Origin of the sequence: Aureicoccus marinus, assembly GCF_002954325.1 — a bacterium.
In the GTDB taxonomy this organism is placed as follows: Bacteria; Bacteroidota; Bacteroidia; order Flavobacteriales; family Flavobacteriaceae; genus Aureicoccus; species Aureicoccus marinus.
On the sequence record NZ_MQVX01000001.1, the window covers coordinates 647724 to 703817 of the forward strand.

Genomic DNA, 56094 nt, shown 5'->3' on the forward strand with positions numbered 1-56094 from the left:
GGGAATTATTGGGTGCGTTTGCAAATGCCTGATGTAAAGGAGGTTAAAACTACGAATAAGGGGATGTGGATGGACACAGGATCTCCACATCATGTCGAGTTTGTTAAGAATCTCGCTACCTACCCGGTCGAGGACAGAGGGCGAGAGATTCGCAACAGTTACGGAACCGCGGGCAGTAATGTAAATTTTATTGAGTTTGATGCCCAAGGAGAATTGGGTATTCGCACCTACGAAAGAGGGGTGGAGGGAGAAACCCTCGCCTGTGGTACTGGTGTGACGGCGGCAGCGCTGGCCGCTTATCAGCAGGGCTTGACTGCAAAAAATAAAATTGGGTTGCAAGCCCAAGGCGGAAAACTGCAAGTAGAGTTCGAACCCCATGAAGGGGGATTCAAGAATGTCTGGTTAAGTGGCCCGGCTAAGTTTGTATTTAAGGGAACCATTGATCTCGAAAAACCATGAGTCTTTTTCAGGGAGAACATATTCGTTTACGACCACTCGAGCCACAGGATTTAACCTTTTTGGAGGAAGTCGAGAACAACCCGGAGTTTTGGGAGATCAGCCATACCGTCGCTCCCTTTGCCCGATATACCCTAGAGCGATATCTAGAACATTCGACTAAAGATATATACGAGGTACGGCAGCAGCGTTTTGTCATTGCCTTGCAGGACAAGCTGTTGGGCTTTGTTGATCTTTTTGATTTTGATCCCTTTCATAAAAGGGCTGGGGTAGGGATAGTTATTGCAGATCCAGAAGACAGAGGAAAGGGCTACGCAAAAGAAGCACTGAACCTTTTGATGGAATACGCTTTTGTTCAGTTGGACCTGCACCAGCTCTTCGCCAATATTCTGGAAGAAAATCAAAAGAGCATCGCCTTGTTTGAAAATTTAGGTTTTAATGCCGTTGGGCTCAAAAAAGATTGGGTATTTTACCAGGGCTCTTTTAAAAACGAACTCTTGTTCCAAAAACTAAAGAAGTCATGAATTTAAAACGCGTTGTTTGGGCCGTGGCCCTCTTGGGATTGGTCATTTGTGGATTTATTTCATACCAGATTTACCAAGCAGTTTTTGCAGTCAACACGAATTTTGAGAACGAGCGCAGGGCGATTTACCTGCCAACCGGTGCAAACCTGGCAGATCTGGAGCAGCAGCTCTCGCCCAATATTAAGAACTGGAATTACTTCTTGGCCGTTGCACAGCGCAAAGGTTATGTAAGCAGAATTAAACCGGGCAAGTATGTCTTGCTCGCTGGAATGAACAACAACGAAATCGTCAACACCCTGCGCTCACAAAATACTGCGGTCCGGGTGACCTTTAACAACCAAGAGACCCTCGGAAGTTTAGCCGGGAGAATCAGTGCGCAAATCGAGGCCGATAGTCTATCCTTACTCGAGGAATTTACATCAGGTGAGTGGGTAGATGATCTGGGATTAGATGAAGACACCGCTCTTTCCGCCTTCTTACCGAACAGCTACGAGTTCTTTTGGAATACATCCGCCGAGGAATTCTGCAAGCGAATGATCAAGGAACACAAGACTTATTGGACTGAAGAGCGCATCGAATTGGCCAAGAAGCAGGGCCTAACTCCGGTTCAAGCGTATACTCTGGCTTCGATTGTCCAAAAAGAAACAGCCAAAGCTAGTGAAAGACCTCGCGTCGCTGGGGTGTATTTGAATCGCTTAAAGAAAGGGATCAAATTACAAGCCGATCCAACCGTGATCTATGCGGTAAAGCAGTACAGTGGTAATTACGATACCATAATCAAAAGAGTACTGAACAGAGACTTGGCGGTAGATAACCCTTACAATACCTATAAATACAAAGGCCTACCCCCGGGACCCATTGCGATGCCTGATTTGAGTGCCCTAAATGCTGTACTAGAGCCGGAGGAGCACGACTACTACTACTTTGTCGCGGATATGGAGCGTCCAGGCTTTCATATGTTTGCCAAAACATTGGCTCAGCACAGCCGAAATGCACAGCAATATTACAAGTGGATTAACGCCCAAGGGATCCGACGGTAGTTATTCGTCGGTAAAAAATGTCCCTTAATCGTTAAACCATTCGTCGAGAAAAGTGTCATTGAACCGTTTTTCTTTCCTCTTGGACGAAGATCAGGCACAATTCGGTTAATTTTTGCCCAAATCTTACACCCGAAAAAAGAGGGCCTTCTATATTTGGTCACGGAAATATAATCTCTAGCCCCAAGGAGATTGAAAACCTTTCTATGAGAAAATGGATATGGATGTATTTTCACATCGGACTAATGGTTATTGCGACCCTTCACGGGTTGGCGAACCGACCTGCCCAAGAAAATTTAGTACAACTTCCCTCGTCTTTAGAGGTCGTTGATCCTGTTGCATTAAAATACCCCGCCTGTCCTGAAGACTACACGGACTGGCGAGAAACCATCCCAAAAATTGTTGTTGTGCCCGCTTTAGAAAAAGACCTTGTTGGTTTTAAAGAAGCGCTTGGTTTTAAGGAGTCTCGCGGAGATTACTTTACCATCAACACCTTGGGTTATATGGGCAAATACCAGTTTGGTAATTCTACCCTGGGCTCTTTGGGCGTCTACGATGCCGAGCGTTTCATGAAAAATCCAAAGATGCAAGAAGAGATCTTTGTGATGAATCTTTCTCGAAACAAATGGATCTTACGGCGTTACATCGCGGCTTACGATCAAAAATGGGTAGAAGGACATCGAATTACAGAGTCTGGTATTCTGGCTGCAGCTCACCTCGCGGGGGCTGGAAATGTCAAGAAGTACCTGAGCTCATTAGGCGAGCAAGACACCTATGACGCCTATGGAAGCTGTATTTCGGATTATATTCAGGAGTTTTCTGGATACGATTTGGAGGATTTGCCAGCTATTCACAATCCTCGTTGGAATAAGTCTGCTATCGTAGGGCAGTAGGCTAAGCCTGAATCACGTAGATAGTAGGGCGTTTGTTGAGGTCCCACAAATTGGATTCCCACTCCGCTATGGACCGGGTTTTGATTTGCTCACTTTCTAGGGTAATATCTGTTGCGATGCAAAGCATGGTTTCTGGGTGTAGGAACTTGATCAAGTCTCCGACCATCTTGTCGTTCCGATAAGGAGTCTCCATAAAGATCTGTGCCTGGTCTTCTTCTCTCGATTTTTTCTCGAGTTGTTTGATAGCTTTCTTTCGGTCTGCACTCTCAATAGGCAAGTACCCATTAAAAGCAAAACGTTGGCCATTCAATCCTGAGGCCATCAAAGCTAGTAGAATGGAGGAGGGCCCGACCAAAGGAACCACTTGAATGCCTTTTTGGTGAGCAATGCGAACAATATCTGCACCGGGATCTGCTACCCCTGGACAGCCTGCTTCGGACATCAGACCAATGTCATGGCCTTCTAAGCAGGGATTTAAGAATTCCGGTAAGATGGTGGGTTCCGTAAACTTGTTCAGCTGCTCAAAGTGCAAATCCCCTTGAGCTTTACCAGAACTCAGTCTTTTGATAAAGGCCCGAGCCGTTTTTTCATTCTCGGCGATATAGTGATCAATCTCTTCAATCGCTCTTTTATTTGAAATCGGAAGGACCTCTAAAGGGGCGCTGTCACCCAGGGTGATGGGTATCAAATAGAGTTTACCTTGTTTCATGCGGTTTCAAGTTTCTTTACGATCACTTGGCTGGCTGCAAGAACCAAATCGTAAACATACTGAAAGCCCTCTTCGCCGCCGTAATAGGGATCTGGGACTTCCTCAACTGAATTCTTTAAAACGGATAAAAAAAGCTTGGCTTTTTTAGCGGTTTCTGCATCAGGTGCGAGCCTTCGAACATCCGCCAAGTTCTCTTTATCCATGGCAAAGATATGATCGAATAACTGAAAATCCTGGGCTTTGAATTGACGGGCTCTTTGCTGGCTGATATCCAATCCGTTTGCTTTCGCAATGGCTATGGATCTTCTGTCAGGTGCTTTTCCGACGTGGTAGGCTCCTGTTCCTGCAGAATCCACTACGACTTTGTTGGAGTCAACTAGATGTTCTAAAACACCATGTGCTAAGGGCGAACGGCAAATGTTTCCCAGACAAACCAAAAGTACTTTCTGCATAGAAATGACTTAGACGAACTTTTTATTTAAGTCTTCGATGTATTTGCGGAACTGTTTGTCGGTTTCCGCCAGGTTATCAACGGTTTTACAAGCGTGTAAAACGGTAGCGTGGTCTCTTTTTCCTATTTGCGAACCTATACTCGCCAGAGAAGCCTTGGTGTATTTTTTCGCAAAGAACATGGCCAATTGACGAGCCTGTACAATGTGTCTTTTACGGGTTTTCGACTGCAGCGTGGCCACATCCATCTCAAAGTACTCGGCTACCATTTTCTGAATGTAGTCGATGGATACTTCGCGTTTGGTATTCTTGACGAATTTATCAACCACCTCCCTGGCCAATTCCAGGGTGATGTCCTTCTTGTTGAAAGAAGACTGAGCCATCAGTGAGATGAGTGCGCCTTCTAATTCTCGAATATTGGACTTGATATTCTTGGCGATGTAGTCGATAATTTCTTCCGGCATCTCTGTACCATCTCGGTACATCTTATTTTTGAGGATCGAAATCCGTGTTTCGTAATCTGGACTTTGCAGCTCAGCGGAAAGTCCCCACTTAAAGCGTGAGAGGAGGCGTTGCTCGATGTCCTGCATATCAACCGGTGCCTTATCAGAGGTCAGGATCACTTGCTTTCCGTTCTGATGAAGGTGATTGAATATGTGGAAAAATACATCCTGAGTACCAGCCTTACCGGACAAGAATTGAACGTCATCAATAATCAGCACATCGATGAGCTGGTAGAAATGAATAAAGTCATTTCGGGTATTCTTTTTGACAGAATCAATGTACTGTTGCGTAAATTTTTCTGCCGAAATGTAAAGAACAGTTCGTTCCGGGTGTTTGTCTTTTATTTCAACACCAATCGCGTGTGCCAGGTGTGTTTTACCTAATCCTACTGCACCAAATATGAGCAAGGGGTTAAAAGAAGTTCCTCCTGGTTTGTTGGCGACCGCCATTCCTGCCGAACGCGCAAGTCGATTGCTGTCTCCTTCCAAAAAGCTGTCAAACGTATAGGTCGGATTGAGCTGCGATTCAATTTTGATATTTCGGATACCCGGGATCACAAAAGGATTCTTGAGTTCTGGATTTTTGGAAGCCACGGGGACGTCAAGCTCCTGTGAAGGTACCGCCGAGCGGTTTGCACTCGGAATTTTTTCGGTGTACGGATGTTTGTTTCCATAGCGGTTTTCCATCTTAATAATGTACACCAATTTTGCATTTTCTCCCAATTCTTTTCTCAGAGCCACTTTGAGCAACTTGACGTAGTGTTCCTCTAACCACTCATAGAAAAATTTGCTGGGTACTTGAATGCTTAATGCGCTCTCCGTAAGCCGAACCGGTTTGATTGGTTCGAACCACGTTTTGAACGCCTGCGGCTGGATATTGTCCTCTATAAAAGCCAAACAATTATTCCATACCGAAGTAGCAGAAGCAGTCATACACGTAATCTCTTTAATTAGGTGGTTAGTGAGTAAGTCCTAAGGTTCAAAACTTATTTGGGGGTATCTCCGAATGAGATGAGGCAAATATGTAAACAATAATTTGAAAAAAAAAGCGGCTACCTCATTGAATAATTTGTTTTTTTTTCAGAAGTTATTGACCCGCTCAAAACTTTCCTTTAACAATAAGCTAAATGTCACGTAATACCCTGTATTCCCACGAAATAAGTCTCCGTACGCGTTATGGCGAAACAGACCAGATGGGGATTATATACCACGCTAACTATCTGAAATACATGGAGATGGGCCGCATTGAGTGGCTCCGGAGCTTGGGTGTTTCTTACCGGGATTTAGAAGAGCAAGGGTGGTTGCTTCCGGTCATAAAGGCCGAGATGGACTTCAAAAAATCCGCTTATTACGACGAGTGCTTATCAGTGCGAACCTACCTGCTCCAAATGCCACTGGTTCGCATCTCCTTTGGGTACGAAATCCTGAACAAAAAAGAAGAACTTTTGGTGGAAGCAAAAACCACTTTAGCCTTCATGGATAAATCAACTTTTAGTCCTGTTCGGTGTCCGGATTTTTTAATGGAAAAATTAAAAGCGCAGCAATCTTAATCCACCTGCTTGGATCGAAGAGGGGGGTATTTAGCCGTTTCATTTTGCCAACGACCAGATTGAGACTGAGCGAATCGGACGAGGTAGTGGCATTCGGTGCCGAAATCCCGTTGCAGGATCTCTCCTCCAACAGAATGTACCAACCGATCGGCACGACTCTGTTGATCGTACGAAAAGTACAAAGTCCATTTCTCCTGGATAACATAGGGTATTTTATGAGCGCTTTGCAGGGTTTCTGCAGCGCAATCCCCGTAGGCTTGTATAAGGCCTCCAACACCGAGCTTGGTGCCTCCAAAGTACCGCACAACCACCACTAAGGCTTGGGTGATGTCTTGGCCTTGGAGTTGACGGTAAATGGGCATACCGGCAGAATTACGGGGTTCTCCGTCATCGTTTGCCCTAAAGTGATTGTCATCTCTTCCCAATCTCCAGGCGTAACAATGGTGATTGGCTTGAGGGTGCTGCTCTCGCAAACTACTCAACGCCTGTTGAATATCGTCTTCATCTTGAACAGGAAAAGCAAATCCCAGGAATTTGCTCTTACGCTCCTTTAGCTCTACAGGACCGATCTGATTTTCAATGGTGTAAAAGGCTACTTCTTCTATCATTACTATAACGCCAAGAGCACAATACTGGTTAAGGCCAGAAGAATTCCCAGACTTTGCATAAGACGTAAGCGTTCTTTAAAAAGGAATATACCTATGAGTGTTGTAAGAACGACAATGGCCACATTGTTTAGGGTAAAGATCGTTGCACTGCCCCAATCATCCATATTCAACGCCCGAAGTAAAAAGTAAATCGAGAAGTAATTGGGAATACCCAAGGCTATACCCCCGGCTAAATCCCGGAGCTTTGGGCGGGGCAGATGGCCCCTTTGCAATCCAGAAAAGACGATCCCGGAGACAGCAGCAACCGCAAAGACCAGACAAGAGAAAAGCGGGAACAAGGTATCGGTCAAATAACCTTCTCTGATAAAGTTGATACTGGTATCAATGACGCCTGAACCCAAGAAAATCAAGAGAGGGAGCCAAAGTGTTTTAGAAGATACTGACTGTTTGGTACTTCCTGGTGCAGTGATCATATAAACGGCAGCCAAAGCCAAAACAATTCCTCCAATTTGAATCGTTGAAACCGTTTCTTTTAAGAAGATTAATCCGAAGAGTACAGGAATCACCAAGGACATTTTGGTCGCTACGGAGGCGATACCTACCCCGATTTCTTGGGCCGTTCGCGCCATTAAATTAAAGATGACAATAAAGAGGACCCCAAGGACCAGACAGCCCCAAATCCAGGGCATGGACTCCGGCCAAGCCGTTTGTTCTTCCTGAAAGTAAAACAGCAATCCCAAACTCGCCGCCGTAGCGTAATTCACAATAATTCCATAAAGGGTATATACTTTGTATTTGGGAAAAAGCTTAAAGGCGATAAAAATGCAAGCGGAGCTGAGGACACTAAAAAGAAGATCAAGCATGGTCTAATTGTTTAGGTAGGTCAATAATATCTTGTTGTCCTACCTGTAAGTGCCAGGTTTGAATACCCAAAAGTCCGGCGGAATCCGTGTTTTCTTTTGTGTCGTCTATAAATAGGGTTTCTTCAGAACGCAAGGCTTGCTCGGTAAGTACTTGTTCATAAATCTCTGCATCGGGTTTGCGCATGCCCATTTCGTAGGAAAGGTAAAAACCCTTAAAAAAGCCTTTAAACTCTGCGTAAGCAAGCTTTCCCATAGCTTCTTTTACAAAATCGATGTGCCATTCGTTGGTGTTGCTCAGCAGAAAGAGCTCGAACTGTTCGTTGGTTTTTAGTTTTCTGAGAAATTCCAATCGGTAAGCTGGAATATCCTTCAGGATCGCATTCCATGCGTCTTGTATTTGGCTCGGTTGAGCCTTGGGAATCATTCGCTGGAGTTCTTGGGCGAAAAAAGCGGTACTTACGGTACCTTTTTCGTAAGCCATAGCCAGTTGACTCATTTCTTCGGTGGGTTGATCATACCCAAAACGTTGCAGTTCCTTCAGAGTGGCCGGCTTGTCTAAATCGATAAAAATATCTCCGAAATCAAAGATGATGTTCCGAATTTTTTCGGGTTTGGTAATCATATAAGAAAGCTGTTTTGGGTGTTTTTGTAGAATTCCAATTGGTTATTTCCGATGGCTTCCTGTCGGATAAAATCGGCTTTAAATTGGGGAGCAGCAACACCATCCCCTAATTCAACAGGAGAACGGAAAAGGCGAATTTCGTCCCATTGGCCGGAATGGAGGTAGGTACTCAAGGTGAAAGCCCCTCCTTCCACCAAGAGACTGTTGCACTGTTTACGGTGTAAATAGCCAGCGACTTGCTTCGGAAGCTCATTAACAGAGCCTCGAATCTGCTCAACTTCGATAGGAGCTAGAGCAGCGTAGGTCATGCCTTGGTTGACAAAAAGGGTGGTGGGGGCACTTTGATCAAAAATAGGAGAGTGAGGGCTGGTTTTTCCCTGAGGATCAATCAGGATTCGTCTCGGTGAAGGGCCCGCCCAATCTCTGGCGGTTAATTGGGCTTGGTCTTCTTCTGCTGTTTTCCACCCAATAAGAATGGATTGAATTTCTGTCCGGTATTGGTGAACCCGTTGTCGTGCCGCTCGGTTGGTTAGCCAAACTGGAGTTTTCTCGGTACGGGTACTGGCCAAAGGAGCGATAAAACCATCGGCACTCTGCGCCCATTTTAATACCGTGTAGGGTCTTTTTTGCTCCTGTGCGGTCAAAAAGAACCGCAGCTCACTGCGAATTTCTTCTTCCAAAACGCCTACGTGAACCTGGCGACCCGCCTCCAGCAAGCGGTGAATCCCTTGGCCAGCCACCTGAGGATTGGGGTCCAATATCCCCACCACAACTCGTGGAATACCGGATTCAAGTATCCTATTTACACAAGGGGGAGTCTTACCATAATGGCTGCAGGGTTCCAAACTCACATAAATCGTGGCTTTAGAAAGCACGTCTTGGTTTTTTACGGAAGACAAGGCCATTACTTCGGCATGAGGCCCCCCAAAAGCCTGGGTGTATCCTTCTCCGATCACCTGCCCATCGCATTCGATAATACAGCCAACTGCGGGGTTTGGAGAGGCGGCCGGAAAGCCCATTCGCCCGAGCTGTATACAGCGCTTCATGAATTTTTCCTGTATCTTCACAAGCCCAAAAATACAGCAATAATGCCTGATAATTCTGCCCCCGTTTTACGCTCTATTCAAGCCAAAGACAACCAAAAAATGGCGACTTTAATCCGTTCTGTTCTGGAAGAGTTGAATGTCCCTAAGGTAGGAACAGCTTATGAAGACAAAGCCTTGGACGATTTAACCGAAGCCTATAGAGAAGAGAAAGGAGACTATTTTGTGGTAGAATCCCAGGGAGAGCTGGTTGGAGGAGCGGGTATTGGTTCGCTTCCCAATGCCAAAGCCGAAGTGTGCGAATTGCAAAAGATGTACTTTTCTCCTGCCGCTCGCGGTAAAGGCTGGGGGGATCTGATGATGAATAAATGCCTAGAAGCTGCCAAGGATTTAGGGTATAAACAAGTGTATATTGAGACCATGCCCTACATGAAGGCCGCACAGAAATTGTATGTACGTCATGGGTTTGAATACATCGATGCTCCTTTGGGAAATACGGGTCATTATTCCTGCCCGGTTTATTTATTGAAAACATTGGATTAGTGCTTCTAAAAGATATAGAGCAGATTTTCTTAAAGGAATTATCGGACGTCATGCCTTTAGAAGAGATCAAGACGGCCTTTGCCTGGTTGATGGAGGATTACTGTGGCCTGGCGCGATTCGCTTTGGTGATGGATCCAGGTTACACCGTCGATAAACCGACAGAAACCCTCTTTTTTAATGCCCTGAATCAACTTAAGGAAGGCGAGCCTATTCAGTATGTATTGGGTTATGCTTCTTTTCTCGGTGATGTATACGACCTAAATAGAGCGACTTTAATCCCACGTCCAGAGACGGAGGAGTTGGTGGAGTGGGCCGCCTTATTCCTAAATGAACTAGGGGCCGCCGAGTCAATGCAGCACCCGCCTTTGCACATCCTTGATGTAGGTACAGGCAGTGGGTGTATAGCCACTCAATTGGCTAAAAAATTCCCGGAGAGTGTGGTGAAAGCGATAGACTATTCACCGGAGGCACTCCAAATGGCTCGGGTCAATGCAGATAAACTCGAGGTGCATGTCGACTTTCTGCAAGAAGATGTCTTGGGGGAACATTGGAAACACCAGACCAAATACCACCTCATTGTTTCTAATCCGCCTTATGTCCTGGAATCCGAAGCAGAATCCATGGCGACCAGGGTAAAGGAATACGAGCCTTATGCGGCCTTGTTTGTATCGGACGAAGATCCCTTGGTTTTTTACCGAGCCATTGCCCTTTTTGCAAAACAGCATCTGTATCCTGGTGGAGGATTGTATTTTGAAATTAACGCTTTGAAGGAGGCCCCCCTTCTATACCTATTGAAAGAAATGGGGTTCACGGGAATCGAATCCAGAGCTGATTTTCGAGGCAAGGCTCGTTTTATCCGAGCCCAAATCCCTTAATTTTGGGTCATGAATGAGATTGAACAGCGCATCCAATTGCTGAGGGAAGAATTGCATCAGCACAATTACCTGTACTATACCAAAGACGCGCCGATTATTTCGGATCGGGAGTTTGATTTACGTTTAAAGACGCTGCAGGATCTGGAAAAAGAACACCCAGAATTTTACGATCCCAATTCTCCCACCCAACGGGTAGGTGGTCAAATCACCAAAGATTTCCAGACGATAAAGCATCTGAATAGAATGTATTCTTTGGACAATACCTATACCAAAGAAGAACTTCAGCAATGGGAAGATCGCCTTTTGCGCCTTAGCGGCCTTCCAACCTTGGAATACACTTGTGAGCTCAAGTATGATGGCGCATCGATAAACCTGACTTACCAAAATGGGGCATTGCTCAGAGCGGTCACCCGGGGAGATGGAGAACAGGGAGATGAGGTTACGGCCAATATGAAGACCATTGCATCACTGCCTTTAAAATTGCAAGGGGAAAGCCCAGAGCTTTTTGAGATCCGTGGAGAAGTTATCATGACCCGCGACGGCTTTGCGGAGTTAAATAAAGCCAGAATTGCGGCAGGGGAAGATCCCTATATGAATCCCCGCAACACAGCCTCCGGCAGTCTTAAACTGCAAGACAGCAGCCAGGTGGCGCAACGCCCTCTTGATTGTTTGCTCTACCATCTTTTGGTTCCTGGACAAGAAGAAGGAACCCACTTTGGTCTTCTCCAGCAAGCGCGTGAATGGGGGTTTAAAGTTCCGGAGGCTGGGGTCGTTTGTAAGAACTTGGAAGAAGTCTATGCCTTTATAGAAGAGTGGGATCAGAAGAGAGAAGATCTGCCTTACGAAACTGATGGGGTTGTGATTAAGGTAAACGATTTACGAATTCAACAAGAGTTGGGGTATACCTCCAAAGCTCCTCGATGGGCAGTCGCCTATAAATTCCAGACCGAACAAGCCTTGACTCGCCTAGAAGGTATTCACTACCAAGTGGGGCGCACAGGGGCTATTACCCCTGTGGCTCATCTGCAGCCTGTTCTGTTGGCGGGAACCACGGTGAAACGCGCTTCTTTACACAACGCAGATCAAATCGCCAAACTGGATATCCGTGTAGGCGACTGGGTTTATGTGGAAAAGGGAGGAGAAATCATCCCCAAAATCATTGGCGTGGATTTAGCCAAGCGAAAACCAGAATCTACGCCTACTAATTACGCAGAGCACTGCCCGGAATGTGGAACACCTTTGGTTAGAGAAGAGGGTGAAGCACAGCATTACTGCCCGAACGAAGTCTCCTGCCCACCTCAAATTACCGGAAAGATTCAGCATTTTATTTCTCGAAAAGCAATGGACATAGAGGGGATCGGGTCCGAAACAGTCGACCAACTTTTCCAAGCCGGCTTGATTAACGATTACACCGATCTATATCAATTGGGTGTGAAAGATTTATTGCCTCTGGAGCGAATGGCTCAGAAATCAGCAGAAAACCTGGTCAATGGGGTAGAGGCGTCCAAAAATCAACCCTTTGAGAAAGTACTTTTTGCTTTGGGAATACGGTTTGTGGGCGAAACTGTTGCCAAAAAACTTGCTCGCCATTTTAAATCCATACAGGCCTTACAGCTGGCTAGTCAAGAAGAATTGGAATCCGTTGACGAAATTGGAACGCGAATCGCCCAAAGTGTGGTTGACTTTTTGAGTAATGCAGAGAATCTTGCGCGTATCGAGCGCTTGCAAGCGCAGGGATTGCAGTGGGAATTGCAAGAGTTGGCAGAAGGTGAGTCAAAAGGGAACACTCTGGGAGGTCTAAAATTCGTAGTGTCGGGCGTGTTTACAGACCACAGTCGGAACGAAATCAAAGGAATGGTAGAAGCCCATGGAGGCAGTATCGCCTCCAGTATTAGTTCCAAGACAAGCTATGTCTTAGCCGGGGATCAGATGGGCCCGAGTAAAAAAGCAAAAGCAGAGAAATTGGGTATTCCTCTGCTTTCTGAACAAGAATTCTATGCTATGCTGCAGGGGTGAGTATTTATCCTCCCTGTTTTTGGATCAAACTTTTCCTTTTAAGAATTTCGGCGTTTCTCACCTTTATTTTTGTTTCAAGTTTACCTTGAAGATTTTGAAGGTTTAAAGTTTTAGAATTACTCGCTCTGGTTTTTAGCGCCATTCTAGACTTTATTGTTTTTAGTATTGATTCCGCGGAGTCAGAATCATTGATAGGATTTAAAATTTCTTCATCCAATAGGTTTAGCTGGGTATTTCTGGTGTTTTCCTCATAGATTTCGAAGAATCGGTCCGGTTCTACTGCTATAGTTCGGTGAATTAATTCGTTATACATCTGTCGAAATTCGGCATTTGTTTTGCACTGGATTTGATTGGTGCAAATTGCGTTTTTGATTTCTTTTTTTGTTAAAGATTCTTTTTGCAGCAGTTGAGCGATGTAACGGGTATCACAAGGAGTACATTTCTCAAAACGGTAAGAGTATTTGATTTTTGGCTGACTTTGAAGTTTCTTTCTTGATTCTTGATATTTCACCGCGTTTTTATTCCTCAAATTATTGAGTAAAGGGCGTTGAATTGAATCTTTTTGGTCATTGTCTTTTTGCTGAGCATTCAGGTTGAGGCTAAAACAAAAAACAAGAGCGAACAGGATTGTGGCTAAATTATTCATACAGTGTTTCTATTTCGTTAATTAATTGATTTCGGGTCTCTTCATTTTCACGAAAGATATAAACGATACCTTCTGAATTCCCGGTGGTATATTTTGGTGGATCTTCCCAATTGGGTATACTAAAATCAAAAAGAGCCATAAAGTCGTCAACTTGGTCGGGGTGTATCGTTGGGCATCCTTGAGAACCTCGACTGTTATAGTTTCCCTTATCAGAAAATCCAGTATGAACGTTGGCGTACTGCACTTCTGTGTTTTGTAAGCTCCAGCTGTAGCCTGGAACGATTCGCACTGCATCCGTATTTACCAGATTTAACCCTTGTTTTGTCTGCCCTTTATGTCCACTTAAATTATTGAAATAATGAGGGCCTTCTGAAACTCGATTTGGCCGATCAGATCCTGACGGATTCTCTTGAGAGTTAGGATAAGTACTGCCGTTGAATGGGCCATATCGGCGTTTATTGGTGTTGTCCAGAACATAAACTAAAGCGGTATAAGAGGTTCCGGCAATACCCGCATCATCAGGTAGGTTTTCTTGATCTATGAAGAAGACTTCTATTGGAGGGAGTAATTCCTCGGGAGCAGGCTCCACAGGATCAATGGGTGTGAGTTCCTCTGAAGAATCATCTTCAGTAGGTTCGATTACCTCTACGGGGGGGGTATTGTCCTCCTGTTCTTGAGGTGTTCGGTCTAAAGACTTGCATGAGGACTGCAGAAGCAGTGCAAGCATTAAAAGAATTCCATGTAATCGGTAGTGTTTCATGAGTTTTTCGATTTAATTCGTGTTATTTGTTTTCTTATTATAAGGATCGCAAATCCACTCAGGAGAAGGAAGGGCCAGATGTTGACTAAGCCAACCAAAAACCAGACCAGATTTCTCCACCCTGAACGGAATCCATTGCTGAATTCTTTGCCGAAGGCAGTGACCTTGGGGGTTTCTTTGTAATACGTAATCTGAATGGAAGAGAGGCTCACCTGATTCTTGAGGTAATTCAGTCGGCCTTCCATAGATTCGATATCGCTTCTCAAACTGTTGATTTCGCGTTCAATCTCCAGAATTTCCTTAACATTCTGGGCTTTTTTGAGGATTTCCTGGTACCGGGCTTCCAGTTCTTTTTTGTTCTTCATACGGGCTTCCACATCCAGGAACTCTTCAGTGACATCTCGTGCGCTGATGTCTTTGACATCAAATTGTTCAACACCGCCAGAAATGTCTTCAATAAAGCCGTCAAAAGAACGAGAAGGGATACGTACGTTGACGGTTGTGGATTGTCTTCTTTCTGTATTGTAGCTCTGCTCAGAACCCATATACCCTTGGTACTTCTTTACCGCTGATTGGATTTGCTGGCTGGTGGCCTCGAGATTCTCGGTTTCGAATTCCAGTCGACCATTGCGGATGAGCATGCGTTCGGACTGTACTACCTGATCGGTTTCTTGAACAGGTGAATTCGACGGAGCCTTAAATTCCTCTACCATGGAAATTTCGGAATTGGGAACACCTTCGGAGCTACCACCTCCGCAGGCCAAGGCCAATAAAGAAATCCCGATGGCAATTGTAAAGGACTGAATATATTGCATACCAAATCTTTCCTCTAATATAAGGAAACCAAAAAAGGGGCTAGGCAGAAAGGTGTGAATGGTCCATTTGTGTACTTTAATGGTCGGGCGAAAGCACCGTTAATCTGAGAAAATTAGTTAGAAAACGCACAAATCTCTCTTAATTTATGAACAATACTTATCTTACCTTCGCAACAGCTTTCGGCGGTCTAAAAACTGTCGGGAGAATCCGTAAATTTTAAGACCAGATGGTATTTAGGGCGCTTCAGGAAAAATTGAAGGTTAATTCGGGACGCAAACTTCTTAAAAAGCTCATCGCCCAACCGAAAGAACCGACCAACAGAACCAAAGGCTTACACAGCATTGGGATCATTGTTGATATGGATAACTTCCCTGAAGCGGACACCTTCTACGGTTTGCGCAACGATTTTGCGTTGCGCCCCAATGGAGTGCAGATCATTGGTTACAAAAGAGAGTACGACAAAACATCGCCTTTTGGTATTCAGTTTTTTACCGATCGGGATCTCGGTTGGAATGGCCAAATTGAAAACGGCCACGTCACTGAATTTTTAAGCCGAGAATACGATGTGTTGATCAACTACTACGAAAGAGAGACCCTGTTGCTCAAACTGCTCACTTTAAGTACTACCGCCCGTCTACGTGTTGGCTTCTCTGAAGTTGACAACCGGTTAAATGACCTGATCCTGGACACCACTCTGGAAGAAATTGAGGCATTTAAACTGGAACTAAAAAAATACTTGACGGTACTTGGAGAATACTGATGCACGAGGGTGGACCGGAGTAGGTGTTGCACTAATCACCCCCTTTCTAGACAATTACAACATTGATGATCAAACCTTGTCTCGACTTGTCGAGCACTGCATTGATGGCGGATTAGACTATTTGGTTGCCCTGGGCACTACCGGAGAAGCGGTCACGCTTAACCGGGAAGAAAAGCAGCGGGTAATGGACATTATTCGCGAAGCCAATAAAGGGCGCTTACCACTCATGTTGGGGTATGGTGGAAACAACACCCAGCAGATGATCGAAGAACTACCACATTTCAATTTAGAAGGATACAGTGCATTTTTATCGGCCAATCCTGCTTACAATAAGCCGACACAGGAAGGTTTACTTGCTCATTACGGCGCCTTGGTCGAAGCCGCATCTTTGCCTATACTCTTATATAATGTACCCGGTCGATCGGCTTCCAACATGGAAGCCTCTACAACGGCTGCCTTAGCCAACAGGTATCCGAGTTTGATCGGAATCAAGGAAGCTTCAGGCAATCCTTTGCAGCAGACCAAAATCGTTCGGGATGCCCGGGACTCCTTCTTGTTGATTTCGGGGGATGATATCAGTGCACCGGCGACCATTTTTGCAGGAGGAAAAGGGTTGATCAGTGTTTTGGGTCAGGCTTTGCCAAAAGAAGTAGGGGCCATGGTTCGTGCTGCACTTGACGGAGATATAGAGAAGGCCAACCGTATTCACCGAACCCTTTTGACCCTGATCGAGCTGCTCTTTGAAGAAGGAAATCCGGCCGGGGTCAAAGCCCTGCTTCAGCAATTGGGAATTGGAGGATTGCAGGTGCGTTTGCCTTTAGTGCCCGCCTCAAGTGATTTACAAGAGCGAATCGCTGCAGAATACCAACAGATCAAGAACCTGCTCTAGCGTTAAAGGCCTCTAAAAAAATTGCTCAGCTTGCGAAAGGAGTTTATTTTTCGCTGTATTGTTTATCTCAGGTGAAATCTTAACTTTGCAAAATGCTTCAAAAACAAGGGTATATTCTGTTAGTCGGCTGTTTGGCCATCCTTTTGGGCTCCTGTAACGAGTACCAAAACGCTCTTAAAAGTACGGACATCAAAGAGAAGTACGAATTGGCCGAGCGCTACTACAACGAAGGAGATTTTAAAAGAGCTCAGCGCTTGTTTGAGCAGATCGCACCCAAATACCAAGGGAAACCTCAAGGGGAACGCGTAATGTTCTTTTTGTCGTCTACCCAATTTAAGAACCGATCCTACTATTTGTCAGGTTACTCTTTTGAGCGCTTTTTGAAGTCCTACCCGAATTCAGACAAGAAGCAGGAAGCGGCTTTCTACACGGCAAAGAGTTACTATATGCTTTCGCCAAAGTATTCTTTGGACCAGACCGACACGGACAAGGCCCTGTCTAAATTGCAGGACTTTATCAACGGTTTCCCGGAATCGGAATATTTTAATGAAGCCAATGAAATGGCGTTGGAGTTGACGCGTAAAAAAGAACAAAAGGCCTTTGAAATTGCGAAGCAGTTTGATCGATTGGGAGAATTTAACCTTCCTCTATTGATCTCTTCTATTACGGCCATGGATAACTTTTTGATCGAACACCCTGGTTCAGAGTTTAGAGAAGACGCCTACTACTACAAACTTAAATCAGCGACTATCCTCGCTTTGAATAGTACGATTCAAAAAAAGGAAGAGCGCATAAACGAAGCCAAGGAGGCTCATCGTTTACTATTTAAATATTTTCCGGAAACAAAATACTCCAAGGAGGCACAAACCCATTTGGAATCTCTGGAAAAGGAACAAGAGTTAGTTACTAATTTGTCGAAATAAGTATGATTGATTTAAAGTCATCACAAGCACCGGTCTCAACCATTACCTTTAACCGTAACGAGTTTGATGCTCCTACAGAGAACATCTATGAGGCTATTTCCATTACTGCCAAAAGAGCCATTCAGATTAATTCTGAGATTAAAAAGGAGTTGCTTGAAAAATTAGAAGAGTTTGCTACCTACAGCGACAGCCTGGAAGAGGTATTCGAAAACAAAGAGCAAATCGAAGTTTCTAAGTTTTACGAAAAACTACCCAAGCCACACGCCTTGGCCATTGAAGAATGGTTGAACGACAAGATTTACCACCGCAATACTGAGAAAGACGAGTAAATGCTCCGGTCTAAACGGATACTCGTTGGGGTCACGGCTGGAATAGCGGCTTACAAGATTCCATTTCTTATCCGTCTCTTAATGAAGGAAGGGGCAGAGGTCCGGGTTGTAATGAGCAAAGCTGCTGCTGAGTTCGTTGCACCGATTACCTTGGCGACCCTTTCCAAGAACCCGGTACATACCGACTTCATCAACGAGGAAGAAGGCAAGGTCGACTGGAACAACCACGTCGAGCTGGGCCTTTGGGCTGATTTGATGATTGTTGCCCCGGCTACGGCAAACACCTTGGCTAAGATGGCCAATGGTCAATGCGATAATTTGCTATTGGCTACTTATTTTTCTGCCAAAAGTACCGTCTTCTTTGCTCCAGCCATGGATTTGGACATGTATGCACATCCCACGGCTCAGGCTTCCATTGAAAAGCTCAAGTCTTTCGGAAATATCGAAATCCCGGCCGAGGAAGGGGAACTCGCTAGTGGTCTAGAAGGCAAAGGCCGTATGGCTGAACCCGAAACCATGATTTCCCGTATAAAGACCCATTTAGCGTCAGAGGCGCCTTTACGCAATCAAACGGTACTCTTGACCGCCGGACCAACCCGGGAACCCATTGATCCGGTTCGTTTTTTGAGTAACCGGAGTACAGGCACCATGGGTTATGCTTTAGCAGCAGAAGCCGCAAAAAGAGGGGCTCGTGTCATTTTGGTCAGTGGACCCTCGAGCTTGCCCAATCCCGATCCTTCAATTGAACTTATTCGGGTCGAAACAGCAGCGGAGATGCTGGAGGAGTGTTTAAAGCACTTTGACGCTTCAACCGTTTTTATTGCCTCTGCGGCTGTTGCGGATTACCGTCCGGAACAAGTACACGATCAAAAGGTCAAAAAGAAAGCCGGAGACTGGTCTATTGGACTGGAACGTACAGCCGATATCCTCAAAACCCTTTCGGAACAAAAATCAAATCAATTTTTGGTGGGATTCGCTCTGGAAAGTGAAAATGGCTTAGAAAATGCTCAAGCTAAGCTCGAGCGTAAGAACCTGGATGCAATTGTTTTAAACACTTTGGAAGACGCCGGTGCCGGATTTGGAGCCGGAACCAACAAAGTCACCTTTTTGGATAACAAAAAGAGGCAAATTCCGTTCGAATTGAAGCCAAAGGCTGCAGTGGCCAAGGACATCTGGAACGAAATTCAAAAGAGACTCGATGAAATTTAGCGTCCGTTTTACTCTACTTCTCGTGGCTTTATTGGTCATCAACACGACCAATGCGCAGGAACTCAATTGTTTGATAACGGTTAATTCTGATCAGGTTAGCCAAACCAACCAGCAGGTCTTCAAGACACTAGAGCGCTCCCTTACGGATTTTGTAAACAAGACGAAGTGGACCAATCGCCCCTATAAAGAACAGGAACGCTTAGAGGCCCGAATCTTTATCAACGTTACGGCTTATGATTCGGATCGCTTCCAAGCCAGTATCCAATTGCAGAGTAACCGACCGGTCTACAATACCTCGTATCAAAGTCCCATTTTAAATTACCGGGATGGGAATTTCAATTTCCGTTACCAGGAATTTGAACCCTTGGTGTATAATCCGAATAACCTGGAATCCAACCTGATCGCTGTGGTTTCTTATTACGTCTACATCATGTTAGGTCTAGACGCAGATACCTTTAGTCTGCAAGGAGGAGATCCTTATTACCGTCAAGCACAGCGAATTGTCACTCAGGCACAAGGAAACGGTCTCGCCGGTTGGCAGCAAGAAACGGGAGCGCGCACCCGTTTTGAATTGGTCGATAATTTGTTGTCAAACACCTTCAGAGAATACCGCATCGCTCTTTATAATTACCACCGCAAGGGGTTGGATATCATGGCCGATAACAACAGCACCGGGAAGCAAGTGATTGCCGGAAGTATTCGGCTTTTTGAAACCTTGATCAAAAGAAGACCTAACGCCTTTTTGATTCAGACATTCTTTGATGCCAAGTCAGAGGAAATTCGTAGTATTTTTTCGGATGGGCCTCAGGTAGACTTGGTCCGATTGGCCGAAACCCTGAATCGGGTAGCTCCATTTTACTCGGATACCTGGAAGAAAATCTCCAAATAATTTTTCGTCCCTGACGACCTTTTTCAGTCGCTTGTTGTAAGTTGTAATTCTTCAGACTCTTTTATCTTTGAGGACTAAACTTAGCGAAGCGTGTTGCATTCTTTGTCCATCTCGAATTATGCCTTGATTGATTCTCTGGAATTGGATTGGGAACAGGGCTTGACGACCCTAACCGGGGAAACAGGCTCAGGTAAGTCCATTTTACTAGGCGCCCTTTCTTTGGTGTTAGGGAAGCGGGCAGACACCTCTGTTTTAAGAGATCCAGGCAAGAAATGCATCATTGAAGCCAGCTTTAAGATTGGGCATTTACCACTGCAGTCACTTTTTGAAGAAAACGACTGGGATTGGGAGGACATTAGTCAACTTCGACGCGAAATCCTTCCTTCCGGAAAATCCCGCGCCTTTATCAATGATACACCGGCACCCATTCAGCAAATACAACAGCTCAGCGTTCACCTGATTGACATCCACTCCCAACACCAGAGTTTGGATTTGTTTTCTAAAGACTATCAGCGTCAGGTGCTTGATGTATTCGCCGGAAATCTCCCCACCTTGACCGCTTACCAAGCCGAATACCGGAAGTTTAAGGCCTTGCAAAAAGAGTTGGAAGAAAAGCGACTTCAGCGACAAGAAAAAATACAAGAAGAAGATTACAAGAGCTTCTTGCTCAAAGAATTGGAAGAAGCCGATTTGGATCAGGCCGATCCATCGGCATGGGAGGAAGAGTACGAACTGCTCAGCAGTCAGGAGAGAATCAGCGAGATTCTCTCGGGTCTTCAGCAACTACTGCAGCACGAAGGCAGTGGTGTCTTGGATCAAATGGCCCAGTACAAAGGAGCTCTCCATAGCTTGACTTCTTTGGGTAAGCGTTTTGAAGAACTCGCTCAACGTTTCGAATCTTCTTATATAGAATTGGATGATTTGGCCGTAGAGGCCGAGAATCAACTCAATCAACTGGAAGGTGATCCTGGGCGCCAACAATGGCTAAGCGAGAGGTTACAATTGCTCTTGGATTTGCAGCGGAAGCACTTGGTGGATGATGTTGCGGCCCTTGTCGAGAAGCGAGATGCCTTGGCTACCGAGCTGTACGATACGGCTCATTTGGATCAGCGGATTGAAGCACTGGAAGGCTTGATTGAAGAAGCGAAGACACGTCTCGAAAATCTGGCGACTCAGCTGACTGAGCAGAGACAAGCAGTGGTGCCCCAACTCAAGCAGAAGCTAAGCGAGGACTTGAGTTTATTGGGTATGCCCTCTGCGCAGTTTAAGGTTGAGTTTCATGCGAGTGATGACTTCTTGGCTGGTGGAAAAGAAGAAATTGAATGGCTGTTCTCGGCCAATGTCGGAGGAGATTTCGGCAGTCTAAAAAAGGTAGCCTCTGGCGGAGAACTTTCCAGAATTATGCTGGTGGTCAAGGCCCTATTAGCTGAACATCAACAATTACCTACCCTGATCTTCGATGAAATTGACACGGGAGTTTCTGGCGAGATTGCCGATCAAATGGGGCGTATCATGAAAACCATGTCGCGTTTTATGCAAATTATTGTGATTACCCACTTGCCTCAAGTAGCGGCTAAAGGTCAGCAACACCTCAAGGTCTATAAACGGGAATCAGGAGGAGAAACCTTCACGGGCGTGGAAGTTCTTGGGCGTGAAGAACGTTTGCAGGAGTTGGCCTCCATGATTAGCGGCAAAGACAGAAGCGAAACAGCTCTTCGTCACGCAGAAGAATTACTTACGACTCAGGACTCCGTCGACCGTTGAATTTAGATATCTTTACGGCTCAAAATTGAGAATTACACTATGGCAAATCAATTATTATCGGGAAAGAAAGGGATCATTTTTGGAGCCCTTGACGAAAATTCCATCGCCTGGAAAACTGCGGAACGCGTTTTCGAAGAAGGGGGTCAGTTTGTGTTGACCAATGCGCCTATCGCCATGCGCATGGGTAAAATCAACGAATTGGCAGAAAAAACCAACTCCATTGTCATTCCTGCTGATGCGACGAGCGAAGAGGACTTGGCCAAGCTGGTTGAGCAAGCTACGGAGCATTTGGGAGGTAAATTGGATTTCGTATTGCACTCTATCGGTATGTCGGTAAACGTGCGAAAGGGGAGAGCTTATACCGATGAGAAATATGACTTTACAGCCAAAGGATGGGATGTATCCGCTTTGTCTTTTCACAAAGTGATGCAATCCCTTTACAAGGCCGATGCCATGAATGAGTGGGGGAGTATTGTAGCCCTGACCTATATGGCTGCTCAGCGCACCTTCCCGGACTACAATGATATGGCGGACAACAAGGCTTATCTGGAATCAGTAGCCAGAAGTTTTGGTTACTTCTTCGGCAAAGAAAAGAAGGTTCGCGTGAATACGATTTCACAAAGCCCGACTCCGACTACAGCTGGTCAAGGAGTAAAAGGATTTGATGCTTTTATCAATTATGCCGAAAAAATGTCTCCACTAGGAAATGCTACGGCAGCGGAGTGCGCGGATTATACGGTGAGTCTCTTCTCTGATTTGACCCGCAAGGTGACCATGCAAAACTTATTTCATGACGCGGTTTCTCCAATACAGGAGTGAGCCAGGAAGTAGTCGATATTTTCGCTGATTCATGAGTGCCCGCCGGTACTCAATTGTAATTCCGGTATACAACCGTCCAGAAGAGTTATTAGAACTACTGAAGAGCCTGGAGGTGCAGGAGTCACCTCCATGGTTCGAGGTGGTGGTCATCGAAGATGGCTCCACCAAAGATGCTCGGCAGATTGCCGAGTCCTTCCAATCCAAATTTCCAGTCCAATACCATTTTAAAGAGAACACCGGCCCGGGGGACTCCCGCAATTTTGGGATGTCCAAAGCCGAAGGGGATTACTTTATCATTCTGGATTCTGACTGCATTCTTCCTCCGAAATACCTGAAGGAAATCGAAAGAGAGTTGACTGCGGACTATTGTCCTCTGTTCGGAGGGCCAGACCGGGCACGAAAAGATTTTAATTCCTGGCAAAAGGCGGTGAGCTACAGCATGACAAGCCCCTTGAGTACCGGGGGAATCCGGGGTCGGAAGAAAAGTGTTGGTCGCTTTCAGCCCAGAAGCTTCAACATGGGAATTTCGGCTGAACTGTTCCGAGAATCAGGCGGTTTCGGGGACCTTCATCCCGGGGAAGATCCGGATTTAAGTCTTAGGATATTTAAAGAAGGACACCAGAGTCGACTTTTTCCAGAAGCTTACGTCTACCACAAACGCCGTATAGACACCAAGGGTTTTTTAAAGCAAGTCTATCTCTTTGGTCTGGCACGTCCCTTACTCAGTCAATGGCACCCTTCTTCAGCGAAACTTGTTTTTTGGCTACCGAGTATGTACCTCTTGGGAGGTGTGACTGCTATGATCCTGGTTCTGCTTGGATTCTACGGGCCACTTTATCTGGTGATTGGATACGGCTTGGCTGTTTTTGTTCACGCCTTGGCCACAACCAGCTCTCTAAAGATTGCTTTGCAGTCTGTTTACGCGGTGAATGCCCAGTTGATTGGGTACGGCTGGGGGTTTTTAAAATCCAAATTCTTACTTACATTTAGAAAAGAAAGCCCAGAGCGCCTATTGCCTGAGCTTTTCCGATTCAAAAAGAGAGAAGGTGCTAAATAAAATTAAAGAAGGAATCAACCAGCGAAAAGCACGCATGTTTTCGGTCTTTTTGGCCTGCTCCTTTATGATTTGGCTGGTGAGTAATCTCTCCGAGACTTACGAATCACGAGCACTTTTTGACTTGAATTTTGAAAGCTTACCGGAAGGAGTGGCTTTAGAGAAGGGCTTGCAGCAAGAACTTCGACTTAAGCTGAGGGCCTCGGGTTTTCGGTTTTTAACGGGGAGTTTTGGGCAGCAAGAATTGAAGATTAATCTCAGTGGGTTAGCAGAGCAAGAGGGTCTGTATTACCTGACCAGAACCGAACTCAGTGCACAAATTGAAAAGCAGCTGACGAATTCCGTTTCTCTTTTAGAGCTAGAGCTTGACAACGATACGCTGTTTATCGGGGCTTATCCGCTCATCCGCAAGACGGTACCCATCCGCCCCAACCTTGAACTTTCGGTTACTCAGAATTACCGTTTGTACGGAGAGGTGGTGGTCATACCGGATTCAGTCGAAATTGAAGGTCCAGCCAGCGAGCTTAATCAAACAACTGAGATAGCAACCCAGCGAATTATCCTCGAGAATATTTCGGATGATTTTTCAGAAAAAAGCCTCTTGTTGCATCCTGAACTTCTGGTCAACAGCAAGCTCTCGGTGTCTACGGTCTTAGTGAAAGGTGAGATTGATCGTTTTTCGGAGCAAGAAATTAAGGTTGATATCAGTCGAAAAGGTATACCCGATAGTGTGGCCATTCAATTGTTACCCACACAGGTGTCGCTCATTTGTCGTGGTCGCCCCGAGAATCTTAAGAAATTAGAGGCCAGTGATTTTGAGGTAGAAACCTTTATTTCTGATGTTAGTCAAATTGGAACAGCAAGCAGTCTGGCTCTGCGTCTGACCAAACAGCCAGACAGTATTTTATCTGTTCGCATCACTCCGGCTCGTGTACGGGTGATTCGCAATTCTCAGTAAGCTTTTTCATCATGTACATTATTGGACTTACGGGAGGCATTGGTAGTGGAAAGTCCACCATCGCTCACTTCTTTAAAGAGTTGGGAGTACCTGTTTACGATTCAGATGCCGAAGCCAAAGCCCTTATGCATGATTCTGTGTCTTTGCGATCAGCCTCATAGAGGAGTTTGGAAAGGAGGTTTATTCGGGTGAAAGCTTAAACAAAACTTGGCTGGCTCAGCGCGTCTTTAGAGACGAAAAAGCCCTGGAAAAACTGAATTCTTTGGTGCATCCGGCTGTGCGTGAGCACTTTTTGAGCTGGGTGAAATCCCAGGATTATCCTTATGTGATCCAGGAAACAGCCTTGATTTTTGAAAATGAAGCCGCGGATCGATACAGCGAAACCCTCTTGGTTGTGGCTCCCGAAGATGTTCGTATACAGAGAGTTATAAGTAGAAACGGCTGGACAGAAGAGGGGGTAAGGGAGCGGATGAATGCCCAATTACCCGATCAGGTGAAAAGAGAATTAGCTGATGCAGTCATCGAAAACCTCGACCTCGAAGTAAGCCGTTCTCGGGTGGAACAATTACATAGGTACTACCTGCAGCAGGCGACGAAATCCCGATAAAAAACACATTTCCTCCTTGAATTTTAACATTTCTGTTAAGGATTGGTTAAACGCCAAAGCTCTAAATGTTAAATGTCTAATTTTACTTCAATGAACAAGAAATTGTTTGTTCTTCTGGTTGTTTTGATGAGCCTATCACTGGTCGGCATCATTTTTGTGCAGGGGTACTGGATACGGACTTCTGTGCAGAATAACGAAGAACAATTTTCCAATGTAGTGGCCGAAGTACTCAACAATGTTGTTGAGAAAGTGGAGCAGAGAGAGTTACAAGATTACTACAGTCAGGTCTCTGAGCTTGTCGATAGTGTCAAGAGACCCAAATCAAGCGAGTTACAGAACTTCTTTTTTATCGACCGGGATATCAGTTCCAATGAGATCATGTTTTATTCTCATGGAATATTGGAAGAGAAGTACGATGTCAGCTCAACGCTCTTTGAAAACGGAAATGAAATTGCAGACGGTAGTGCTAATTCGTCAAGTGATGCAACGGTAAGTAATTACACGACAAAGCGGACCAAGGCGATTTACAGAGAAGAGTATGGTCTGGACGGAAAACCCAGCCAGCTTTTACCGATCCAACGCTGGGAAAAGATTGGGAATCTTTCGCAGGGCGAAAAACTCATGATGGACGATGTCTTCATGCAGTATGCCAAGCGACGTCCTATTCACAAGCGAGTGGAGACCCAGGAACTGGATCTGCTTATTGGCAATGAATTGCAGCGATTGGGACTTGATCTGGACTACGAGTACGGTATCGTCAGTGAAGGCTATCCGACAAGGATACGTTCCAAGTATTTCAGCTACAACGAGAAGTCGGAATACAAGGCGCCTATTTTCCGGGATATGGATTCCAATACAGCTTTCGCGCTGATGGTCAATTTTCCTAAGAAAAGGGGCTTTCTGGTCAACAGTATTTTAGGGATGGCGATGCTTTCATTGGCTTTTACACTAATTATTGTTTTGGCCTTTGTCAGTGCCATTTACCAATTGATTCGCCAAAAGCAAATTTCGGAGATCAAGTCCGACTTCATCAACAATATGACGCATGAGTTCAAGACGCCTATCGCCACGATCAATCTGGCCGTTGAGGCTATTCGAAATCCCTCGTCTATTGGAGATCAAGAAAAGGTACTTCGCTATCTAGGAATGATTCGGGAAGAGAACAAGCGGATGCATGCACAGGTCGAAAATGTCCTTCGGATTTCCAAGCTCGAAAAAAATCAGCTGGACATCAAGAAAGAACGCATGATGATGCACGACTTAATTCAAACAGCAGTCGACCATATTCAACTCATTGTGGACGATCGCCAAGGAAAGATCGAGGTGCATTTGGAGTCTGATCGAGACGAAGTCTTGGCTAACGAGACCCATATGACCAATGTGCTGGTCAATATTTTGGACAATGCGGTGAAGTATTCTCCGGAATCACCCAAAATTGAAGTGAAGACCGAATTGCTCAAGAACCAAATCCTGATCAGTATTAAAGACGAGGGAGCAGGGATGAGCAAAACCGTTTTAAAGAAAGTATTTGAAAAGTTTTACCGGGAACATACCGGGAACATACATAATGTAAAGGGGCACGGCTTAGGCTTGGCCTACGTTAAAAAAATTGTTGAAGATCATCAGGGTGAGGTGTATGCAGAGAGCGAACGCGGAAAAGGCAGCACGTTCTACATCAAGCTCCCGTTAATTTAGAAAGCATGGAAACAGTAAACAAGAAGATTCTTTTGGTGGAAGATGATCCCAATTTCGGGATTGTTTTAAAGGACTATTTGCACATGAACCAATTCGATGTGGTTCTGGCAAAGAATGGAATGGAGGGTTTCGAGAAGTTCAAAAAGGACCAATTTGACGTGTGTATTTTGGATGTGATGATGCCCTATAAAGACGGGTTCACCTTGGCCAAAGAAATCCGTGAAAAAGACGATCAGATTCCGATCGTATTCTTGACGGCCAAGACCATGAAGGAAGACGTGCTGAAGGGATATAAGGTAGGGGCAGATGACTATTTGAACAAACCATTTGATTCTGAAGTGCTTCTGCTTAAGCTTAAAGCGATCTTGCAGAGAAAAGCATCTAACAGTCTGGTGGACAGTAAACAACATGAGTTTCAAATTGGAAATTTCCACCTCAACTCCAAATTGAGATTCTTGACTTATAAAGAAGATGAGCCCATTAAGCTTTCGCCTAAAGAAAACGAACTCCTTCGTCTTTTGGCCTTGCATGAAAATGACCTTATGCCACGGGAGTTGGCTCTGACTAAGATCTGGAGAGATGACAATTACTTCACTTCAAGAAGTATGGATGTTTACATTGCTAAACTTCGAAAGTACTTGAAGAAAGATGGCGTGGTTGAAATTCTGAATATCCATGGGGAAGGATTCCGTTTAGTGATTCATCAGGAAAACGAATAAGCCTAATGCTCTAGTTGATCTAGCGCATTCTCAACGGCCTCTTCGAGAGGCCATTCAACCGATATTCGAATGGCATCTTCAGGTTCTTCCAAGGCCTGAAATTGTGATTGAAGTAATTCAGGAGGCATAAAATGACCCTTTCTCTTGTTTAGCCTTTGGTAGAGATAGTCAAAGTTTCCTTGCAGGTAAATTGTTTGTACCCGAAGGTATTCATTGAGCAAGTCTCGGTAACTGCCTTTTAAAGCAGAGCAGGCGAGTACTACCCCCTTATCCTGATGGTCAAGTAGAACCAAGGCTAATTTCTGTAGCCAGGGCAATCGGTCCTTGTCATTTAAGGGTTTACCCGATTTCATTTTTGCGATGTTTTCTTCAGGGTGATAGTCATCGGCGTCTAGGTATGTAATATCCAACCGCTGGGCTATGGCGTTGGCTAGACTACTCTTCCCACATCCCGAAACACCCATAACCAATAGAACCGGAGCCGCTTGTTTTTTTTGAATCCAAGAATCGACTTGTGCCAGTTTGCGTTCATTGCTCCAACCCGTGGGCAACCAGTTGATTTTTTTGTTCTTTCGGTACCAGGTCAATTGTCTTTTAGCGAATCGACGGGTGTTCGTCTTTATGGCATCCACCGCTTCTTCCAAAGAGCACTCTCCAGAAAGATGAGAGAATAATTCTTTATAACCGACCGTATTGAGCGCATTCAATTTCCGGTGTTCATAAAGATTTCGAGCCTCTTCCAACAGTCCTTCATCCATCATGAGGTCTACGCGTTGTTCAATTCTAGCGTAAATCTGTGAGCGTTCTGCAGCTAATCCAATGTAGAGCTTGTTTTTGAGAGAAGGATCAGGTCCTTTTCTAAACGTACTGTAGGGTTTTCCTGAGGCCAGACAAACCTCTAGGGCCCTCATAAGTCTCATTGGATTCTGAAAATCGACCTGCTGGGCATACTCGGGGTCCAATTCATTTAATTTCATTTGCAGCCCTTCCAGCTCCTTTTCGGCAAACAGCTCACGAACTTCTTTTCGTATCTTTTCAGGAATCGCTGGAAAATCATTCAGGCCCTGAATCAAGGCATCAGTATACAAGCCGCTGCCGCCAACCACCAAGGCCTTGCCTTTGGTTTGGAGTAATTCTTGCACCAAGGGCTCGGCTTCTTGAGCGAATTGAGCTGCGCTGTATTCCTCTGAAATGCTGCGGTGTTGAATAAAGTGATGCGGCACTTGTCGGAGTTCTTCTGTGCTGGGAACAGCAGTTCCAATGCGCATTTCGCGATAAAATTGACGGGAATCAGCAGAGATGATTTCGGTCTTCCAATGTTGGGCTAAGGCAATGGAAAAGGCCGTTTTACCAATCGCTGTAGGTCCAACTAAAGCGGCAAGGGTTGTAGAATTCTTTTCCATTAAAGAAGGTCACCGCAGTTATAACAGTATTTGGCGCCATCCCGGTGATTTTCTACGGAACAGTTGGGACAGGCCTGTGTATTGGTATGGACATAGGATTCGCTACTGGTCTTTTTCTCGCCGGAATGCTTGGCGTATTCCACGGTCACTATTCCGGTTGGAACGGCGATTATACCGTAACCCATGACCATGATTATGGTGGCAATAAATTGCCCTAAGGTGGTTTGGGGGGCAATGTCTCCGTACCCCACGGTAGTCAAGGTAACGATGGTCCAATAAATACTTCTGGGAATACTAGTAAAACCCGATTCTTCTCCTTCAATCTGGTACATAATGGTCCCCATGATCACCGATAAGATCAATACCGTATAGACAAAAACTAAAATCTTGGCCCGACTTGCTCGGAGTGCCTTGCTGAGTTGGGATGCCTCTCCCAGAAATTTAACCAACTTGAGAATTCGAAACACCCTCAACAAACGGAAAGCCCGCACGGCCAAGAGAACCTGTGACCCCGCAAAAATATAGGAGAGGTACAAGGGGATAGTCGCCAATAAATCAATAAGCCCGTAAAAACTAAAAATGTAGCGAAAGGGCTTTTTGACACTGACGATCCTCAGGATGTATTCCAGGGTAAAAAACAGGGTAATTCCCCATTCAATCTTCAGAAATAAGTCGTGGTACTTGGCGTCAATATGCCCAACGCTTTCGAGCATGACCACTACCACACTGAGTAAAATCAAAAAGAAGAGAACCAGATCGAATAACTTGCCCATGGGCGTATCGGCCTCATAAATAATCTCATGTAGTCGGTTGCGTAGTCCCACCTTTAGTCTTTAAATTCAATCCGCTTAGCCTCGGGTTTCTGCAGAAGATGGTACTCCAACAGGTAACGGGTGTTGTGGTCATCTTTAACCGGGCTGAGCAACTTTTCTAAGATACTTAAATTATTAATCTGCCTTTCGAGCTCCGTAAAGCCGTAACCGATAAGTTGTCCGGATCGGACCAGGATCACGCTTTTTTCGCCCAGTTTTCGACCCTTATCGACCAGGGCAAAGGTTTTATTCCCGAGGCGTAGCTCTTCTAAAGCCTTTCCCCAACGTTTATTGTACTCCTCTGGGGCTTCGCTGAATTCGGATTCCTTATATTTTTTATCGGCTCGAAAGGGAAGGTTGTGGAGCTCTTGCCATTGGTTTAAGGCTTGTTGAGCAGCCAGGTAAGAAGGGAAGTAGAGCAAGCCATGTTCTTTCTTAACCGATTTGCGTATGCGTATGGCGCAGTAGCCCTGAACCGTATCTTCTACCCACTCATAACTGTAAAGCGGCTTGGATTTAAGAGGGTTGTGCCGAGGTCTTAATTTTTTGCGAAGCTGATACTCCCGCAATAGAGCGATGAGTTCTGTACCGCTCAGCTCGAAGGTGACCTCCCGGGTTTCTTTTTGCAAGCGTAAAGCGAGTTCTCCGGCATTGGTGAAGTGTTGGTTGACGCGCTTTTGAATGTTCTTCGTCTTGCCGGTAAAAATGACTTCACCGTCTTTGTTGTGTAAAAAGTACACCCCGATTTCGGCAGGCAAATTTTCGACGATATCCAGTTGTCGTTGAGAGAGTTCTCCGTACTCTTCTGCACGAATGACCGATTGTAGAATGGACTTGTTCTGGTCCTTGTTCAATAGAATTTCAAAAAGCTTCAGTGTGGCTAACGCATCTCCCTGAGCTCGATGCCGATCACTGACGGCTATGCCCAGGGAACGAACTAGTTTGCCCAGGCTGTGGCTTTCTGCATCGGGGATCAATCGCTTAGAAAGCTCTACGGTACACAAGGTTTTTCGTTGAAAATCGTAGCCCAATCGCCTAAATTCTGTTCTTAGAATTCGGTAATCAAATTGAGCATTGTGCGCAACAATGGTGGTGCCTTCTGTAATCTCAATGATTCGCTTGGCGAGTTCATAAAATTTCGGTGCTCCTTTTAGCATCTTTTCGTTGATGCCCGTGAGCTTGACCACAAAGGGCTGAATCCTCCTTTCGGGGTTAATCAGGCTACTGAACTGGTCGGTTACTTCTCTGCCATCAAAACGGTAGATGGCAATTTCCATGATTCCTTCCTCATTGAACTTGCCTCCGGTACTTTCAATGTCAAGTATGGAATACATAGTTAGGTGTAATTGCGGGCACCAAATATACTGCTTCCAATGCGTACCATGGTGCTGCCCTCCTCTAATGCGATCGGGTAATCTCCGCTCATGCCCATCGAGAGGGTATGCAGGAACATCCCCTCGGCCTTCAGTTGGTCGAAGAGTTCTTTTAGGCCTCTAAATTCTTGGCGGATCTGTTCTTTGTCATCAGTTAGGCTGGCCATCCCCATCAATCCTTCAATACGCGCAAACGGCCACTTTTCAGGACCATTTGTCAAGAGAATGTCTCGGACTTCTTCGATGTCCAAGCCGAATTTTGTCGTCTCTTGGGCAATATGGACCTGTAAGAGGCAGGGGATCACCCGATTGATTTTTCTTCCTTGTTTATCAATTTCATTGAGCAGGCGCAAACTATCTACGCCATGAATTAAGCTGATATAGGGAGCGATGTATTTGACTTTGTTGCGCTGGAGGTGACCGATCATATGCCATTCTGTGTCATCGGGCATGACCGGTTGTTTGTTTTGGAGTTCTTGAACTTTGTTTTCTCCAAATACACGTTGGCCTTGGTCGTATGCGATCTGCAGATCCTCGAGGGGTTTGGTCTTCGAAACGGCAACCAGGGTGGCGCGCTGTTGTAGTTCGGTCTGGAATTTTGTGAGAGCTTGAGCAATAGGGTGCATAGGCATGACCGATAATTAAAGTTCGTAAATCGTCAATCCACTGAGCAATTTAGGCTCGATATAGGTGCTTTTAGGGGGCATAAGTAAGGACTGATCAGCGATCTCTTTGAGTTGGTTAAATTCTACGGCTTTTAGAATAAAGGCGACAGCGAACTCCCCGCTGTCCACTTTTTCTTTGGCTTTGAAAAGGTTTTCTTTCTCTTTGCCGTAGGCGATGCGTTTGTCTTTGCGCAAATCCTCTATATTAAAAAGAGGCCGCAGAATCGTTTTATAAAGGATGTAGGAATCCAAAGAGTGAAGACCTCCTTCTTTTGGCAGGGCCTTTTTTCTCAAGGATAGGCGGTAGAACTCCCCTTCCAGGTACATGCCAAATTCGTGTTTGTTCTCGGGATATTCCAAGCCTTGTTGGGGGGGCGAAATCAGGTAGTTTTCGTCCAGTGCAATGAGCAGTTCTTCTTTGGTCAGGTTGCTCATATCTCGTAAGAGACGACTGAAACTGTACATGCCAATGTCGGATTCCGGAATGAGGTAGCTCATAAAATAGGCCGTTTTAGAATCTGGACCCGCCTTTTGATTTTGCGCTAACAGTGCCGAGGAGGCGCAGCGGTGATGCCCGTCGGCGATGTAGAGGGCCGGTATCTGCTCAAAGGCTACTTGGATCTCGGCCTGTACCGCAGGATCCTGGATAGGCCACAGCTGGTGCCGATTACCTTGGGTACAACTAAAGTCATAGACCGGTTTCTTCTTTGCCTGGCGCTCCAAAATTTTCTTGAGTCCAGCTTGATTGGGGTAGGTGAGTAGAACAGGTTCCGCGTTGAAACCTACACTTTCCAGATAACTCGCAAACATATCTTCGCGCTTTTGGATGGTTTCTTCGTGTTTGCGAATAAAACCGCTCTCGTAATCCGCCACCGCTGTTGCAGCGAAGAGGCCTGTGCAGATGAATTGTCCAAAATGAATGCGGTAGAGGTAAAAACAAGGTGCTTCATCCTTTAGGAATACCCCGCTCTGGAGGAATTCTTCATACCGGTTATGGACCAATCGGAAACGCTCAGGACCTGAGATATCCCGGTTGAATTTGAAGCCCGGATTCAGGATGTGCAAAAAAGAAAAAGGATTGAATTTAAGTACCGCCTGGCGTTCCTCTTCGCTGTACTCTTCGTAGGAGCGTGATGCCACCAGGCTGACCTTGTCTTCTGCGGGTCGAATAGCACGAAAAGGACGAATTCGGCTCATATCTTAAGCAAATTGAGCTGAAACGACCTCGGCCTTTTTACTATCGCTGTAATCGTAGAAACCTTCTCCTGATTTAACCCCCAATTTGCCCGCTCTGACCATATTAACCAGCAGGGGACAAGGGGCGTATTTTGGGTTCTTAAAGCCTTCGAACATCACTTCCAAAATGGAAAGGCAGACATCCAAACCAATGAAGTCAGCCAATTGCAAAGGGCCCATGGGGTGAGCCATCCCCAATTTCATGACCGTGTCAATTTCTTGAACACCAGCTACACCATGAAAGAGGGTTTCTATACTCTCATTGATCATGGGCATTAGAATGCGGTTGGCCACAAAGCCGGGGTAATCGTTTACCTCGGTCGGGATTTTCCCCAGTTTTTTTGACAGGTCCAGGACGGTAGTGGTTGTTTGGTCAGAGGTGCTGTATCCTCGAATGACTTCCACCAATTTCATCACGGGAACGGGATTCATAAAGTGCATACCAATGACCTGTTCCGGGCGCTGAGTGGCGGCGGCGATTTGCGTAATCGAAATCGAGGAGGTATTGGTTGCTAAAATACAGTGCTCCGGGGTGGACGCGTCTAATTCAGCAAATAGTTTCAGCTTGATATCTAAACGTTCACTCGCCGCTTCGACAACAAGATCTACATCAGCAACGGTCTTTTGAAGCTCGCTGGAGGTCGCAATTCTGCCCATGGTTTCAGTAACCGTACTCTCTTCAATACGGCCTTTAGAAAGCAAACGCTGCAGGTTCTTTTCGATAGTGGCCAGGGCATTGGCAAGGGCCTCTTCTGAAAGATCAACCAGGCGAACCTGGTATCCACTTTGAGCAAAAACGTGGGCAATTCCATTGCCCATAGTACCGGCACCGATAACGGCTATTGTATTCATATGACTTATTTAGGAGGGGGAATTAAACGATTCAATAATTTGTAAAGCCACTTCTAAGGCTTGCTTTCCTTGCTTTAAGGAGACCACAGGGGTCGTGTTGTTTTCGATAGCGTTAGCCAGGCTGTTTAGCTCATCAAGTATGGCATTGTTGGGGGCGACATCAGGGTTTTCAAAATAAATCTGTTTTTTGATGCCTTCCGCATTTTGAAGGATCATATCAAATTGCCCTGGTTCGGTTGGCGCGTCCTTCATTTTGACCACTTCGACCTTCTTCTCGAGGAAATCAACCGATATGTAGGCATCTTTTTGAAAGAATCGCGATTTGCGCATGTTCTTCAAGGAAATCCGGCTCGCGGTTAGATTCGCCACACATCCGTTTTCGAATTCAATACGGGCGTTCGCGATATCGGGGGACTGACTAATCACAGACACCCCGCTGGAGCTGATTTTTTTAACAGGAGAGTTGACTACACTGAGTACGACGTCGATGTCGTGGATCATCAAGTCCAGGACCACAGGTACATCGGTACCGCGAGGGTTGAATTCTGCCAAGCGATGTGTTTCGATGAACATGGGTTGATCCAATTGGTCTTTCACCGCCAGAAAAGCAGGATTGAAACGCTCTACATGACCCACCTGACCTTTAACATGCTTTTGATCGGCTAAATCAATGAGGCCTTTGGCTTCTTCGAGGGTATTGGTAATGGGCTTTTCAATAAAAATATGCTTGCCCTTTTCAATTGCTTTGATAGCGCATTGATAGTGGGAAAGAGTGGGTGTTACAATATCAATAACATCGACCTGATCAATCAACTCATTTAGATTGTCAAAAGCCCGGAATCCGAATTCATCTGCAACCCGTTTTGCGTTAATCGCGTCTTCATCATAGAATCCGACCAATTCGTATTGATCCGATTCTGCGAGTAGTCTCAGGTGGATTTTGCCCAGGTGGCCAGCACCTAGAACTCCGGCTTTCAGCATGCTAAAGAATTTGTGCAAAAATACGGAAGTAAAAGTGTTTTGCAGGGGTCATTTTGGGTGCGTTTTCCTGATAGAAGTTCTTAAATTCGCAAGCGTTGCCAGTCACTAACAATGAACGACAGTCTCAAACACCAAGGATTAAGAAACCAATTAGTCAAGCTCCTTCAAGAGAAAGGTATTAAGGAGCACAAGGTATTAGAAGCCATAGGGGCCATTCCCCGACACTTGTTTCTCGATAGTAGCTTTGAAGCGCATGCCTACCAAGACAAGGCCTTTCCTATTGGGGCTGAACAGACTATATCTCAACCCTACACCGTGGCTTTTCAAACTGAACTACTGCAGCTGAGCCCGGGACAGACTGTTCTAGAGATCGGTACCGGAAGCGGGTACCAAACCGCGGTATTATGCCATTTAGGAGCCAAGGTCTACAGTATTGAACGCCAGCGTGAATTATTCAAAAAAGCCGAACGTTTTTTTAAGGAACTTCCCTACAGGCCAAAGAAACTCATCTTCGGGGACGGCTACAAAGGCTATCCGGAACAGGCACCCTTTGACCGAATTTTAGTAACGGCTGGCGCACCGGAACTACCGCGCGCTTTGCTTTCTCAATTGAAAATTGGAGGGCGATTGGTCATCCCTATTGGAAGAGATACGCAATTGATGACCTTGTATACCCGGAAGTCCGAGAAGGAATTTGAAAAGGAAGATCACGGCAATTTCCGCTTTGTACCTCTTTTAGAAAACAAGAACTAATTAGTTGTTGAAATTCTTCTTGATGCGGGAAAGCTGACGATCGCTGTCCTGTTTTTTAAGGCTCTCTCGTTTGTCGTATTCTTTTTTCCCTTTCGCTAATGCAATGGCCATCTTGGCCAGGCCTCTTTCGTTGATGAAAAGACGCAACGGAATGATGGTAAGGCCTGATTGTATGACTTCTCTGCGGAGTTTCTTTAATTCTCGACGCTGTAAAAGAAGCTTTCTTGTCGCCTTAGGGCGGTGGTTGTAGTAACCGCCGTGGCTGTACTCTTCAATCTGCATATTGACAACAAAGAGTTCGCCACGTTCATTAAACTCGCAGAAACTTTGAGACAAAGAAGCCTTTCCCAGACGAATCGACTTTATTTCGGTTCCGCCCAGAACAATACCCGCTACGTATTGATCGAGAATTTCGTAATCGAATCGAGCCCTTCTGTTCTTTATGTTGATCTGCTTTTGCACAGCCTGCAAAGTTACTCGCAAAAAAAGTTTAAACAAATGCCAGAGAAAATGAAAGAATAGAGGAGAAGTTACAATGCTTCATCTATATTTGTCAAATGTCCGCTGCCTCAAACAGACAGGGCGTAACTACTTATGAAACAGGTCATTCACCCCACTTGGTCGCTGTCAAAAGGGATTTTTGCCTGCTTGTTGGTTTTTTGCCTGACAAGTATGCAACTCCGCGCCCAGATCGCTTATTTGCCCGATGGGTTGCGCCAGCACAACCTGACCCGCTACAACGCCAGTTTGATCAACCCCGTTTATTCTTTTGATTGGAACCAGCCCAACTCCTTTGCAGCCTGGACCCGTTGGCAATGGAATACCCTGGACGGAGCTCCTACGACCAGTTATTTCAGTTACTCCCACATGCTGGGCTACGATGCCACCGTTGGTGTAGGCTATTTTGAAAACAATACGGGGACTCTTACTCGAAAAGGAGGTTTGGCCAATTATGCCCACGCCCTTTATTTTACCGATAGCTTTAAATTGGTTTTCGGGGTCAATGTTTTTGCTTTCTCAGAACAACTTTCCGATATCAACTTTCCGACTTTGATTCCGCTTACTGCAAATCAACTCTCGGGGGAATCAAACTTTTTACTGTACATCACGCCAGGAATTCGAGCAGACATCGGAAAGTTTAGCCTAGGACTAGCTTTAGAAAACGCTATCGATTACAATTTGACTCAGGGAGAAAGGGCAGAGGTTGCTCGTTTGTTTTCGGCCATTGGCTCCTATGATTTTAGACTGGGCGGACCCGATGATTTTCCGACCTATTTAAGGCCTTTGGCTTACTTCCGTTCCGATCCCTTTTACGATTCTCAATACGGCTTGAATATGTTCTTCGCTCACCGCAATTTTTGGGTGCAGGGGGGATATAACAGCTATTACGGAGTATCTGCTGGCGTCGGCGCGACGGTGTTTGATCGCCTTTCTTTAGGGGCAACCATGGAATGGGGAGCTATGGATCCCATAACGGAACAAGGTTCCACTCTGGAGCTTCAATTGGCTTACCGAATAGGAAAACTTAAGCGACCTGCTCCTCCGGCGGAAGAAGAGCCGGAAGAAATAGAGGAGGATCCAGAAGCGGCGAAGAGAGCAGCAGAAGAGGCCGCCGCCGCAGAGGCAGAACTTCGAAGAAAGATGTTGGCCCAACAGGATTCTATTCTCAATGCACGCCTTAGGGAACAGCGCCGTTTGGATTCTATTGCAGAAGCGAACAAGAAGGTGGAGTACCGTTCTGATGAAAAATTTGAGGAAGTCGCCACCATGGAAGGCTTGCAACCCGGGTTCTACTTAATTGCCAATGTATTTGGAACCCAGAGGTATTACGAGACATTCATGAGCTCTTTACAGAATCGCGGCTTGAATCCACAGTCGTTTAAGCGCGGTTTGAACGGATACAACTACGTTTACCTCAAGCGTTTCGATACGCTCGAAGAAATCCGCGAAGCCAGAGATACCAAGTTCTATGGAAAATACAGTGGACCAACTTGGATATTTAGGGTAAAGGAGGAGTAATTACCTGTTAAAAGCTAGTGGATAAAAAGTAAAAGCGAAGCCTAGCTCCGCTGTATATTTCAATATCTTAGCCCACAAAACCTCTTATAAACGCTTATTCAGTCTAGAAGAATAGGACTATGAAGAAAACCTTTGTCGCTTTTTGCGCTCTATTTTTATTGGTAAGTAGCTTTTCTTTTGCACAAGGACTCGATTTACCAACCGATTTTAGACAACACAACATCACACAGTTTAACGCCAGTTTGTTTAACCCGGCTTATTCCATTGACCGGGATGATCCGGCTTCCCTCTCCGTATGGTCCAGGTGGCAGTGGCAAATGATTGATGCCGATTTCACCACACTTTACGCGAACTACAGCCAACAACTTGGGGAGAGAGCATCCTTTGGAGTGGGATTTCTGCAACACAGCACTGGTGTCTTTGTGAATCGCGGTGGAGTATTGAACTTTGCTTATGCCTTTCCTTTGGGAGGGAACAGTCAACTGATTTTGGCGACCAATATCATTGGAAGCCACAAAGAGTTGGACGATGAAGAGGATCGCTTTGTACCAACAGCAGCATTGGATATCCCTGCACTTGAAGCCACAACCGGTTTAGTCTTCGCGATCAATCCAGGGATTCGCCTAAAATTGAACCGCTTCGATTTGGCGCTGTCCAGCGAAATGGCCTACGATTACAACTTCGAAACAGAAGCGCGCGAGACTACCGATATGCAGCGTATTTTTGCGGGAGCCATGAGTTATGAATTCCCTCTTGGGGGTAACGGAGCCATTTTACGCCCACTGGCTTATGCGCGTTACTCTGAAGTGATGGACGTGAGCTATGGGGGAACGCTTCTTTTTTCTACTCCTAAGTTTTGGCTGCAGGGAGGCTATAATGATTTTTATGGCGCCTCAGGAGGTGCCGGGGTAACCTTGTTTGGAAAGTGGTCTGTCGGTGGTTTGGTCGAGTTCGGATTAGATAGTCCGGTGAGTGACGCCGACCCAACCATTGAATTGGTTACTTCTTATCGTTTTGGTCCTCGCAAGGCCAGAGCCAAAAAAGAGGAAGCGGAGGATCAAGATGAATTGGACCGTATTGCCCGGGCAGAAGAAGAAGCCAGAAAGAGAGAGGAGGAGCGCCAAAAGGCCATTGCTAAACAAGATTCTATTTATAAAACTAGACTGGCCGAACAGAGACGTTTAGATAGTATCGCTCGAGCGCAAAGAGATGCAGAAGAGCTCAACTTGAGAACTGGCGAAAAATACGAGGAGGTGACCAATGCGGATGGCTTGGCCCCGGGATACTATTTGATTGCCAATGTGTTTGCGACTCAGAAGTACTTTGAGCGCTTTATGACTCGCCTGCAGCGAGACGGATTGGATCCCAAGTCGTTCTACCGTGGATTGAACGGCTACAACTACGTTTACCTCGATCGATTCAATACCTTAAGTGAGGCTCGGGAAGCCAGAGACACCCAATATTTTGGAAGGTACTTTGGCGAAACCTGGATCTTCAGAGTGAGGCAATAAAGAAAAAAGCCAGGTGAAGAACCTGGTTTTTTATGCATTAAAAAGGCCTTTACCGGTATCAAGAGGTCATTCTCAATTCTTTTTTGGTGAGGTGTTCTAGGTAAGAAACAGTGTTGATGAGGTATTTTCGATCACGGGTTAAGGTGGCCATTACCACTCCACCTTGCAGTATGGTGAAAAACTGTTTTGCAAATTGCAGTGGAGGCAGAAGGATGTGAAATTCATTTCCTTTGACCCCTCGATCCAAAATTCCTGCAATTCGGGTCTCAATTTCTTTGACGGTTTGTTTGGCTGCTTTAGCGAGTTCAGAATTGTTGTTCTGTGCATCCACGCCAACATTAACCAATGGACAGCCTCCCATAGGCATGGTGAAGGCGTCGTAATGCCGGTAGAAGTGCAGTAGCCCGAAAAGTTGGTTTACGGCTTTTGGATCGTCATTACTAACCCGATCCAATTCACTAAGCAATAGCTGGCTGTTGTATTCAAAAGCCGCAAGGGCCAAGGCTAGTTTATTTTCGAAGTTTCCGTAAATCGCCCCTTTAGTTAGCCCAGTGGCCTGAGTCAACTGACTCATGCTCGTTCCTATATATCCGTGCTTATTAAAAATGGGTGCTACGGTCTCAATGATAAACTGGGTGGTTCTTTCGGCTTTTCCGGACATAGGTGGACAATTTACGCTAATATATAATATACTCAATGGTATACAAAAAAGGGAGTCAACGACTCCCTTTTTTACTGCTTAAGCTTGCTCCAAGCTCGGCTGATTCCGAAAGACCAACTCTTCTTCAAATTCATCCAAGAGCAAGACCGCATTGGGCTGAATCCTTCCCGCAAGCAATTCTTTGGACAAGCGATTTAAAACCTGTTTTTGAATCAAACGTTTAATGGGTCTAGCGCCAAATTGAGGGTCAAATCCTTTTTGAGCCAAATGGGCTAAAGCTTCTTCTGTAGCTTCCAATACAAGGCCTTGACCTTCTAATCGTTTATTGATCAAGCGCAATTGTAAGCGAACAATATCGCGAATGTGTTCATGTCCGAGCGGCGTAAAGAGAACGATATCATCTATGCGGTTCAAGAACTCGGGGCGTATTGTCTTTTTAAGTAAGTCCATGACTTCCGTTCGGGCTCTTTTCAGCTGAATCTCATCGGTTCCTTCTCCGAGGATTTCCTGTATGATCGGACTTCCCAAATTACTAGTCATGATGACAACGGTATTGCGAAAATCAGCTGTACGACCTTTGCTGTCCGTTAATCGTCCTTCATCCAAAACCTGAAGCAAGACATTGAAGGTGTCTGGATGGGCCTTCTCGATCTCATCTAACAGAATAACGGAATAAGGCTTACGTCTTACAGCCTCTGTCAATTGTCCGCCTTCGTCATACCCCACATAACCAGGAGGAGCCCCAATCAATCGACTTACCGAGTGACGTTCCTGGTATTCACTCATATCGATTCGGGTAAGTGCCGACTCATCGTCAAACAGGTATTCTGCCAGGCTCTTGGCCAATTCTGTTTTACCGACCCCGGTAGACCCCAGGAAAAGGAAGGAGCCTATAGGTCGGGCTGCATCCGCTAAACCGGCACGGCTGCGGCGGATAGCATCCGAAATGGCTTCAATCGCTTCCTCTTGACCAATAACCCGCTTGTGAAGGACATCTTCCAAGTGTAGCAATTTTTCCCGCTCGCTTTGAAGCATTTTTTGAATGGGAATCCCCGTCCATTTTGCAACCACTTCAGCGATATCTTCTTGTCCGACTTCTTCCTTGATCAAGGTTTCGCTGTCTTCCTGTTGCTGTTTCATACTTCTCTGCAATTCCTGAAGCTCTTCATCGAGTTGCTGAAGTTTTCCGTAGCGGATTTCTGCCACCCGTCCATAGTCACCATTGCGCTCCGCTCGTTCGGCTTCCAACTTGAGTTCTTCTTGTTCTTTTTTCTTTTTCTGGATTCCGTCAACCACCGCGCGTTCCTTTTCCCACTGGGCAAAAATGGTATTGCGGTTCTCTTTAAGTTGAGCGATTTCTAGGTGAAGGGACTTGAGTTTCTCTTGATCGTTTTCCCTTTTGATTGCTTCAATTTCAATTTCTAGCTGGAGAATTTTTCGGTCCAAAGCGTCAAGTTCTTCTGGTTTGGAGTTGATTTCCATCCGAAGTTTAGAGGCTGCTTCATCCATCAGATCTATTGCTTTGTCCGGTAAGAACCGGTTGCTGATATAGCGCTGTGATAACTCTACCGCGGCAATCACTGCCTCATCCTTGATGCGAACTTTGTGATGAGATTCGTATTTCTCTTTGATTCCTCTTAAAATAGAGATGGCGCTTTCGGTATCCGGTTCATTTACCGGTACCTTTTGAAACCTTCTTTCAAGCGCTTTATCCTGTTCAAAATACTTTTGAAATTCATCTAAAGTCGTAGCTCCAATAGCTCGGAGTTCCCCACGTGCTAGTGCTGGCTTTAGGATGTTGGCTGCATCCATGGCACCTTGACCCCCTCCGGCACCCACCAGGGTGTGTATCTCGTCAATAAAGAGGACGATTTGCCCTTCTGCACCCGTTACTTCTTTAATAACAGATTTCAGGCGTTCTTCGAACTCCCCTTTGTATTTAGCTCCGGCGATCAGGGCTCCCATGTCCAGGGAGTACACCTGCTTCTCTTTTAAATTTTCGGGAACATCACCTTGGACTATACGGTGTGCGAGCCCTTCCGCAATAGCTGTTTTACCAACTCCGGGCTCCCCGACGAGCATAGGGTTATTTTTGGTGCGCCGCGAAAGAATTTGAAGAATACGTCGAATCTCTTCATCCCGACCGATCACAGGATCGAGCTTGCCGGACTCTGCCATTTCGTTTAGGTGCCTGGCGTATTTTCCCAGTGCGTTGTACTGGTCTTCGGCGGTTTGAGAATTGGCGTTTCCTCCCTTGCGAAGTCTTTCTATAGCTTCTTGAACCTTTTGAGGGGAAATGCTTGGTCCTTGAGTAGCTTCCCGATAAAATCGGAGGAAGCACTCAGGGCAAGTAAAAGGTGTTCCAGGGTCACAAACTCATCCTTCATTTTTTGAGCCTGTACCATGGCGTCGTTAATCGTTCGAGCTGCTTTTGGCGAAAGTGAGATTTGACTGCTGCTTACCCGGGCTTTTCTTTCGAGTTCTCGGTCGACAATTTGTTGCAGGGTAGGGTAATCTGCTTGCAGATGTTTGAATAAATAGGGCAGTAGGTGCTCGTCTACTTGCCCCATTGCTTTAAAGATATGCAGGTCGTCTACCTCAGGGTGTTCCATACTCTGAGCTAAAACCTGCGCCTGCTGTAAGGTTTCTTGTGTTTTTATCGTCAATTTATTGGGATCCATAGCTTCTGTGTTTTGATCACTAGAAATCAAATTCAATACCAAGGCTCAGCTCCCGTCAAAAAGGCAGAAAATCAAAGGAAATCACTGTCTTTTTGGCATTTAGGTATTCATTTTAAACCCGTTTAAGTCTACTTTTGCATTATGTTTTGGAAGAGAAAAAAGAAAGATACAGGAGCTAGCGAAGGAGCTAGCCAACCGGATTTGTGGACCGCTCTGAGTCAAAGCACTCAACTGGACGAGATTGCTAAGCAATCCGAAACCCGCCCACAACTTATTTTTAAGCATTCAACTCGGTGTGGAATCAGTGCAATGGTGTGGAGAGCCTTCGAAAGAACATGGGCCGAAGGGGACTATGCAGCCGATCTTTATGTCTTGGACCTGTTGAATTACCGCTCAGTATCGAATGAGATAGCGGAACGCTTTCAGGTGTTTCACCAATCGCCCCAATTACTGATTATAAAAAATGGCACCGCAGTTCTTCACGAATCCCACGGCGCCATTCAAGAGGTGCGTTTAAGCGATTATCTCGATTAGGTCATTCCAAGGAGACCCGTCTCATGGCCGACTTGAACTGAGCTTTCAGGTCTTCACCGGCATCGTATATCATTTGTTCATTGGAAGGAAAAGCAACTTCGCGCTGACGTATCCAATCCAACCACCCATCGTCAAAAGCCCTTTGATCGCCTTCGAAGCGCGCGAAAATGTGTTCAAAAATGAAGCCACTTTGCAGAGGGAATTTTTTCACCAACTGCCCGTTTCGATTATTGGTTATCCGAACTTGGGCTCCGAGGTTGGCTTCTTTAAATTGACGGAATTTGTAGAAATCACATCGAACCGTAATCAGCCGGTCAACTTCGATTTTGTTTCCTAAGCTGTCCTTGACCACCTCGCCATTATTGTCGCGCAAGAATTGAACGCCATCGACAATCTGCTTCTCTCGGCTGATTTGTTTTTCGATAATGCGCTCTGGAGAAACAAACAACTGATCGAAGTCAAGACTGACCTGGTAATCGTAGTCTTTGGCTTGGGCTTGGGTGTGGTATTGGGTCCAGTAGGTTTCTAATCCGTACTGATCAATATCCAATAGCTCATCCACTAATCGTTGGGGCAGAACCTGCTCCGTTCTGTTTTCTAAATTTAGGAATACGAGTTGCAGGCCTTTTTCATGGGCTTTTTCCATGAAGCTGATCGTTTCTTTATACCCGGGATTTAAAGCATCCACTTGTTCAAAGAGTTGATGTACTCGACGGAAATCTCCTTTGGTTTGGCAAAGACCGAATTCCTGCACGGCTTGATTGTATTTGAACTCCGTAAGCGCTGTCTTGGTGCGGAGTAGTTGATCGCTGTAGTCCGTAAATCGGAAACGGGCTTCTCTGCGTTCGTCTTGAATCCGCAAGGGCAGAAGGGGGCGAATACGTTCTTGCCAGTCGGTGAGATTCCCAAGAATGTTGTAGCGCTCTTCTAGGGAAGCATCCAGGTTCTCTTTTTCTAAAAACCGAAGCTGCCTAAGCTCTTGTTCAGTGTACTTGGCAAAGCTTTCTTCTAAAGCCACGACAAATACTTGGTTGCTTTTTCGCTCTTTGTTGTTGGTAAGTTTGTCAATGGCCCTGTTCATGGCCGAAGGGTAGTTTCCGGCATTGACCGCTTTCTGGGTTTTTCTGGCTGATTGGCAAGCCATTAGGCTCAAAAACAAAAGGATGTAGATTGGTTTTTTCATATCCACTTAACGTGTGGACAGAAATCTTAGTATAAGCGATTAAGCAGAGACTCCCTTTTGTATTTTAGCAAAAATTTTCGCCTTATGCAGAGAGATAGCCGTTTGTTTGACCTCATTGAACAAGAAAGACAACGCCAGACCAGAGGAATTGAATTAATCGCCTCAGAGAATTTTGTAAGTCCTGCCGTACTGGAAGCAGCGGGTTCCGTCCTGACGAACAAGTACGCAGAAGGGTACCCGGGTAAGCGTTACTACGGTGGTTGTGAGGTGGTTGATGAAGTCGAAAATTTGGCGATAGAAAGAGCCAAAGAGCTCTTTGGTGCTGCTTATGTCAACGTTCAACCGCATTCGGGATCACAAGCCAACGCAGCTGTTTTTATGGCCTGTCTACAGCCTGGAGATACCATCATGGGATTTGATTTGTCTCATGGGGGGCACTTGACCCACGGTTCTCCAGTCAACTTTTCTGGGAAATTGTACAGAGCCGTGTTTTACGGAGTACAAAAAGAGACCGGACTACTGGATTACGAGCAAATCGAAGATTTAGCGGTGAAGGAAAAGCCGAAAATGATCATCGCAGGGGCTTCCGCCTATTCTCGCGATATGGACTTTAAGCGTTTCCGTGAAATTGCGGATAAAGTGGGTGCCCTTTTGTTGGCTGATATCTCGCATCCGGCAGGATTAATTGCTAAGGGAGTACTGAACAATCCCTTGCCTTATGCCCATTTCGTAACCACGACTACCCACAAAACCTTGAGAGGACCTCGAGGGGGTTTGATTATGATGGGGGAAAATTTTGAAAACCCTTTTGGAATTCGGCTCAAGAATGGGAACCTGAGAAAAATGTCGGGACTTTTGGATTTGGCTGTTTTCCCAGGGAACCAGGGAGGTCCATTGGAACACGTAATTGCCGCCAAAGCGGTGGCCTTCGGGGAAGCTCTACAGCCCGAGTTTAGCGATTACATCAAGCAGGTACAAGCCAACGCTCAATCCCTTGGAAAGGCCATGGTCGAAAAAGGCTACGAGATTATTTCTGGAGGGACCGATAACCACATGATCCTCATCGATCTTCGCAACAAAGGGATTACCGGTAAGTTAGCAGAAAAAGCCCTGGAGCTGGCCGATATCACTGCCAATAAGAACATGGTTCCTTTTGACAATCAATCGCCTTTCATCACTTCGGGTATTCGTTTAGGTACTCCAGCCATTACCACTCGTGGACTGAATGCGCAAGACATGAGAAGAGTCGCTGATTTAATAGACGAGTGCTTAATGAATCCGGAGGAAGAAGCGAATCTGAAGGCTGTTAAATCTCAGGTCAACCAATTAATGGCTGGCCGCGATTTATTTCAGTTTTCAACAGTCGGTTCTCCTGTTTAAGCGGTTTTAAGCGTTCAGAAGGTAGAAATCCCCTTCAACGATGGAACGTTCTTCCAAGTCGTAAATGACAGGATCTGTTTGCTCATCACTATCAAAGTATAGTCCCCAGAACTTGAGATAACCCAGATGTTTTCTCTGGTTGAAAAGGGGTACACCGGCTTCAATGTGTCGCTCTTCGAATATGGGTACAAAGATTTCGAAAGGCCATTCAGAAAGTCCTCTGCTAAAATGCAGCAGGTGATCTGCCAAGGCATTGAGGATTTCGTGTAATTGATCCGAAATACTGTTGTGATCGATTCGACTAATTATGATGGTGGTATCGTTAAGGATAAAGGTGAGCTCTCCGATGTCTAAATCGGGTTCTGTCCCACTTCTTAAGTCAAAAAGAGCCTTTTGAAAAGGGTTGAGGGCACTCTTATCGGTTTGTTTAAAACCGCCCCAATTTCCTGTGTTGAGTTGAAAAAGAAGGTCAGTTAAGGCGAAGGGACATTCAACATCCAAGGCCAATAAGCGCTCACGCACCAAATCGTCTTCCAACTCTCGCATATGAATTCTGCCAAAGAAGTTCTTTTCGAGGTTTTGGCGGAAGGATTTAATAGGCGATAAATTCTCCAGTTCCTCTTGGAGCTTCATTTTTTCAGGTTGGTCCATTGCTTCGATTTTTCTATTCCCATGTCGAAGTTATAGGGAAATGACTAAATAAAAGGTAGGTTTTTCCTTAAAATAATTACGGAAAAGCTTTATAAGCGGTGTTTTTTTGTGTATTTCCAGCCCTTTTAAAGAAATCCACGGTTTTTAGCCGCGAGAATTAAAGCCATGTCGTTTTGATTCTCTGTTTCAAATTTTGTCTTGAGAGAACGTTTTCTATTCTCGATAGCAGAAGGGGAGAGGTCTACATGCTGTTCGAGATCCTTGGTACGCGTTCCAACGGAAAGGTGGTAGAGAATCTTGCGATCTTTTTCGTCCAAATCAAAACTATTCGACATTTTGCGACGGACCGCATTCAGGGCCTTAGCAGAGTAGTAAGGGTCCCCTTTGCTTACGGTTTTGATGGCATCTTCCAGAGTGATCGGGTCAATATCGGTCTTCACCATATAGCCTTCAGGGTTCACACTTTGCAGAATGGTGTTGATACGGTAGTTGTCGCTGAAGGAAGACATATAGATGATTCGGCTATGAGGGACAAGTTGCCTCGCCAATTTTCCGAGTTCTTCTCCATTATGGGGTTGAGATTCATTAGGAGGGAAGAGTTGCACATCGAGCAAAAGAATGTCATAGGGAAAAGAGCTGGCCGAATCTTCAATCTTTTCTTTACCGGCCTCGTAAGAATTCGCGGTATCCACCAAGATATTGTAGTTGTCAAAAACGATTCTTTCTAAAATAAACTTATAACCCAACATGGTCATCTCGTGGTCATCGACCGCTAGTATGCGAAGTGTTTTCATCTTCATGTTCCTTTAAACATTAGCTCGTTCTTCTTCAGGAATGGTGGTGTTTTGGATAAGGTTGTCGTGGGGTAGACTAAAGAGGAGTTCTGTTCCCTGACCGACAATACTTCTAATCTCTAAAATACCGTTTATTTTTTGAATTCGAGACCTGAGATTCTTTAAACCGATGCCCTTATTTTCATCGGAAGGGGTAAAACCAACGCCATTGTCTTTGAGTTTCAGAGAAATGTCCTCTGCCGTTGCCTTCATTTCGACTTGGACTTCGGTAGCCTGAGCGTGCTTGACAACATTCTTTAAGCCCCCTTGTAACATTCGATATACTTGAATTCTAATTTCGCCGGGTAGTAAGTCCCAATTGTAGTCATTGGGGTACATGAATCTGTATTCCAGTTTGGCGGGTTTACAGTTGTTTTCCAAGAGTTCTTCCAAGGCCAGTGCAAACTCGTTGACCTTGCGGTAAGCGGACTCATTCAATTGGTGGGAGATGGAACGAAGTTCTTCTTCAATTCCCTGTAGCTGCTCAATCAGTTCCATCCTTTTTTGTACATCCTCTTCGACTGTACTGTTATTTAATCCGGAGAGGATGAGTCGAATGCCCAACATCTCACCTAGTATACCGTCATGAATCTCTTCAGAAATACTTTTTTCGGCCATTTGCTTACCTTCTTCGAGCTTGGCTCTTTGGCTCAACATAAGGTTGTAGATTTCCTCATTGGCCTGTTGTTGTTGTTTTTCGTAGCGGAGCTCTTTGTTCTTGTTGCGTTGCTCAATGATGACGAATCCACCGAAGGCGATAAGAACCAAGGCAAGACTTACTCCAAGCCAGATTTGCTTTTTCTGACTTTCCTTAGCCAACTCTTCTTCAGCTTTATCAACACCGTATTGAATTTCAGAGAACTTCTCTTGAAGTTTGCGCTCATCCATCCATGTTTTTTCAACCAAGTTCGCATATGCCTCAGAGTAATTTTCATTTAAATGCCGACCCTTGACAGAAAGAAATCGCAAGGCCTTTAATTCGCGATCGGTATTTTCAAACTCCTTAGAAAGTTCGAATACCGACTTCATTAGAACAAGGGCGTCCTCTAAACGATCTTCGTTATCCAATACCTTAGCCCAACTATATTTTACCCAGGGTATATGTGTTGGACGTTCCAGTTTAGCAAGATCAAGAGCATCCGAAAGATAAGTTTCGGCTTCTACGAACGAAATTTTATCGGCAAAATAACCACTTGAAGCATACCCAACATTATTATTAATTCTTGATATAATTTGAGCTGGTTGAGGTAATTCAGTTCTTATTCTATGATAAAAGTTGAAAGCTTCATCAAAATTATCTTGCTCAAAATAGACCACCGCCATGTTATTTAAATAAAAGTATAAACTTCTATTGCGATCGTATTCATTTTCAAGTTGTTGACCATAAAAAATGGATTTGTTATAGAATTCAACAGCCTGAGCATAATTTTGCATACCCGAGTGAACTATCCCCAAACAGCTATAGATTCTACTATATAGATGAAGCTCTTTTTGTTCAGGGTATTCGTTTTCGTCCAATAATTCAAGGCTCCTAATTAATTTTGTTTCTGCTTGTTCAAATAGTCGAGCATCCTCTTCTAATGAAGAAATGGCTACCAACATTCTTACTTTATAAATTTGATCTTTTTCTGCTAGAACGAGCGAATTAACCTCATCAAAACCTTCGGTCAGAATTTCATAGGCTTCAGCAAGTTTACCTTGCTTTACTTTTAAATTTTCCTTGTTATAGTAATGCCATACAGTAGCTTTTGCTGTTATAGGATTATGTTGGTAATTTCTTAGAAGATTATTAACACGTTCAAATGCTATAGTATCATCTATTCTTAGATAGGCAAGTGTAATCGCATCAATTAAATTTATTTGATCAAGTTCATTATCAAATTCGTAAACTGAATCCTCCAATTCTTTAAGACGAGACTTAAACACTTTTAAGTTATTTCTAGAATCACTTTTAAACGAATCTATTTCCTCAAGCAAAGAGTTTAAGGTTTGTTCATTGTAGTAATCAGACGGATTTTTGGTTTTCTGAGAGCAGGATGAAAAAAGCAATAAAAGAAGGAGAATTGCAAAGAAAGCCCGAGCCATATTTGGAATCGTTGGTTTGAAGGAAAATACGTTCCAGAAGGTACAAAAAAACCCCAAAACAGGAGTTTGGGGTTGGGAAATTAGTTTAGTAAGACTTAACAGGATTTACCAGTTAATCTTTCTTTTTTTCATCTTCATCCGGATCTGGGGAAAAGGTGTCATATAGTTCAGCCGTTTCATCTTTGTTCCGCAGCGGCGTCGCAAGAAGTAAAGCTTAAACCAAAGGTCAATAGAGCGAGTAATACAATTGTTTTTTTCATGATTTTGGGTGTTTTGGGTTTATGATTTGATGGTGCTTTTTCAGTAAAACGTACTATCAAAGTAGAAAGACCACCCGAGCTAAGCCCAGTGAAAATGAGCCTAAATAGTATCCTGAAGAAGAAAAGAAGAATCTGCCTTGAGTTTGAAAGAATTCGGTTAACTCATGGTGCGGATCGCATTTTTGGTCAGTAATTCTTTGAGTTGATCCACTCTAGGCTTGTAAGAGCGAGAGAAGGGCAGGGGTTCCCTATCCCGAATGCTGAATTGGTTTTTTCGGTAATTGATTCGAGAGACATAATCGCTGTTGATGATGTAGCTCTGGTGTACCCGAATAAAGTTCTCAGGCAAGGCTCCCTCATAGGACTTGAGGGTTTTGTAGGCAGAAATCACCTTCCCGTTGCGCATATGGAAGTCCGTAGTATTGTTGTCTGCTTTTAAATACAGGATCTCATCCGTCTTTAGGTAATGGAAATCCGAATAGGTCTTCAGGCAAAGGGTTGGGCTCTTTTCGGAAAGGGGAAGGGATTTTTGTAGACGCAGGAGTGTTTTGTTCAAATCGACCCCCCGAAAAGGAAGATGCATAAGATCAAAGAAACCCAATTTGATCGCAGGATAAGCCATGCCGGTATCCCGAGAAAGCCCGATCATCAAGGGCATTTCTATTAAGAACTGATGCAATTGATTGATGAAGTTGTCCAGTGGAGCCCCCTGCTCCATGCGAACAAAAATCAGATCGGGCTGAGTTTCTAGGATGATTTCGAGACCTTCCTCGTAATCTTTGGCATGGGCCACTTCCATCAAGCCTTCTCGTTGAGAGAGGTGTTCAAGGGCGGAGGTAGAATCTGCACCCTCTTGGTCGACAAAGACGTAAGTATATCCCATTTTCCCCAATAGTGGAGGGACAAGGTAGGGTGCATTTTGTGGATTGGACTACAGATTTCCCACAATAAAATTGAGGTTTTTCTTTATTCGGGAATATATTCCAAGGCACCCAAATCCGCTGGTAGAGTACGGGTATTCCCCCACAGATCCAGAGGAAGTAGAGCCGATATGGATTCACGGGCGCGTTCCCTGGCTCCAGATTCAGGAAGTAAGCGAAAATCCTCAAAAGCTGGTTCAGTGAACTCCGCAGGGTTGTTTAAAAAGAGGGAGCGGTAGCGATTGATACTGGTAAAATCGTATAAAGGATCGTTGACCAAGGTCTGACTCAGATCGTTAAACCGAAGCAAGCAATGGTCCAAGCTAAATTCGAAACTTGCTGCCGGGCTCGCTGCAGCTAAAAATTCCAGGGAGCGATTTCCGTCGATGATGGTATTTATAAAATTCGCTTGTTCCAAATCTCCAGTGAGTATACCGGCCGTACCCAAATCGATGAAGTTGTCGATAAACAGCGCTGGTGTATTCCGAAATCCTGCGGTCCAGTAATTAGCTAGTGTACAGTGCCGAAATTGATAGTGTCCGCCTAAATTCAGGTACACGCTGTAAATCCCCGCACTTCCGATGATGGAGTTGTCAATTTCTGCTCGGCTATTGCGGAGTAGGAGGCCAATATTTTGGCTGTTGTGGATTTGACTGTTGGTCAGCGTTAAACGCGTTGTCTCGGTTCCTCCGCCTTCCAGAAAAATCCCGACGCTGGCATTGCGTAAAATCAGGTGATTCATTTGACTAGGACGACTTTCGGCCGAAAGCCAAACCCCGCCCCATTGACCAGACTGGTATTCCCATTCGGGTTCCAGGCGGTCTCCTTCAAAAATAACGGCATTCTCTTTCAGCTCCACGTCCGTACTTAAAGCCCCGTTCACTTGAAGGCTGCCCTGAGGACCTACATAAATTCCTGAGTTCTTGTGGAAGTAGAGTCGTGCTCCCGGGTCAATGACCAGATCACGATCTTCGGGTACCGCTGCATATCCGTAAATCACATAAGGCTTATCTGCCGTAAAACGCAGTTCGTCGTCTTCCAATAAAAATCCTTCAAGAGCGATAATATTGCCTTGTCCGTCCGTGCCGATAGGAACCAACTCTCTTTCGCCATCTTCCCCGCGTTCTGGGTACAGGAATACCGCATCCCTCACCAGAGTGACCAGTTCAACCGTCTGGTCCGAAATCCCGTCGCCAAACAGGATTTGGTCGGTCAACAGAAAGTCCGGTTGACTTCCGTCCAGTCTCTGCGTAACTTCAACAAAAACAAATAGACTGTCCTTGGCCAGTAGCGGAATGTCTTCAAAGGACTGACCCGCTAAACCATCAACATTTAGACGGTAGGAGCTACTGTTTCCTTCTGCCAGGCGGACAGAGGGGATGAGGATGTCTTCATCAGAGGTGTTGTATACTTTAAAATTGTAGGTGCTACTGGAAATCCCGGTGAAGATAGTATCCAGAAAAAGGGTGTCTTTAGAAAAAGCCAACTGCCCTGTGCTCGGATTGAAGTTAAAATCTTCCCGGCAAGAGGTGATGAGCAGTGTGCTTACCACGAGTAATACCACGGTTGCAGCCCAAAAGGGTTTTCTTGAATGGGAAGGAGGAATTCTATTCATTTATTTCTCTTCAAAGCGAATTTCAAAGAGCTTGTTCCAGTTCTTACCCGTGATAAAAAAACTGTCACGTCCCGGGTGGTAGGCGATGCCATTAAGTACAGAATTCAAAGGATCCCACTCGGAACCTTTTTTCACTCTTTCCATAAGACCACCCATATTGACCACTCCAGTCAGGGCTCCTGATTTGGCATCGATAATCATGATGCTTTGCTTCTGGTAAACATTGGCGTATATCTTTCCGTCGACATACTCGAGCTCATTCGCTTTGTTGTATAACGATTTGTGGGTCACCAATTGTATGTGTCCAACCTCTTTTAAAGTTTTGGGATCCAATTTCCAGAGCTTATGGGTGCCGTCGCTTTTATAAATGAACTCCTCATCATGGCACAGCCCCCAACCTTGTTTGCTTTCGCCATAGGCAAAGGACTTTTCTCGCCCGAGTCCAGATAGATCGTAAACAAAGCCCAGTCCGGCTTCCCAAGTAAGCCAAACAACCTGATCATCCCAAACGGTCAGGCCTTCTCCGAAGTATTGATCTTCCAAGGCGGTCAGGGCCCACACTTTACCTGTTTCGAACTCCAGTTTCTTCAAAAGCGAATTCCCTCTTTTACCGGTGCTCTCGAGCAGGGTGTCGCCATAAAATTCCAATCCCTGTGTATAGGCACTCGGATCATGGCGAAATTCATTGAGCAGGGTATAGGTATATAACTTCGGAGGGGTTTTGGACAAGAGGCGAATGGATTTGCTTTTGGTCAAGGTGTCCTCGCCGACCAGAAATTTGAATTGCAGCTCTTGATCGCCAAGCGGAAATTCGGGCAAGGTGATTTCCTTATTCCCTGAACTTAGGGTTTGATCATCCAAGTGAACGGAGAGCAGACTCCATTCCCGATTCTTAGGATTTTTCAGGGTCCAAGAGAGGGGATCGCCCGCCTTTAATTGGGTATTGTTTTCAATTTGAATCTTTAAATCATCAAAATTCGGGTCGTCCTTGCATTGGGTGAGAAGCAGGAACAAGGGAGCAAAAAGGAGTAAAAGTGGTTTTTTCATCTTACACGAAATTAATAGGATATCCCAATTGCCACAAGAGGAAAAGGTTCTATCTTTGCCCGCGGCAAGTCCTACACGACCAGCTCCTGCAGAATCCCCCAGGGTGGGAACGCAGCAAGGGTATGTGGTTGTAGCGGTGCGATGTAGGTAGCTTGCCGTTTTTTGTTGGGTAAAATCAACCCCTATCATGGCAGCTGAACAAATTGTTTTAATCACCGGTGCATCTTCGGGGATCGGCAAAGCCATCGGCTTGCATCTCCTTTCTAAAGGGTATGCGGTTTACGGCACGACCCGAAATCCCAACAACTACAAAGACTTTACTGACTTTCCTCTTGTCCAGCTCGATGTTCGCGAACCCGAAAGTGTTCAGAAATGTGTTCAGGAGCTGATGGACAAAGCCGGCCGTATCGATGTTTTGGTGAACAATGCGGGTATTGGAATTACCGGTCCGGTTGAAGAAACACCGCTAGATGAGATGCAGGCCGTATTTGAGACCAATTTTTATGGTCCTTTACGCTTGATCCAAGAGGTTTTGCCCGTAATGCGGTCCCAGAATGGGGGAACGATCATCAATATTACCTCTATCGCAGGCTATATGGGTTTGCCTTTTCGAGGGGCCTATTCCGCTTCTAAGGGAGCCCTTTCCCTGATGACGGAATCCCTTCGGCTAGAAACCAAAGGACAGGGGATTCGGATTTGCTCCTTGGCCCCTGGAGATTTCGCGACCAACATTGCCCAAGGGCGTTACCATGCACCTGTGATCGAAGGGTCCCCCTACGAGAAGACCTATGGCTTCAGTCTTGATCGCATCGACGAGGATGTGGATGGAGCTTCTGACCCGATTGCGGTCGGCAAGCAGATTGAGCACATTCTCAATACAGCTCAACCCAAAGTACATTATCCAGTAGGGGAGTTTCTTCAAAAATTCTCCATCAAATTAAAGGGGTTACTTCCCGGTACTTGGTACGAAAAGTTATTAGCGCAGCACTATAAGTTGTAGTTTTGAACTAAACCTATTCATCTATGAAATTTTTTATCGATACAGCGAACCTAGACCAGATCAAAGAAGCTCAAGCGCTGGGCGTTCTTGATGGTGTGACGACTAATCCATCGCTTATGGCCAAAGAAGGCATCACCGGGCATGACAATATTATTCAGCACTACGTCAATATTTGCGAGGCGGTAGACGGAGACGTATCTGCCGAGGTGGTGAGTACAACCTTTGATGAAATGGTTGCAGAAGGAGAAGCCCTTGCGGCCTTACATCCTCAGATTGTCGTTAAAGTTCCGATGATCAAAGACGGCGTAAAGGCACTTCGCTATTTTACCGATAAAGGAATTAGAACCAATTGTACACTGGTTTTCTCTGCCGGCCAGGCGCTTTTGGCTGCGAAGGCAGGAGCCACTTATGTTTCCCCTTTTATCGGACGCTTGGACGATATTTCAACAGACGGATTAAATCTTATTGCTGAGATTCGCCAGATCTATGACAACTACGGATTTGAAACTCAAATCTTGGCCGCTTCGGTGCGTCATACCATGCATGTTATTGATTGCGCAAAGATTGGTGCAGACGTGATGACCGGACCTCTATCGGCGATTGAAGGATTGCTGAAGCATCCTCTAACCGACATCGGACTCGAGAAATTCTTAGCGGATTACCGAAAAGGAAACGGATAAACTTACTGGCTTGCCAGCTCTTGAGAACCCTGCAGTAGCAGGGTTCTTTTCATATGGGCAAAACCGTTCAGCACAATAGTGTCCTGTGCTATAATGCACTGATTCAGGTCGTGCAAGAGGTGTCTGATCTGATCGGAATCACTTACTCGAAATTGGAGGGCGGTATCGACTTGCATCTTGCGAACCATTCCCCGCCAATCCTGTTCTGCAGTTTCGAGGTTAATACCCACAAATTGCCAGTCCGGACGCTTTCTTTGAAGGCTGTCCAGTTGTCGGGTAACATTTTTAAAGTGTCCCATTTGTCGCCCTGACCAAAAGTAAAACAAGGTGTGTTTGCCTTTCGAAATTTGCGGAAAGCTCACTTGGTTGTTGTCCATACCCCAAACCTTAACAGCCGGGAGAGGTGCTCCAAATTGCAATTCCTGAATTCCTTTGAACTTAACTCTGATTTCTTCTTTGTGGCCCTGATGGCTCGAAAAACCTTCGTATAAGGCTAAAAAATCCTCCGTTTGCGGATCTGCCGGTGAACCTTGATCAGGTAATCCAAGGCCACATTGCGCATGAGGTTATTCTTAAGGGTTTCCTGATCGACCAGGCTATCAATAAGACGTAGCTTGTGGGTATTCAGGTGCAGAAAGTCCTTTTGACTGGGCTTTGCTACAGCACAGGTATCCATACAAGCCATATAGGTCAAGTTCCCGAAATGGTATTTCAAGAAATCGTAATAGGGTTCTAGATAACTCAGCTGTTCGCTGCTAACATTGAGTTCAGAGCGGTAAGCGTAAAAGTCTTTAGGAAGTTGAGGGAATCCGTCTTCCTTAACTTTCTTTTTGTGTACAAAGGGGTACTTCTCTCGGTAGACGTAGTTTCCGAAATCGATAACCGCCTGACCCATTTCTCGGGCTTCTTCCGACATTTCTACTTCGTTGAGAAGGGTTTGCAACTCTTCCATTTTCATGTCGCGAAGACTATCCATTTTGTGTCGGAACTCTTCCGGGCTTAGTCCGTAGTAAGTAGAGACCAGCTCTTCTTCATCCTCGTGACTGAGGTACATTTCGATGAGGAAGTTGTTGATTTGTTCATTGCTACCGAAGAAGGCCAGGGATTCGTCGAAGGCCATGGTATTCAAGCGGATCAAAATGCTGTCACCAGGCTCTAGATAAACGTACTGGTACTCTGGTGCATGTTGAAAGTGGTGAAGACCCGGTTCAAGATTTTCTATCTCGATGGAGAACCGGTTGTTCTTGTCGAGCTTGGCCGAATCGATGACTTCATCTCCCTTATGCAGGACGACATAGTCACTGGTGGGATGAACAATCTGGCCGCTGAAAAAGACCAAGTTTTCAGGCTTGTCCTTCTTCCCACAACTTGCAAGCACGACTAAGAGGCAGAGAGGTAATAAATGCTTCATATTCAATCGACGTCTTACA

At 45.3% G+C, this 56094-nt stretch carries 56 protein-coding genes, 1 other RNA gene and 2 pseudogenes (1 of these 59 cut by a window edge); 30 read left to right on the top strand and 29 right to left on the bottom strand.

The features are described from left to right. The 4 genes from dapF to BST99_RS03075 form a co-directional block, all read left to right on the top strand. Nucleotides 1-459: the 3' portion of a diaminopimelate epimerase gene (gene dapF, locus BST99_RS03060; RefSeq protein WP_105000488.1), read on the top strand. Its footprint begins 348 nt before the window's first position; the window shows 459 of its 807 coding nt (coding positions 349-807); the start codon falls outside the window, past its left edge; it ends in the stop codon at nucleotides 457-459. Further along, nucleotides 456-980 carry a GNAT family N-acetyltransferase gene (locus tag BST99_RS03065; RefSeq protein WP_105000489.1) on the top strand — a complete coding sequence of 175 codons (525 nt, stop codon included), beginning with the start codon at nucleotides 456-458 and terminating at the stop codon, nucleotides 978-980. Before dapF ends, BST99_RS03065 begins: the two co-directional genes overlap by 4 nt. Then, nucleotides 977-2020, top strand: a complete 1044-nt coding sequence (gene mltG, locus BST99_RS03070; RefSeq protein WP_105000490.1) for an endolytic transglycosylase MltG — start codon at nucleotides 977-979, stop codon at nucleotides 2018-2020. The genes BST99_RS03065 and mltG overlap by 4 nt, the downstream gene beginning before the upstream one ends. Nucleotides 2021-2223: 203 nt before the next feature. Next, nucleotides 2224-2910, top strand: coding sequence for a hypothetical protein (locus BST99_RS03075; RefSeq protein WP_181044136.1), 687 nt, complete (start codon nucleotides 2224-2226; stop codon nucleotides 2908-2910). A 1-nt stretch (nucleotide 2911) separates the two neighbouring features. Here BST99_RS03075 and BST99_RS03080 read toward each other — a convergent pair whose 3' ends face one another. From BST99_RS03080 to dnaA, 3 genes are read right to left on the bottom strand one after another with little or no spacing between them, the layout of a single operon-like run. Next, on the bottom strand, nucleotides 2912-3619 hold the full coding sequence (locus tag BST99_RS03080; RefSeq protein WP_105000491.1) for an SAM-dependent methyltransferase: 708 nt from the start codon (nucleotides 3617-3619) through the stop codon (nucleotides 2912-2914). Beyond that, on the bottom strand, nucleotides 3616-4071 hold the full coding sequence (locus BST99_RS03085) for a low molecular weight protein-tyrosine-phosphatase (protein ID WP_105000492.1): 456 nt from the start codon (nucleotides 4069-4071) through the stop codon (nucleotides 3616-3618). The genes BST99_RS03080 and BST99_RS03085 overlap by 4 nt, the downstream gene beginning before the upstream one ends. A gap of 9 nt (nucleotides 4072-4080) precedes the next feature. Continuing rightward, nucleotides 4081-5505, bottom strand: a complete 1425-nt coding sequence (gene dnaA, locus BST99_RS03090; RefSeq protein WP_105000493.1) for a chromosomal replication initiator protein DnaA — start codon at nucleotides 5503-5505, stop codon at nucleotides 4081-4083. A 194-nt stretch (nucleotides 5506-5699) separates the two neighbouring features. On the opposite strand from dnaA, the gene BST99_RS03095 reads away from it, so the two are divergent. Next, nucleotides 5700-6122 carry an acyl-CoA thioesterase gene (locus BST99_RS03095; RefSeq protein ID WP_105000494.1) on the top strand — a complete coding sequence of 141 codons (423 nt, stop codon included), beginning with the start codon at nucleotides 5700-5702 and terminating at the stop codon, nucleotides 6120-6122. Here BST99_RS03095 and BST99_RS03100 read toward each other — a convergent pair. Genes BST99_RS03100 through ribD form a run of 4 tightly spaced genes read right to left on the bottom strand, consistent with a single transcriptional unit; the run spans nucleotide 6119 to nucleotide 9282 of the window. Continuing rightward, complete coding sequence (locus BST99_RS03100; RefSeq protein ID WP_105000495.1) at nucleotides 6119-6730, bottom strand: IMPACT family protein; 612 nt, start codon at nucleotides 6728-6730, stop codon at nucleotides 6119-6121. The two genes, BST99_RS03095 and BST99_RS03100, sit on opposite strands and share 4 nt — an antisense overlap. A gap of 2 nt (nucleotides 6731-6732) precedes the next feature. Continuing rightward, nucleotides 6733-7593 (bottom strand): DMT family transporter, encoded by an 861-nt coding sequence (locus tag BST99_RS03105; RefSeq protein WP_105000496.1) that lies wholly within the window; start codon nucleotides 7591-7593, stop codon nucleotides 6733-6735. After that, nucleotides 7586-8215: an HAD family hydrolase gene (locus BST99_RS03110; RefSeq protein ID WP_105000497.1), complete on the bottom strand. Its 630-nt coding sequence runs from the start codon at nucleotides 8213-8215 to the stop codon at nucleotides 7586-7588. The genes BST99_RS03105 and BST99_RS03110 overlap by 8 nt, the downstream gene beginning before the upstream one ends. Next, nucleotides 8212-9282, bottom strand: a complete 1071-nt coding sequence (ribD, locus tag BST99_RS03115; RefSeq protein ID WP_146106184.1) for a bifunctional diaminohydroxyphosphoribosylaminopyrimidine deaminase/5-amino-6-(5-phosphoribosylamino)uracil reductase RibD — start codon at nucleotides 9280-9282, stop codon at nucleotides 8212-8214. The genes BST99_RS03110 and ribD overlap by 4 nt, the downstream gene beginning before the upstream one ends. A 21-nt stretch (nucleotides 9283-9303) precedes the next feature. Here ribD and BST99_RS03120 point away from each other — a divergent pair, with 21 nt between their 5' ends. From BST99_RS03120 to ligA, 3 genes are read left to right on the top strand one after another with little or no spacing between them, the layout of a single operon-like run. Beyond that, the gene (locus BST99_RS03120; RefSeq protein WP_105000499.1) at nucleotides 9304-9801 is read left to right on the top strand and encodes a GNAT family N-acetyltransferase; all 498 of its coding nucleotides are present in this window, start codon (nucleotides 9304-9306) and stop codon (nucleotides 9799-9801) included. Next, nucleotides 9801-10676 carry a peptide chain release factor N(5)-glutamine methyltransferase gene (gene prmC, locus BST99_RS03125; protein ID WP_105000500.1) on the top strand — a complete coding sequence of 292 codons (876 nt, stop codon included), beginning with the start codon at nucleotides 9801-9803 and terminating at the stop codon, nucleotides 10674-10676. Before BST99_RS03120 ends, prmC begins: the two co-directional genes overlap by 1 nt. 18 nt (nucleotides 10677-10694) lie before the next feature. Then, nucleotides 10695-12692, top strand: a complete 1998-nt coding sequence (ligA, locus tag BST99_RS03130; protein WP_105002418.1) for an NAD-dependent DNA ligase LigA — start codon at nucleotides 10695-10697, stop codon at nucleotides 12690-12692. A gap of 4 nt (nucleotides 12693-12696) precedes the next feature. Here the strand turns inward: ligA and BST99_RS03135 are convergent, their stop codons facing one another. Genes BST99_RS03135 through BST99_RS03145 form a run of 3 tightly spaced genes read right to left on the bottom strand, consistent with a single transcriptional unit; the run spans nucleotide 12697 to nucleotide 14913 of the window. Then, nucleotides 12697-13338 (bottom strand): hypothetical protein, encoded by a 642-nt coding sequence (locus tag BST99_RS03135; RefSeq protein ID WP_105000501.1) that lies wholly within the window; start codon nucleotides 13336-13338, stop codon nucleotides 12697-12699. Next, entirely contained in the window at nucleotides 13331-14098 is a 768-nt protein-coding gene (locus BST99_RS03140) for a hypothetical protein (RefSeq protein ID WP_146106185.1), read from the bottom strand. Before BST99_RS03140 ends, BST99_RS03135 begins: the two co-directional genes overlap by 8 nt. Beyond that, nucleotides 14095-14913 (bottom strand): DUF4349 domain-containing protein, encoded by an 819-nt coding sequence (locus tag BST99_RS03145; protein WP_105000503.1) that lies wholly within the window; start codon nucleotides 14911-14913, stop codon nucleotides 14095-14097. Before BST99_RS03145 ends, BST99_RS03140 begins: the two co-directional genes overlap by 4 nt. Nucleotides 14914-15167: 254 nt before the next feature. Between BST99_RS03145 and BST99_RS03150 the strand changes: the two genes are divergently transcribed. From BST99_RS03150 to BST99_RS03210, 14 genes and pseudogenes are all read left to right on the top strand, one after another. Then, nucleotides 15168-15674, top strand: a complete 507-nt coding sequence (locus tag BST99_RS03150; RefSeq protein WP_245916168.1) for a DUF6913 domain-containing protein — start codon at nucleotides 15168-15170, stop codon at nucleotides 15672-15674. Next, nucleotides 15661-16563 (top strand): 4-hydroxy-tetrahydrodipicolinate synthase, encoded by a 903-nt coding sequence (gene dapA, locus BST99_RS03155; protein ID WP_105000505.1) that lies wholly within the window; start codon nucleotides 15661-15663, stop codon nucleotides 16561-16563. Before BST99_RS03150 ends, dapA begins: the two co-directional genes overlap by 14 nt. A 92-nt stretch (nucleotides 16564-16655) precedes the next feature. After that, on the top strand, nucleotides 16656-17486 hold the full coding sequence (locus tag BST99_RS03160) for an outer membrane protein assembly factor BamD (protein ID WP_105000506.1): 831 nt from the start codon (nucleotides 16656-16658) through the stop codon (nucleotides 17484-17486). 2 nt (nucleotides 17487-17488) lie between these two features. Continuing rightward, nucleotides 17489-17815 carry a DNA-directed RNA polymerase subunit omega gene (locus tag BST99_RS03165; RefSeq protein ID WP_105000507.1) on the top strand — a complete coding sequence of 109 codons (327 nt, stop codon included), beginning with the start codon at nucleotides 17489-17491 and terminating at the stop codon, nucleotides 17813-17815. Continuing rightward, nucleotides 17816-19024, top strand: coding sequence for a bifunctional phosphopantothenoylcysteine decarboxylase/phosphopantothenate--cysteine ligase CoaBC (gene coaBC / locus BST99_RS03170; RefSeq protein ID WP_105000508.1), 1209 nt, complete (start codon nucleotides 17816-17818; stop codon nucleotides 19022-19024). After that, nucleotides 19014-19913, top strand: a complete 900-nt coding sequence (gene porD / locus BST99_RS03175) for a type IX secretion system protein PorD (protein WP_105000509.1) — start codon at nucleotides 19014-19016, stop codon at nucleotides 19911-19913. Before coaBC ends, porD begins: the two co-directional genes overlap by 11 nt. Before the next feature lie 90 nt (nucleotides 19914-20003). Then, complete coding sequence (recN, locus tag BST99_RS03180; RefSeq protein WP_105000510.1) at nucleotides 20004-21677, top strand: DNA repair protein RecN; 1674 nt, start codon at nucleotides 20004-20006, stop codon at nucleotides 21675-21677. A gap of 39 nt (nucleotides 21678-21716) precedes the next feature. Continuing rightward, nucleotides 21717-22531: pseudogene (locus BST99_RS03185) on the top strand (enoyl-ACP reductase FabI). Then, entirely contained in the window at nucleotides 22528-23553 is a 1026-nt protein-coding gene (locus tag BST99_RS03190) for a glycosyltransferase (protein WP_105000511.1), read from the top strand. Before BST99_RS03185 ends, BST99_RS03190 begins: the two are co-directional and overlap by 4 nt. Then, nucleotides 23543-24508, top strand: a complete 966-nt coding sequence (locus BST99_RS14275; RefSeq protein WP_105000512.1) for a CdaR family protein — start codon at nucleotides 23543-23545, stop codon at nucleotides 24506-24508. The genes BST99_RS03190 and BST99_RS14275 overlap by 11 nt, the downstream gene beginning before the upstream one ends. Before the next feature lie 11 nt (nucleotides 24509-24519). Continuing rightward, nucleotides 24520-24669, top strand: a complete 150-nt coding sequence (locus BST99_RS14770; protein ID WP_262494644.1) for a dephospho-CoA kinase — start codon at nucleotides 24520-24522, stop codon at nucleotides 24667-24669. A 50-nt stretch (nucleotides 24670-24719) separates the two neighbouring features. Next, nucleotides 24720-25115 (top strand): dephospho-CoA kinase, encoded by a 396-nt coding sequence (coaE, locus tag BST99_RS03200; protein ID WP_262494665.1) that lies wholly within the window; start codon nucleotides 24720-24722, stop codon nucleotides 25113-25115. Nucleotides 25116-25205: 90 nt separating this feature from the next. Then, the gene (locus tag BST99_RS03205; RefSeq protein ID WP_105000513.1) at nucleotides 25206-26810 is read left to right on the top strand and encodes a sensor histidine kinase; all 1605 of its coding nucleotides are present in this window, start codon (nucleotides 25206-25208) and stop codon (nucleotides 26808-26810) included. Between the two features lie 5 nt (nucleotides 26811-26815). Then, the gene (locus BST99_RS03210) at nucleotides 26816-27529 is read left to right on the top strand and encodes a response regulator transcription factor (RefSeq protein ID WP_105000514.1); all 714 of its coding nucleotides are present in this window, start codon (nucleotides 26816-26818) and stop codon (nucleotides 27527-27529) included. Between the two features lie 2 nt (nucleotides 27530-27531). On the opposite strand, the gene miaA is transcribed toward BST99_RS03210, so the two are convergent. From miaA to BST99_RS03245, 7 genes are read right to left on the bottom strand one after another with little or no spacing between them, the layout of a single operon-like run. Further along, nucleotides 27532-28932: a tRNA (adenosine(37)-N6)-dimethylallyltransferase MiaA gene (gene miaA / locus BST99_RS14870; RefSeq protein ID WP_105000515.1), complete on the bottom strand. Its 1401-nt coding sequence runs from the start codon at nucleotides 28930-28932 to the stop codon at nucleotides 27532-27534. Further along, a complete protein-coding gene (locus tag BST99_RS03220) occupies nucleotides 28932-29705 on the bottom strand; it encodes an ion transporter (RefSeq protein ID WP_105000516.1) in 774 nt (257 codons plus the stop codon). The genes miaA and BST99_RS03220 overlap by 1 nt, the downstream gene beginning before the upstream one ends. Before the next feature lie 53 nt (nucleotides 29706-29758). Next, nucleotides 29759-31078, bottom strand: coding sequence for an exonuclease domain-containing protein (locus BST99_RS03225; RefSeq protein ID WP_105000517.1), 1320 nt, complete (start codon nucleotides 31076-31078; stop codon nucleotides 29759-29761). A 2-nt stretch (nucleotides 31079-31080) separates the two neighbouring features. Next, on the bottom strand, nucleotides 31081-31749 hold the full coding sequence (locus BST99_RS03230) for a YggS family pyridoxal phosphate-dependent enzyme (RefSeq protein WP_394335602.1): 669 nt from the start codon (nucleotides 31747-31749) through the stop codon (nucleotides 31081-31083). A 9-nt stretch (nucleotides 31750-31758) separates the two neighbouring features. After that, nucleotides 31759-32979: a DUF1015 domain-containing protein gene (locus tag BST99_RS03235; RefSeq protein WP_105000519.1), complete on the bottom strand. Its 1221-nt coding sequence runs from the start codon at nucleotides 32977-32979 to the stop codon at nucleotides 31759-31761. A gap of 3 nt (nucleotides 32980-32982) precedes the next feature. Further along, nucleotides 32983-33870, bottom strand: a complete 888-nt coding sequence (locus tag BST99_RS03240; RefSeq protein WP_105000520.1) for a 3-hydroxyacyl-CoA dehydrogenase family protein — start codon at nucleotides 33868-33870, stop codon at nucleotides 32983-32985. A 9-nt stretch (nucleotides 33871-33879) separates the two neighbouring features. Further along, a complete protein-coding gene (locus BST99_RS03245) occupies nucleotides 33880-34851 on the bottom strand; it encodes a Gfo/Idh/MocA family protein (RefSeq protein WP_105000521.1) in 972 nt (323 codons plus the stop codon). A 111-nt stretch (nucleotides 34852-34962) separates the two neighbouring features. Between BST99_RS03245 and BST99_RS03250 the strand changes: the two genes are divergently transcribed. Next, the gene (locus BST99_RS03250; RefSeq protein WP_105000522.1) at nucleotides 34963-35604 is read left to right on the top strand and encodes a protein-L-isoaspartate(D-aspartate) O-methyltransferase; all 642 of its coding nucleotides are present in this window, start codon (nucleotides 34963-34965) and stop codon (nucleotides 35602-35604) included. Here the strand turns inward: BST99_RS03250 and smpB are convergent, their stop codons facing one another. Beyond that, complete coding sequence (gene smpB / locus BST99_RS03255) at nucleotides 35605-36066, bottom strand: SsrA-binding protein SmpB (RefSeq protein WP_105002419.1); 462 nt, start codon at nucleotides 36064-36066, stop codon at nucleotides 35605-35607. It lies immediately after the preceding gene. A gap of 132 nt (nucleotides 36067-36198) precedes the next feature. Here smpB and BST99_RS03260 point away from each other — a divergent pair, with 132 nt between their 5' ends. Both BST99_RS03260 and BST99_RS03265 read left to right on the top strand, forming a co-directional pair. After that, nucleotides 36199-37623, top strand: coding sequence for a PorP/SprF family type IX secretion system membrane protein (locus BST99_RS03260; protein ID WP_105000523.1), 1425 nt, complete (start codon nucleotides 36199-36201; stop codon nucleotides 37621-37623). A 119-nt stretch (nucleotides 37624-37742) separates the two neighbouring features. Continuing rightward, complete coding sequence (locus BST99_RS03265; RefSeq protein WP_105000524.1) at nucleotides 37743-39134, top strand: PorP/SprF family type IX secretion system membrane protein; 1392 nt, start codon at nucleotides 37743-37745, stop codon at nucleotides 39132-39134. Between the two features lie 58 nt (nucleotides 39135-39192). Here BST99_RS03265 and BST99_RS03270 read toward each other — a convergent pair whose 3' ends face one another. Beyond that, a complete protein-coding gene (locus BST99_RS03270) occupies nucleotides 39193-39795 on the bottom strand; it encodes a TetR/AcrR family transcriptional regulator (protein WP_105000525.1) in 603 nt (200 codons plus the stop codon). Between the two features lie 78 nt (nucleotides 39796-39873). Then, nucleotides 39874-42476 (bottom strand): annotated as a pseudogene (clpB, locus tag BST99_RS03275) (ATP-dependent chaperone ClpB). Between the two features lie 141 nt (nucleotides 42477-42617). Between clpB and ytxJ the strand changes: the two are divergent. Then, nucleotides 42618-43010, top strand: a complete 393-nt coding sequence (ytxJ, locus tag BST99_RS03280; RefSeq protein WP_105000526.1) for a bacillithiol system redox-active protein YtxJ — start codon at nucleotides 42618-42620, stop codon at nucleotides 43008-43010. 1 nt (nucleotide 43011) lies between these two features. Here ytxJ and BST99_RS03285 read toward each other — a convergent pair whose 3' ends face one another. Beyond that, the gene (locus BST99_RS03285; RefSeq protein WP_105000527.1) at nucleotides 43012-44193 is read right to left on the bottom strand and encodes a hypothetical protein; all 1182 of its coding nucleotides are present in this window, start codon (nucleotides 44191-44193) and stop codon (nucleotides 43012-43014) included. An 84-nt stretch (nucleotides 44194-44277) separates the two neighbouring features. On the opposite strand from BST99_RS03285, the gene glyA reads away from it, so the two are divergent. Continuing rightward, a complete protein-coding gene (gene glyA / locus BST99_RS03290; protein ID WP_105000528.1) occupies nucleotides 44278-45573 on the top strand; it encodes a serine hydroxymethyltransferase in 1296 nt (431 codons plus the stop codon). Nucleotides 45574-45579: 6 nt separating this feature from the next. On the opposite strand, the gene BST99_RS03295 is transcribed toward glyA, so the two are convergent. The 6 genes from BST99_RS03295 to BST99_RS03320 form a co-directional block, all read right to left on the bottom strand. Further along, nucleotides 45580-46206, bottom strand: a complete 627-nt coding sequence (locus tag BST99_RS03295; RefSeq protein WP_146106188.1) for a hypothetical protein — start codon at nucleotides 46204-46206, stop codon at nucleotides 45580-45582. A gap of 143 nt (nucleotides 46207-46349) precedes the next feature. Beyond that, complete coding sequence (locus tag BST99_RS03300; protein ID WP_105002420.1) at nucleotides 46350-47018, bottom strand: helix-turn-helix domain-containing protein; 669 nt, start codon at nucleotides 47016-47018, stop codon at nucleotides 46350-46352. Nucleotides 47019-47030: 12 nt separating this feature from the next. After that, nucleotides 47031-49142, bottom strand: coding sequence for a tetratricopeptide repeat-containing sensor histidine kinase (locus BST99_RS03305; protein WP_105000530.1), 2112 nt, complete (start codon nucleotides 49140-49142; stop codon nucleotides 47031-47033). A gap of 417 nt (nucleotides 49143-49559) precedes the next feature. Next, nucleotides 49560-50285, bottom strand: coding sequence for a LytR/AlgR family response regulator transcription factor (locus BST99_RS03310; protein WP_105000531.1), 726 nt, complete (start codon nucleotides 50283-50285; stop codon nucleotides 49560-49562). Between the two features lie 83 nt (nucleotides 50286-50368). Continuing rightward, nucleotides 50369-51937, bottom strand: a complete 1569-nt coding sequence (locus BST99_RS03315) for a right-handed parallel beta-helix repeat-containing protein (protein ID WP_146106189.1) — start codon at nucleotides 51935-51937, stop codon at nucleotides 50369-50371. Continuing rightward, nucleotides 51938-52984: a glutaminyl-peptide cyclotransferase gene (locus tag BST99_RS03320; protein ID WP_105000532.1), complete on the bottom strand. Its 1047-nt coding sequence runs from the start codon at nucleotides 52982-52984 to the stop codon at nucleotides 51938-51940. It lies immediately after the preceding gene. Nucleotides 52985-53046: 62 nt separating this feature from the next. Between BST99_RS03320 and ffs the strand changes: the two genes are divergently transcribed. The 3 genes from ffs (at nucleotide 53047) to fsa (ending at nucleotide 54664) form a co-directional block, all read left to right on the top strand. After that, nucleotides 53047-53145: signal recognition particle sRNA small type (ffs, locus tag BST99_RS03325), an RNA gene on the top strand. A gap of 26 nt (nucleotides 53146-53171) precedes the next feature. Continuing rightward, nucleotides 53172-53984: an SDR family oxidoreductase gene (locus BST99_RS03330; RefSeq protein ID WP_105000533.1), complete on the top strand. Its 813-nt coding sequence runs from the start codon at nucleotides 53172-53174 to the stop codon at nucleotides 53982-53984. 23 nt (nucleotides 53985-54007) lie between these two features. Then, nucleotides 54008-54664: a fructose-6-phosphate aldolase gene (gene fsa, locus BST99_RS03335; RefSeq protein ID WP_105000534.1), complete on the top strand. Its 657-nt coding sequence runs from the start codon at nucleotides 54008-54010 to the stop codon at nucleotides 54662-54664. 2 nt (nucleotides 54665-54666) lie between these two features. Here fsa and BST99_RS03340 read toward each other — a convergent pair whose 3' ends face one another. Then, on the bottom strand, nucleotides 54667-55041 hold the full coding sequence (locus BST99_RS03340) for a TlpA family protein disulfide reductase (protein ID WP_105000535.1): 375 nt from the start codon (nucleotides 55039-55041) through the stop codon (nucleotides 54667-54669). Nucleotides 55042-55157: 116 nt separating this feature from the next. Continuing rightward, the gene (locus tag BST99_RS03345; RefSeq protein WP_105000536.1) at nucleotides 55158-56075 is read right to left on the bottom strand and encodes a hypothetical protein; all 918 of its coding nucleotides are present in this window, start codon (nucleotides 56073-56075) and stop codon (nucleotides 55158-55160) included. Nucleotides 56076-56094 lie beyond the last annotated feature (19 nt).

What these genes read in the sequence shown, in the direction of transcription:
- BST99_RS03065 (WP_105000489.1), top strand. Translation starts at nt 456, where the DNA reads ATGAGTCTTTTTCAGGGAGAACATATTCGTTTACGACCACTCGAGCCA.
- mltG (WP_105000490.1), top strand. Translation starts at nt 977, where the DNA reads ATGAATTTAAAACGCGTTGTTTGGGCCGTGGCCCTCTTGGGATTGGTC.
- BST99_RS03075 (WP_181044136.1), top strand. Translation starts at nt 2,224, where the DNA reads ATGAGAAAATGGATATGGATGTATTTTCACATCGGACTAATGGTTATT.
- BST99_RS03080 (WP_105000491.1), bottom strand. Translation starts at nt 3,619, where the DNA reads ATGAAACAAGGTAAACTCTATTTGATACCCATCACCCTGGGTGACAGC.
- BST99_RS03085 (WP_105000492.1), bottom strand. Translation starts at nt 4,071, where the DNA reads ATGCAGAAAGTACTTTTGGTTTGTCTGGGAAACATTTGCCGTTCGCCC.
- dnaA (WP_105000493.1), bottom strand. Translation starts at nt 5,505, where the DNA reads ATGACTGCTTCTGCTACTTCGGTATGGAATAATTGTTTGGCTTTTATA.
- BST99_RS03095 (WP_105000494.1), top strand. Translation starts at nt 5,700, where the DNA reads ATGTCACGTAATACCCTGTATTCCCACGAAATAAGTCTCCGTACGCGT.
- BST99_RS03100 (WP_105000495.1), bottom strand. Translation starts at nt 6,730, where the DNA reads ATGATAGAAGAAGTAGCCTTTTACACCATTGAAAATCAGATCGGTCCT.
- BST99_RS03105 (WP_105000496.1), bottom strand. Translation starts at nt 7,593, where the DNA reads ATGCTTGATCTTCTTTTTAGTGTCCTCAGCTCCGCTTGCATTTTTATC.
- BST99_RS03110 (WP_105000497.1), bottom strand. Translation starts at nt 8,215, where the DNA reads ATGATTACCAAACCCGAAAAAATTCGGAACATCATCTTTGATTTCGGA.
- BST99_RS03120 (WP_105000499.1), top strand. Translation starts at nt 9,304, where the DNA reads ATGCCTGATAATTCTGCCCCCGTTTTACGCTCTATTCAAGCCAAAGAC.
- BST99_RS03135 (WP_105000501.1), bottom strand. Translation starts at nt 13,338, where the DNA reads ATGAATAATTTAGCCACAATCCTGTTCGCTCTTGTTTTTTGTTTTAGC.
- BST99_RS03140 (WP_146106185.1), bottom strand. Translation starts at nt 14,098, where the DNA reads ATGAAACACTACCGATTACATGGAATTCTTTTAATGCTTGCACTGCTT.
- BST99_RS03145 (WP_105000503.1), bottom strand. Translation starts at nt 14,913, where the DNA reads ATGCAATATATTCAGTCCTTTACAATTGCCATCGGGATTTCTTTATTG.
- BST99_RS03160 (WP_105000506.1), top strand. Translation starts at nt 16,656, where the DNA reads ATGCTTCAAAAACAAGGGTATATTCTGTTAGTCGGCTGTTTGGCCATC.
- BST99_RS03165 (WP_105000507.1), top strand. Translation starts at nt 17,489, where the DNA reads ATGATTGATTTAAAGTCATCACAAGCACCGGTCTCAACCATTACCTTT.
- coaBC (WP_105000508.1), top strand. Translation starts at nt 17,816, where the DNA reads ATGCTCCGGTCTAAACGGATACTCGTTGGGGTCACGGCTGGAATAGCG.
- porD (WP_105000509.1), top strand. Translation starts at nt 19,014, where the DNA reads ATGAAATTTAGCGTCCGTTTTACTCTACTTCTCGTGGCTTTATTGGTC.
- BST99_RS03190 (WP_105000511.1), top strand. Translation starts at nt 22,528, where the DNA reads ATGAGTGCCCGCCGGTACTCAATTGTAATTCCGGTATACAACCGTCCA.
- BST99_RS14770 (WP_262494644.1), top strand. Translation starts at nt 24,520, where the DNA reads ATGTACATTATTGGACTTACGGGAGGCATTGGTAGTGGAAAGTCCACC.
- BST99_RS03205 (WP_105000513.1), top strand. Translation starts at nt 25,206, where the DNA reads ATGAACAAGAAATTGTTTGTTCTTCTGGTTGTTTTGATGAGCCTATCA.
- BST99_RS03210 (WP_105000514.1), top strand. Translation starts at nt 26,816, where the DNA reads ATGGAAACAGTAAACAAGAAGATTCTTTTGGTGGAAGATGATCCCAAT.
- miaA (WP_105000515.1), bottom strand. Translation starts at nt 28,932, where the DNA reads ATGGAAAAGAATTCTACAACCCTTGCCGCTTTAGTTGGACCTACAGCG.
- BST99_RS03220 (WP_105000516.1), bottom strand. Translation starts at nt 29,705, where the DNA reads ATGGGCAAGTTATTCGATCTGGTTCTCTTCTTTTTGATTTTACTCAGT.
- BST99_RS03225 (WP_105000517.1), bottom strand. Translation starts at nt 31,078, where the DNA reads ATGTATTCCATACTTGACATTGAAAGTACCGGAGGCAAGTTCAATGAG.
- BST99_RS03230 (WP_394335602.1), bottom strand. Translation starts at nt 31,749, where the DNA reads ATGCCTATGCACCCTATTGCTCAAGCTCTCACAAAATTCCAGACCGAA.
- BST99_RS03235 (WP_105000519.1), bottom strand. Translation starts at nt 32,979, where the DNA reads ATGAGCCGAATTCGTCCTTTTCGTGCTATTCGACCCGCAGAAGACAAG.
- BST99_RS03240 (WP_105000520.1), bottom strand. Translation starts at nt 33,870, where the DNA reads ATGAATACAATAGCCGTTATCGGTGCCGGTACTATGGGCAATGGAATT.
- BST99_RS03245 (WP_105000521.1), bottom strand. Translation starts at nt 34,851, where the DNA reads ATGCTGAAAGCCGGAGTTCTAGGTGCTGGCCACCTGGGCAAAATCCAC.
- BST99_RS03250 (WP_105000522.1), top strand. Translation starts at nt 34,963, where the DNA reads ATGAACGACAGTCTCAAACACCAAGGATTAAGAAACCAATTAGTCAAG.
- BST99_RS03260 (WP_105000523.1), top strand. Translation starts at nt 36,199, where the DNA reads ATGAAACAGGTCATTCACCCCACTTGGTCGCTGTCAAAAGGGATTTTT.
- BST99_RS03265 (WP_105000524.1), top strand. Translation starts at nt 37,743, where the DNA reads ATGAAGAAAACCTTTGTCGCTTTTTGCGCTCTATTTTTATTGGTAAGT.
- BST99_RS03270 (WP_105000525.1), bottom strand. Translation starts at nt 39,795, where the DNA reads ATGTCCGGAAAAGCCGAAAGAACCACCCAGTTTATCATTGAGACCGTA.
- ytxJ (WP_105000526.1), top strand. Translation starts at nt 42,618, where the DNA reads ATGTTTTGGAAGAGAAAAAAGAAAGATACAGGAGCTAGCGAAGGAGCT.
- BST99_RS03285 (WP_105000527.1), bottom strand. Translation starts at nt 44,193, where the DNA reads ATGAAAAAACCAATCTACATCCTTTTGTTTTTGAGCCTAATGGCTTGC.
- glyA (WP_105000528.1), top strand. Translation starts at nt 44,278, where the DNA reads ATGCAGAGAGATAGCCGTTTGTTTGACCTCATTGAACAAGAAAGACAA.
- BST99_RS03295 (WP_146106188.1), bottom strand. Translation starts at nt 46,206, where the DNA reads ATGAAGCTCCAAGAGGAACTGGAGAATTTATCGCCTATTAAATCCTTC.
- BST99_RS03300 (WP_105002420.1), bottom strand. Translation starts at nt 47,018, where the DNA reads ATGAAAACACTTCGCATACTAGCGGTCGATGACCACGAGATGACCATG.
- BST99_RS03305 (WP_105000530.1), bottom strand. Translation starts at nt 49,142, where the DNA reads ATGGCTCGGGCTTTCTTTGCAATTCTCCTTCTTTTATTGCTTTTTTCA.
- BST99_RS03310 (WP_105000531.1), bottom strand. Translation starts at nt 50,285, where the DNA reads ATGGGATATACTTACGTCTTTGTCGACCAAGAGGGTGCAGATTCTACC.
- BST99_RS03315 (WP_146106189.1), bottom strand. Translation starts at nt 51,937, where the DNA reads ATGAATAGAATTCCTCCTTCCCATTCAAGAAAACCCTTTTGGGCTGCA.
- BST99_RS03320 (WP_105000532.1), bottom strand. Translation starts at nt 52,984, where the DNA reads ATGAAAAAACCACTTTTACTCCTTTTTGCTCCCTTGTTCCTGCTTCTC.
- BST99_RS03330 (WP_105000533.1), top strand. Translation starts at nt 53,172, where the DNA reads ATGGCAGCTGAACAAATTGTTTTAATCACCGGTGCATCTTCGGGGATC.
- fsa (WP_105000534.1), top strand. Translation starts at nt 54,008, where the DNA reads ATGAAATTTTTTATCGATACAGCGAACCTAGACCAGATCAAAGAAGCT.
- BST99_RS03340 (WP_105000535.1), bottom strand. Translation starts at nt 55,041, where the DNA reads ATGGACAACAACCAAGTGAGCTTTCCGCAAATTTCGAAAGGCAAACAC.
- BST99_RS03345 (WP_105000536.1), bottom strand. Translation starts at nt 56,075, where the DNA reads ATGAAGCATTTATTACCTCTCTGCCTCTTAGTCGTGCTTGCAAGTTGT.